At 44.9% G+C, this 56623-nt stretch carries 49 protein-coding genes and 3 pseudogenes; 20 read left to right on the forward strand and 32 right to left on the reverse strand.

The annotated features are described in order from the left end of the window. Positions 1 to 62: 62 nt before the first annotated feature. Both AB4585_RS00110 and ompW read right to left on the reverse strand, forming a co-directional pair. A complete protein-coding gene (locus tag AB4585_RS00110) occupies positions 63 to 1874 on the reverse strand; it encodes a choice-of-anchor I family protein (RefSeq protein ID WP_372158356.1) in 1812 nt (603 codons plus the stop codon). Between the two features lie 201 nt (positions 1875 to 2075). Continuing rightward, a complete protein-coding gene (gene ompW, locus AB4585_RS00115; RefSeq protein ID WP_017071378.1) occupies positions 2076 to 2726 on the reverse strand; it encodes an outer membrane protein OmpW in 651 nt (216 codons plus the stop codon). 402 nt (positions 2727 to 3128) lie between these two features. Here ompW and glgC point away from each other — a divergent pair, with 402 nt between their 5' ends. Further along, complete coding sequence (gene glgC / locus AB4585_RS00120; RefSeq protein ID WP_017064925.1) at positions 3129 to 4349, forward strand: glucose-1-phosphate adenylyltransferase; 1221 nt, start codon at positions 3129 to 3131, stop codon at positions 4347 to 4349. A gap of 121 nt (positions 4350 to 4470) precedes the next feature. Here glgC and AB4585_RS00125 read toward each other — a convergent pair whose 3' ends face one another. Beyond that, positions 4471 to 5901, reverse strand: a complete 1431-nt coding sequence (locus tag AB4585_RS00125) for a YfcC family protein (protein WP_136979617.1) — start codon at positions 5899 to 5901, stop codon at positions 4471 to 4473. Between the two features lie 414 nt (positions 5902 to 6315). Further along, positions 6316 to 6543: pseudogene (locus AB4585_RS00130) on the reverse strand (hypothetical protein); the annotation flags it as partial. A gap of 60 nt (positions 6544 to 6603) precedes the next feature. Between AB4585_RS00130 and AB4585_RS00135 the strand changes: the two are divergent. The 4 genes from AB4585_RS00135 (at position 6604) to AB4585_RS00150 (ending at position 8815) form a co-directional block, all read left to right on the forward strand. Then, positions 6604 to 6858 carry a hypothetical protein gene (locus tag AB4585_RS00135; RefSeq protein WP_017066890.1) on the forward strand — a complete coding sequence of 85 codons (255 nt, stop codon included), beginning with the start codon at positions 6604 to 6606 and terminating at the stop codon, positions 6856 to 6858. Between the two features lie 337 nt (positions 6859 to 7195). Further along, positions 7196 to 7552 carry a ribosome hibernation-promoting factor, HPF/YfiA family gene (hpf, locus tag AB4585_RS00140; RefSeq protein ID WP_017061680.1) on the forward strand — a complete coding sequence of 119 codons (357 nt, stop codon included), beginning with the start codon at positions 7196 to 7198 and terminating at the stop codon, positions 7550 to 7552. 240 nt (positions 7553 to 7792) lie between these two features. Beyond that, positions 7793 to 7948 carry a DUF3012 domain-containing protein gene (locus AB4585_RS00145; RefSeq protein WP_017061679.1) on the forward strand — a complete coding sequence of 52 codons (156 nt, stop codon included), beginning with the start codon at positions 7793 to 7795 and terminating at the stop codon, positions 7946 to 7948. Positions 7949 to 8026: 78 nt separating this feature from the next. Beyond that, on the forward strand, positions 8027 to 8815 hold the full coding sequence (locus AB4585_RS00150) for an HAD-IIB family hydrolase (RefSeq protein ID WP_136982941.1): 789 nt from the start codon (positions 8027 to 8029) through the stop codon (positions 8813 to 8815). A gap of 94 nt (positions 8816 to 8909) precedes the next feature. Here AB4585_RS00150 and dgcA read toward each other — a convergent pair whose 3' ends face one another. The 5 genes from dgcA to AB4585_RS00175 form a co-directional block, all read right to left on the reverse strand. Beyond that, complete coding sequence (dgcA, locus tag AB4585_RS00155) at positions 8910 to 9896, reverse strand: N-acetyl-D-Glu racemase DgcA (protein ID WP_136982942.1); 987 nt, start codon at positions 9894 to 9896, stop codon at positions 8910 to 8912. A gap of 57 nt (positions 9897 to 9953) precedes the next feature. Beyond that, positions 9954 to 10961 carry an N-acetyltransferase DgcN gene (gene dgcN, locus AB4585_RS00160; RefSeq protein ID WP_017061677.1) on the reverse strand — a complete coding sequence of 336 codons (1008 nt, stop codon included), beginning with the start codon at positions 10959 to 10961 and terminating at the stop codon, positions 9954 to 9956. Between the two features lie 91 nt (positions 10962 to 11052). After that, the gene (locus tag AB4585_RS00165) at positions 11053 to 11958 is read right to left on the reverse strand and encodes a LysR family transcriptional regulator (RefSeq protein WP_102320893.1); all 906 of its coding nucleotides are present in this window, start codon (positions 11956 to 11958) and stop codon (positions 11053 to 11055) included. Between the two features lie 95 nt (positions 11959 to 12053). Next, on the reverse strand, positions 12054 to 12890 hold the full coding sequence (locus tag AB4585_RS00170) for an SGNH/GDSL hydrolase family protein (protein WP_017061675.1): 837 nt from the start codon (positions 12888 to 12890) through the stop codon (positions 12054 to 12056). A gap of 87 nt (positions 12891 to 12977) precedes the next feature. Beyond that, positions 12978 to 13490: an RNA methyltransferase gene (locus tag AB4585_RS00175; RefSeq protein WP_017061674.1), complete on the reverse strand. Its 513-nt coding sequence runs from the start codon at positions 13488 to 13490 to the stop codon at positions 12978 to 12980. Between the two features lie 275 nt (positions 13491 to 13765). Here AB4585_RS00175 and AB4585_RS00180 point away from each other — a divergent pair, with 275 nt between their 5' ends. Next, positions 13766 to 15427 carry a methyl-accepting chemotaxis protein gene (locus tag AB4585_RS00180; RefSeq protein WP_372158359.1) on the forward strand — a complete coding sequence of 554 codons (1662 nt, stop codon included), beginning with the start codon at positions 13766 to 13768 and terminating at the stop codon, positions 15425 to 15427. 114 nt (positions 15428 to 15541) lie between these two features. On the opposite strand, the gene AB4585_RS00185 is transcribed toward AB4585_RS00180, so the two are convergent. Further along, positions 15542 to 16411: a LysR family transcriptional regulator gene (locus AB4585_RS00185; RefSeq protein WP_017061672.1), complete on the reverse strand. Its 870-nt coding sequence runs from the start codon at positions 16409 to 16411 to the stop codon at positions 15542 to 15544. A 209-nt stretch (positions 16412 to 16620) separates the two neighbouring features. Between AB4585_RS00185 and AB4585_RS00190 the strand changes: the two genes are divergently transcribed. Next, positions 16621 to 16968, forward strand: coding sequence for a DUF3316 domain-containing protein (locus tag AB4585_RS00190; RefSeq protein ID WP_017064934.1), 348 nt, complete (start codon positions 16621 to 16623; stop codon positions 16966 to 16968). Between the two features lie 174 nt (positions 16969 to 17142). Here AB4585_RS00190 and AB4585_RS00195 read toward each other — a convergent pair whose 3' ends face one another. Then, positions 17143 to 18780 (reverse strand): methyl-accepting chemotaxis protein, encoded by a 1638-nt coding sequence (locus AB4585_RS00195; protein WP_372169231.1) that lies wholly within the window; start codon positions 18778 to 18780, stop codon positions 17143 to 17145. Positions 18781 to 19039: 259 nt separating this feature from the next. Here AB4585_RS00195 and AB4585_RS00200 point away from each other — a divergent pair, with 259 nt between their 5' ends. Continuing rightward, the gene (locus tag AB4585_RS00200) at positions 19040 to 19465 is read left to right on the forward strand and encodes a DUF3010 family protein (protein ID WP_017061669.1); all 426 of its coding nucleotides are present in this window, start codon (positions 19040 to 19042) and stop codon (positions 19463 to 19465) included. A 103-nt stretch (positions 19466 to 19568) separates the two neighbouring features. On the opposite strand, the gene AB4585_RS00205 is transcribed toward AB4585_RS00200, so the two are convergent. Beyond that, positions 19569 to 20468 carry a DMT family transporter gene (locus AB4585_RS00205; RefSeq protein WP_017061668.1) on the reverse strand — a complete coding sequence of 300 codons (900 nt, stop codon included), beginning with the start codon at positions 20466 to 20468 and terminating at the stop codon, positions 19569 to 19571. Between the two features lie 124 nt (positions 20469 to 20592). Here AB4585_RS00205 and AB4585_RS00210 point away from each other — a divergent pair, with 124 nt between their 5' ends. Further along, the gene (locus AB4585_RS00210) at positions 20593 to 22020 is read left to right on the forward strand and encodes a PLP-dependent aminotransferase family protein (RefSeq protein WP_136974141.1); all 1428 of its coding nucleotides are present in this window, start codon (positions 20593 to 20595) and stop codon (positions 22018 to 22020) included. A 114-nt stretch (positions 22021 to 22134) separates the two neighbouring features. Here the strand turns inward: AB4585_RS00210 and AB4585_RS00215 are convergent, their stop codons facing one another. From AB4585_RS00215 to AB4585_RS00225, 3 genes are all read right to left on the reverse strand, one after another. Next, the gene (locus tag AB4585_RS00215) at positions 22135 to 22683 is read right to left on the reverse strand and encodes a carboxymuconolactone decarboxylase family protein (protein ID WP_017061666.1); all 549 of its coding nucleotides are present in this window, start codon (positions 22681 to 22683) and stop codon (positions 22135 to 22137) included. Positions 22684 to 22919: 236 nt separating this feature from the next. Further along, positions 22920 to 23489 (reverse strand): GNAT family N-acetyltransferase, encoded by a 570-nt coding sequence (locus tag AB4585_RS00220; protein ID WP_017064937.1) that lies wholly within the window; start codon positions 23487 to 23489, stop codon positions 22920 to 22922. Continuing rightward, positions 23490 to 24725, reverse strand: a complete 1236-nt coding sequence (locus AB4585_RS00225; protein WP_017069793.1) for a MerR family transcriptional regulator — start codon at positions 24723 to 24725, stop codon at positions 23490 to 23492. Positions 24726 to 25215: 490 nt separating this feature from the next. On the opposite strand from AB4585_RS00225, the gene AB4585_RS00230 reads away from it, so the two are divergent. Beyond that, on the forward strand, positions 25216 to 26379 hold the full coding sequence (locus AB4585_RS00230; protein ID WP_017061663.1) for an amino acid permease: 1164 nt from the start codon (positions 25216 to 25218) through the stop codon (positions 26377 to 26379). Between the two features lie 121 nt (positions 26380 to 26500). Here AB4585_RS00230 and AB4585_RS00235 read toward each other — a convergent pair whose 3' ends face one another. Continuing rightward, the gene (locus AB4585_RS00235; protein WP_102398137.1) at positions 26501 to 28480 is read right to left on the reverse strand and encodes a methyl-accepting chemotaxis protein; all 1980 of its coding nucleotides are present in this window, start codon (positions 28478 to 28480) and stop codon (positions 26501 to 26503) included. 518 nt (positions 28481 to 28998) lie between these two features. Between AB4585_RS00235 and AB4585_RS00240 the strand changes: the two genes are divergently transcribed. Both AB4585_RS00240 and AB4585_RS00245 read left to right on the forward strand, forming a co-directional pair. Then, the gene (locus tag AB4585_RS00240; protein WP_198591387.1) at positions 28999 to 29172 is read left to right on the forward strand and encodes a hypothetical protein; all 174 of its coding nucleotides are present in this window, start codon (positions 28999 to 29001) and stop codon (positions 29170 to 29172) included. Between the two features lie 154 nt (positions 29173 to 29326). Further along, the gene (locus tag AB4585_RS00245) at positions 29327 to 29911 is read left to right on the forward strand and encodes a TetR/AcrR family transcriptional regulator (protein ID WP_017069790.1); all 585 of its coding nucleotides are present in this window, start codon (positions 29327 to 29329) and stop codon (positions 29909 to 29911) included. 125 nt (positions 29912 to 30036) lie between these two features. Here AB4585_RS00245 and AB4585_RS00250 read toward each other — a convergent pair whose 3' ends face one another. Next, positions 30037 to 31902 (reverse strand): fructose-specific PTS transporter subunit EIIC, encoded by a 1866-nt coding sequence (locus AB4585_RS00250; RefSeq protein WP_372158329.1) that lies wholly within the window; start codon positions 31900 to 31902, stop codon positions 30037 to 30039. Between the two features lie 328 nt (positions 31903 to 32230). Between AB4585_RS00250 and AB4585_RS00255 the strand changes: the two genes are divergently transcribed. After that, a complete protein-coding gene (locus tag AB4585_RS00255; RefSeq protein WP_017070485.1) occupies positions 32231 to 32533 on the forward strand; it encodes a PTS fructose transporter subunit IIB in 303 nt (100 codons plus the stop codon). Between the two features lie 7 nt (positions 32534 to 32540). After that, entirely contained in the window at positions 32541 to 33314 is a 774-nt protein-coding gene (locus AB4585_RS00260) for a PTS sugar transporter subunit IIA (RefSeq protein WP_372111421.1), read from the forward strand. Between the two features lie 155 nt (positions 33315 to 33469). On the opposite strand, the gene AB4585_RS00265 is transcribed toward AB4585_RS00260, so the two are convergent. Continuing rightward, a complete protein-coding gene (locus tag AB4585_RS00265; RefSeq protein ID WP_372169227.1) occupies positions 33470 to 35248 on the reverse strand; it encodes a sodium:solute symporter family transporter in 1779 nt (592 codons plus the stop codon). A 564-nt stretch (positions 35249 to 35812) separates the two neighbouring features. Then, positions 35813 to 36652 (reverse strand): helix-turn-helix transcriptional regulator, encoded by an 840-nt coding sequence (locus tag AB4585_RS00270; RefSeq protein WP_017061655.1) that lies wholly within the window; start codon positions 36650 to 36652, stop codon positions 35813 to 35815. A gap of 379 nt (positions 36653 to 37031) precedes the next feature. On the opposite strand from AB4585_RS00270, the gene AB4585_RS00275 reads away from it, so the two are divergent. The 4 genes from AB4585_RS00275 (at position 37032) to AB4585_RS00290 (ending at position 42413) form a co-directional block, all read left to right on the forward strand. Then, positions 37032 to 38936, forward strand: a complete 1905-nt coding sequence (locus AB4585_RS00275) for a fructose-specific PTS transporter subunit EIIC (protein ID WP_372103450.1) — start codon at positions 37032 to 37034, stop codon at positions 38934 to 38936. Between the two features lie 94 nt (positions 38937 to 39030). Further along, entirely contained in the window at positions 39031 to 40248 is a 1218-nt protein-coding gene (manA, locus tag AB4585_RS00280) for a mannose-6-phosphate isomerase, class I (RefSeq protein ID WP_016785547.1), read from the forward strand. A gap of 283 nt (positions 40249 to 40531) precedes the next feature. After that, the gene (locus AB4585_RS00285; RefSeq protein ID WP_372136275.1) at positions 40532 to 40972 is read left to right on the forward strand and encodes a PTS sugar transporter subunit IIA; all 441 of its coding nucleotides are present in this window, start codon (positions 40532 to 40534) and stop codon (positions 40970 to 40972) included. Between the two features lie 13 nt (positions 40973 to 40985). Beyond that, entirely contained in the window at positions 40986 to 42413 is a 1428-nt protein-coding gene (locus AB4585_RS00290) for a fructose-specific PTS transporter subunit EIIC (RefSeq protein WP_372158325.1), read from the forward strand. Positions 42414 to 42570: 157 nt separating this feature from the next. Here the strand turns inward: AB4585_RS00290 and AB4585_RS00295 are convergent, their stop codons facing one another. From AB4585_RS00295 to AB4585_RS00310, 4 genes and pseudogenes are all read right to left on the reverse strand, one after another. Next, a complete protein-coding gene (locus AB4585_RS00295) occupies positions 42571 to 44076 on the reverse strand; it encodes a bifunctional diguanylate cyclase/phosphodiesterase (protein ID WP_102393945.1) in 1506 nt (501 codons plus the stop codon). A 208-nt stretch (positions 44077 to 44284) separates the two neighbouring features. Beyond that, positions 44285 to 44508 (reverse strand): annotated as a pseudogene (locus AB4585_RS00300) (GGDEF domain-containing protein); the annotation flags it as partial. After that, positions 44501 to 44814, reverse strand: a pseudogene (locus AB4585_RS00305) (LysR family transcriptional regulator); the annotation flags it as partial. The pseudogenes AB4585_RS00305 and AB4585_RS00300, both read right to left, overlap by 8 nt. Before the next feature lie 170 nt (positions 44815 to 44984). Further along, positions 44985 to 46610 carry an ABC transporter substrate-binding protein gene (locus tag AB4585_RS00310; RefSeq protein WP_372169228.1) on the reverse strand — a complete coding sequence of 542 codons (1626 nt, stop codon included), beginning with the start codon at positions 46608 to 46610 and terminating at the stop codon, positions 44985 to 44987. Between the two features lie 144 nt (positions 46611 to 46754). Here AB4585_RS00310 and mpaA point away from each other — a divergent pair, with 144 nt between their 5' ends. Then, positions 46755 to 47462, forward strand: coding sequence for a murein tripeptide amidase MpaA (gene mpaA / locus AB4585_RS00315; RefSeq protein WP_372158320.1), 708 nt, complete (start codon positions 46755 to 46757; stop codon positions 47460 to 47462). A 408-nt stretch (positions 47463 to 47870) separates the two neighbouring features. Here the strand turns inward: mpaA and eat are convergent, their stop codons facing one another. Genes eat through AB4585_RS00330 form a run of 3 tightly spaced genes read right to left on the reverse strand, consistent with a single transcriptional unit; the run spans position 47871 to position 51567 of the window. Further along, positions 47871 to 49268: an ethanolamine permease gene (gene eat, locus AB4585_RS00320; RefSeq protein WP_017061647.1), complete on the reverse strand. Its 1398-nt coding sequence runs from the start codon at positions 49266 to 49268 to the stop codon at positions 47871 to 47873. A gap of 24 nt (positions 49269 to 49292) precedes the next feature. Continuing rightward, the gene (eutC, locus tag AB4585_RS00325; protein ID WP_372169229.1) at positions 49293 to 50162 is read right to left on the reverse strand and encodes an ethanolamine ammonia-lyase subunit EutC; all 870 of its coding nucleotides are present in this window, start codon (positions 50160 to 50162) and stop codon (positions 49293 to 49295) included. After that, positions 50155 to 51567, reverse strand: coding sequence for an ethanolamine ammonia-lyase subunit EutB (locus tag AB4585_RS00330; RefSeq protein ID WP_017061645.1), 1413 nt, complete (start codon positions 51565 to 51567; stop codon positions 50155 to 50157). Before AB4585_RS00330 ends, eutC begins: the two co-directional genes overlap by 8 nt. A gap of 200 nt (positions 51568 to 51767) precedes the next feature. On the opposite strand from AB4585_RS00330, the gene AB4585_RS00335 reads away from it, so the two are divergent. Beyond that, the gene (locus AB4585_RS00335) at positions 51768 to 52688 is read left to right on the forward strand and encodes a helix-turn-helix domain-containing protein (RefSeq protein WP_017067657.1); all 921 of its coding nucleotides are present in this window, start codon (positions 51768 to 51770) and stop codon (positions 52686 to 52688) included. Between the two features lie 104 nt (positions 52689 to 52792). On the opposite strand, the gene folM is transcribed toward AB4585_RS00335, so the two are convergent. From folM to AB4585_RS00365, 6 genes are all read right to left on the reverse strand, one after another. After that, positions 52793 to 53509, reverse strand: a complete 717-nt coding sequence (gene folM, locus AB4585_RS00340) for a dihydromonapterin reductase (protein ID WP_372056321.1) — start codon at positions 53507 to 53509, stop codon at positions 52793 to 52795. Continuing rightward, positions 53506 to 54144, reverse strand: coding sequence for a GTP cyclohydrolase I FolE (folE, locus tag AB4585_RS00345; RefSeq protein WP_102398130.1), 639 nt, complete (start codon positions 54142 to 54144; stop codon positions 53506 to 53508). Before folE ends, folM begins: the two co-directional genes overlap by 4 nt. 18 nt (positions 54145 to 54162) lie before the next feature. Beyond that, positions 54163 to 54534: a dihydroneopterin triphosphate 2'-epimerase gene (gene folX, locus AB4585_RS00350; protein ID WP_017067658.1), complete on the reverse strand. Its 372-nt coding sequence runs from the start codon at positions 54532 to 54534 to the stop codon at positions 54163 to 54165. Positions 54535 to 54631: 97 nt separating this feature from the next. Continuing rightward, positions 54632 to 55129, reverse strand: coding sequence for a 2-amino-4-hydroxy-6-hydroxymethyldihydropteridine diphosphokinase (folK, locus tag AB4585_RS00355; protein ID WP_102320872.1), 498 nt, complete (start codon positions 55127 to 55129; stop codon positions 54632 to 54634). Positions 55130 to 55458: 329 nt separating this feature from the next. Further along, positions 55459 to 55878 carry a hypothetical protein gene (locus AB4585_RS00360; RefSeq protein WP_229647365.1) on the reverse strand — a complete coding sequence of 140 codons (420 nt, stop codon included), beginning with the start codon at positions 55876 to 55878 and terminating at the stop codon, positions 55459 to 55461. Next, on the reverse strand, positions 55868 to 56623 hold a 756-nt coding region (locus AB4585_RS00365; RefSeq protein WP_372169230.1), incomplete at its 5' end, for a hypothetical protein. The genes AB4585_RS00365 and AB4585_RS00360, both read right to left, overlap by 11 nt.

Raw genomic sequence — 56623 nt, forward strand, 5'->3', positions numbered from 1 at the left:
ACGACTTAACAAGTCGTGGCGCTTTTGTTTTGATTCAATCTAATTGCTAGTAAGAAGCGTGATTAAAACTCAACGCGGTAAACTGACGTGCTACCACTCACTTCGTTGCCAACCGCAATAAAGTGGTTACCAGAACGAGTGAAATACTTGATTGATTCTGGACCTAAATCACCCGCTTTAGCGTTGTAAGTCTCGTTGTCGCAATCACCGTCTTCATCAACCTTAGTGCACACTGGCTGAGTAAAGTCGCGATTGTTCAAGTAGCTGATGAAACTTGCGTTTTTAGGCTGTGTTACGTCGTAAACCATGATGCCACCTTGGCGCTCAAGTCCAATAAAGGCATAGTGCTTGCCGTTGATATCCGCCACTTCGATCGCTTCAGGTTCTACGCCTTTATCATCACTACGATCGTCACCGCTTTGGTTGTTATCATTGGTGCTGTTGAAGCTTGCAGGATCTTGCTCAAGTACGATTCGAGCAAAATCATCGCCGCTATCAAACACGAGCTCGCCTGACTCATCCCAGATAGAGAACGAGCGGCTGCCGAATGCTTGAACCTTTTGGTCAGCAGCGAGTGTCCCTTGTGGCTTAATCACTTTAAGACGTGCAAGTTGCTTGTTGTCTTTCAATGCGCCATCTAATGGGTGGTTAGCGTCAATATCTAACTTCTTGCCGCGTACTTCATCGACATAAGCGATACAAAAGTCTTTTTCTGTGGTGTAGTTTTCGGTGCCTTGATAATCGTCACCGTCCCACTCAAAACCTTTCTCATCACACATTTCTTGCGTAGTCTTGATGCCATATTCACGACCATCACCTTCGTTCGCAGTCACGATGTAGGTGTTGCCATCAACACTGTAGCTAGTGATGCTATCTGGCATGTAGAGGCCTTCTAACATCGCGTAGCTTTGCAGATTACCGATATTTTTGTCTTTGTTTGACGCATCTAGCTTAGCGTTATCCCAAGGCTTTCCGCCTAGTCCAAGAATCGCATCCACATGTGCACTCGCCACATCAATCGCTGCCAACGCGTTGTTCTCTTGGAGGGCAACGTAGAGTTTTCCGTTATCCGCAAATGTTAGGTATTCCGGTTCAAGATCTTGAGCAACCGTTGCATTCGGCGCAGAGATTCGAACCTTGTCGGTTAGCTCTGCATGGCGAGGCTGACCTTGATTGAATGCCTTGAAATCAATCTGAGTGACTGTCGCTTGCAAAGGACCATTGGTTAAATCCACCAGCGTTACTGAACCTTCAGGATCAATGCTGTAATCCGCATTCGGCTCACCTTCATTTGCAGAGGCAATGTAGCGACCATCTTTCGAGAAGCTCACCATGTCCGGTAATGCACCAGCCGTATAAGTAGTAATCAGCTCTAACGTGTCTGAACGATAAAGGGCAATGATGCCGTTTTGTTGCTTGTCAGCATTTTCAATCGCGACAGCAACTAATCCTTGATGAGTCGACACACTGTTCGCTGCACCAATATCAATACCAGAAGCTGCAGCCGCTGATTGAAGATCAATCGAACCCGAAGATGTTGGTTCGCTAGCTGAGTTCATTGATAAAACATCAACTTTCTGAGCTTGAGCGTTCACAACATAAAGCTTGTCGGTACATGAATCGTAGCTGACGATTTCGGCTGCAGAAGTATCAAACGGGGCGTCGGCGATTGAACGGCCAACTAGGCTGATTCCGGTTACCTCAGCATTGGAAGCGCTTGGCTGCTCGATGGATTGGCATTGAAGGCTAAAAGCATCAAGTGATGTTTGAGATGGCGTAGCAGTCGTTGGTGATGTTGGTTGAGAACAGCCTACTAGAGCAGAACTTACCGCGATAGGCAGTAATAGTGTCAGCTTATTAAATTTACGATTCATATATCCTCCATAATTTGAATCGCGATCATAGAGGGCTGTTATGACACTTATCTTTCCCTTTTATTAACAATAAATGACGACAATAAATAACTTTTACCCATAGCAACAGAAAGTTAATGCGAACAACCTATTAACAAGTAAGAAAAAAAAGCGCCCAAGCTGGCTGATGCTTGAGCGCCTTTAGTAAACTGTATAGGGAGATTAGAAGTTGTAACCACCACCAATCATGAATACCCATGGGTCGATATCAACGTCTGTTGAGTACTGGTTACCCGCTGTATCTTTATACTTTGCAGTTGTATCTATATCTGCATACCAAATAGATGCATTTAGGAACCAGTCTTCATTGATCATGTAATCCACGCCAATATTTGCTGCAAGCCCCCAAGAGTCATCAAGAGACAAATCACGTAGTTGAGCGTCTTTACCAGTTCCGTTAAATTTTTCATCAAAGAAGAACGTGTAGTTAATACCTGCACCTACATAAGGGCGAATTTCACTGTTCGCTTCACCAAAGTAGTACTGAACCATAAGTGTAGGCGGAAGGTGTTTAACATCTGCAATATCACCTAGTCCAAGTAAATCAGTAGATACCGTATGTGAAAATGGTGTTGCTGCAAGAATTTCTAAACTAACGTTATCAGTGAACATATAGCCAAATGTTAGGCCAAGTTGAGTATTTGAATCTACAGATAGCTCAGAACCTGGTGAGTTTAGTACATCACCACTGCTGTCGTTTGGAGATACCATTGCTGCACCTGCACGGATGATGAAATCACCTTCTTTATGAGCAAGAACATTGGTTGACATAAGAGCCGCAATAACCGCAATACCACATACTGTTTTTTTCATTATAATTTCCTTTTGGGGGGCTTAATCTTTATTGGTGAATGAGTAATCATTTCTTATTTTGCGTGCAAGGTAGCATAGAATAACCCTACTTTATTGATGGAAATCAATTTGTGAAAAGTTGTGATTATTTATGTAAATTTATATCGACCCGATCACTTTATTTCTTCATTTTATTGACAGTTTTGTAATGCAGCTTTTCCGTGCGTCATTTTGTTAACCCAATCCCTTCACTCTGTTCGGATCTTTTTTGGATCAAAATAGAGCAAGCCAATATCTCGCACGCATTATTTTGGTGCAGAACAACAAGAATCAATCTCGCCTCGTATAATATTCAATGAGTTACATTTGGCTTAGTGCTTGCAAGTCTATGTTCATAATCATAAATACATTGAGGTTCTGATCATGCAAGACACTCTAACAATCGTTCTGGCCGGCGGTGTTGGCTCTCGGCTTTCCCCTCTCACCGATAACCGTGCAAAACCTGCGGTACCCTTTGGTGGCAAATATCGAATCATCGATTTCACACTCGCGAACTGCTTACACTCTGGGCTACGCCAAATTTTGGTGCTGACTCAGTACAAATCTCACTCTTTGCAAAAACATTTAAGAGATGGTTGGTCGGTGCTTAACCCGGAGCTCGGCGAATACATCACCAATGTTCCTCCACAAATGCGAACCGGTGATAGCTGGTACAGCGGTACTGCCGATGCGATTTATCAAAACTTGTATCTACTTTCACGCAGTGAAGCCAAGCATGTGGTGGTGTTATCCGGTGACCATATCTATCGCATGGATTACGCACCAATGCTCAAGCAGCACAAAAAGAACGAGGCCGACCTAACTGTGGCGTGCATGGAGGTTTCGATTGACGAAGCCAAAGAGTTTGGTGTGATGGAGATAGATGAATCTCTAGAGATCAATAACTTTACCGAAAAGCCACGTTACCCTGCATGTGTACCTGGTAGGCCAACTCGAAGCATGGCTTCAATGGGTATTTACGTCTTTGATAAAGAAGTACTAACACAAGCGCTACTGGCGGACGCCGAAGATCCGAACTCAAGCCACGATTTTGGTAAAGATATCATTCCTAAATTGGTGGGCAACAACAGTGTTTACGCATACAAGTTTGGGGATGAAGAAGGCCGAGTGACCCAAGATGCGTACTGGAGAGATGTTGGTACTATCGACTCTTATTACCAATCCAACATGGACCTGTTAAAGCCAGCTTCGCCTATCGATTTATATCAACCTGATTGGGCGATTCGTACTTACGAACCGCAGCTGCCACCCGCACGAACCATTGCTTCAGTTGAAGGTAATCAAGGAATATTCATCAACTCGATGATAGCGAATGGCGTTGTAATTGAAGGCGGCTCGGCGCAAAACTCAATCTTCTTCCCGAAAGTGAAAGTCAGCAATGCCGCGATTGTGATTGATAGTATTCTGTTTGAAGATGTTGAGATTGGAAAAAATTGCCACATACAAAACTGCATCATCGACAAGAACGTTAAGGTGCCTGACGGAACCCAGATCGGTCTTGATGGCCTTGCCGATGCGAAACGCTTCCATATATCAAAACAAGGCGTGATTGTGGTGCCCTCTTCTTACCAATTTGAAGAGTAACCTTTAACGTTGGAATAGCTTTTCTTTAAACGAAAAAAGGCAGCGAATTCGCTGCCTTCTTATTTACTCACACAGCTTAAGTTAAGCCTTAACTGTCCATGTATTCGATTAAACAGAAACCTTAGAAAGGCCCTAACTCAATCATTTGAGCAATCACAACAGAAACCAAAGCGCCTACCGACCAGAACAAGAACAGTGGTAAGAAGAAACGAACCCACTTGGTGTAAGGTACTTTTGCTATAGCCAATACCGCCAACAAGCCACCATTGGTTGGGTAAATATAGTTAGAAATACCATCACCCAATTGAGAAGCCAGTGCTGCCACTTGGCGAGTCACTTCACCAATATCTGCCAACGGAATAATGATTGGCATGGTGATCACCGCTTGGCCACTGCCTGATGGAATAAACAGGTTGATCGCAGCCTGCGAGAAGTAGATCCCTGCTGCTGCCACAAGTTTAGAGCTACCAGAAATGATTTGTGCAAGATAGAAGATAATAGAATCAACAATCTTCGCGTCTTCCATAATGGTTAGCACTGAACGAGCAAAGAAGATGATCAGTACCGCAACCAATACATCGCTAACACCTTTGGTCCAGTACTCACAAATCTTGTTCGGAGATAAGCCCGCCACCAAACCCGGAATAATCGCCATCGCCACGAATGCACCCGCAATCTCGGTGAAGCCGAAACCCATCGTCAACGTGCCGAAGATCATGTATGCGAACACGCCCAAGAACGCGATGCCCGCAAGCTTTTCACGTGTGGTGAGTGTTTTCGCTTCAACGTTAGATTCGTAGTGGTAACCCGTACCGTGCAACAAACCTTTGGTCGGGTCTTGCTTAACTTTGCGCGCGTAGTTAAGTACATACCAAGCACCTGTTAGCAACATGAACATGCCAACAATAAAGCGATACCACATGCCTGAATACATAGGCAGTTCAGCGATAGTGTGTGCGATACCCGTAAAGAATGGGTTAGCCAAAGCGGCTGCGAAACCGGCACAACTTGCCAGTAAAACAACGCCAAGTGCCGTTATAGCGTCATAGCCAAGCTTGATACAGATCGGGATCATCAAAGAGATGAAGATGACATCAAGTTCACGCATACCGGTGAAGGTAACGTTGAAGAAAATCGCAGTCATGATCACAGGCGCAATTACGTACAAGCCTTGCTTCTTTAGCTTAGTGGTGAGCGCAACAACGGATGCGTCTAACAAACCCATGTGTTTGATAATGCCAAAAGCACCACCCACAAATACCACAACGCCCATCACGCCAGAAGCGGATTTGAAGCCTTTAAAAAATGATTCGAAAAAAGAGGCTAATGTTGTTGGGTTGCTCGCTAAGAGTGTGTAGCTGTCTGGGTCGATAACCGTGCGGCCATTCATGACCACTCGCTCGAATTCACCAGCAGGGATGAAGTAAGTTGCGATTGCAGCAACGATCACCATGATAACCAAAGAGAGAAACGGGTGGTTTACTTCTTTCTCTGTCGGCGCTGTGTTACCAGCTTGAGATGTAGGTACGGATGTGGATACCGTAGTCGTCATATAGACTCCTTATTTGTCAGCAACTAAGGTTCACTTAGCCGCCGAGAGGGATTTTTGGAAAAACGAAACCCTTCACGCAGAACATAGTTCACGCTAACTAGGCTGTTTCTAAAAGGCCTTTGATAGATGGTGCTCTCAAATGTACATAGTGAAGTAGTGAGAACTACTCTCTTTGCGTCCGAGCAAAATGCAGATGTTCGGCCAAGTCAGGCCAAACTGAATGAGGTCATTACAAGCAGATAAACAGAAAAAGACTGTTTGGGTAATGCGTTTTTTATCAATTACAAAGACAAGCGGCGCATACTAGCATAACGAGTCATTAATTGTCAGAAAAGTGTGAGTTTCGTCATGCTTTGGTGAGCAAAAGAAAAGCGCCCACTAATAAGTAAGGCGCTTTTCTGCAATCGAATCGAGTTACTTAGGTGCTAATTCGTAGTTTTCTTGCATCTCATGAGGGGCAATCCCGTACTCATAATCTGCTAAGTAGCCATCCTTATAGACCTTCATTCCCTTCTCATCCCAGCTCACTTTGATCATCGCCGTGTTGCCATCTTCACTGCCTAACAGCTCCAGCATTTCTGCATCAATCTTAATGGCTTTGATGGTTTTAATACGCTTAAACGGCTTAAATTCAGTGGCCGAGAATACGATGGCCGAGCGATAACGCTTAAGCTTGAGTCCAATCGCAAAGATTCTCGATTGTTGCTCAAACTGCAACATATTGATCTAGGCTCAATTGATGAGTCTCGCATTTCAGAACTTGTGCGATTCAAAGTCGAAACGCCGGTTCGCTATGAAGGTGACATTAATTATTGGCGTCAGGGCGTCGAATTTCCTGTCGATCAACTGGCATCCAATAAAGAAGTCGATATTCGAGCACGCATTACCATACCCGAGTCTCAACTCACAGCAGGAGAGTTTCACTTCAATATGGAGTGGGCAGTTGAGTGTCTATAAATTAGTAACTTAAGCTGATTTTTTAATCAAAGAAGAAAAAGTGAGTGAGCTGGAAAGAAAATCAATGGAGTGACAAGTTCGGAATTATAAAACCGATAAAGAGAGATTCACTGGGAATTCGCTGTAGGTTAGCGCAAATTATCAAGGATGGAGTTTTTTTGAACATGTCTTTAAAACACGAAACATAATATGCGATCAGTTCATCGGACTTTCAAGGGAGTAACAAGAGAATATTTGATAACACTGAAGTCAATCACACATGTGCTAATTCTCAGTTGGTTAATCTATGCGATGTTTGCTACGTTTAAATGACACAGTCATTGGAAAGGTATGATTTATGAAAATAAATGTTCAAACACATCATGTATCAATTAACGACGAGTCACGCAAAGACATCGAAGGTAAATTCGAGAAGATATCTAACCATTTCCCATCACTGATCAGTTGCGACATCATCATTACTAAAGAACACGGTCAACATCAGGTTGAAGTATTCACCAACTACGAAGGTGTACGAGTAACAGCAAAATCGACAGACGATGTTATGTACCCAGCTATCGCTGCAGCACTTAAGAAACTTGAAGCGGGCCTAAGTAACCGTAAGGGACAATTGAAAGCCGACCTACACGAGAAACCAACAAGCACGAAGCCAGAGATTGCTTCGGACATCATCCAAGAGATGAAATTGGTATAAATCGATAAGTAGTTAAAGCGAAATAACGAATAGAAACTTATTAAGAATTTCAAAGCCAGCATACGTTGCTGGCTTTTTCGATCTTAAAGCCAAGCAAACCTTCGCTTCTTTACCGTCCCTCGAATTCAGCTCAACCCCACATCATTATTAACGCCCTTAAGTTCTTAGCAGCTATAACAATCACTTGTGGGATTTGATACAGTTATAAGCAGAAATTTAGACCACAACGGAATGTTTATTATGAAGAAAATCGCGTTGATACTTTTCCTTGCTACTCAATTAATGGCTTGTACCGAGGTTGGCAGTGAAGCTTGGTGTGCGGATATGAAAGAAAAGCCTAAAGGTGACTGGACGGCTAATGAAGCGGGCGATTTTGCTAAACACTGTATTTTCTAATCACGTTAGCTTCTAATTCTACATTGGGCTGAATTAATACGCTCTGTGTAAAACAATCCATGGAATAAGTGAGTTTTAATGGAACACCAACTAGACAACAACTGGAAGCACATCGAATGGGTATTAACCGACGTCGATGACACGCTCACTTGGCAAGGTTCACTCCCTCCAGAAACCCTGATTGTGTTACAAAAGCTGAGAGACAATGGAATCAAAGTGGTCGCTGTAACGGGAGCCTGTGCTGGTTGGTGTGACCATATTGCGCAGCTCTGGCCTGTCGATGCCGTGCTTGGAGAAAACGGCGCCTTCTTACTAGAGAAGCAAGATGATGCATTACAACTCTCATCTGAAACACCGCTAGAACAAGTGCGTAAGAACCAAGCTAAGCTAAAACAAGAAGTTGAAGCGATCTTGTTGAGTTACCCCGACCTATCGCTAACTTTGGATCAATCTTACCGCTTGTGTGAGGTCGCGATTGATATCGGCCAAAACCGTAAGCCTGTTGACCCTGAAACTGTTCAAGCGGTACTCGAAAGAATACACGCTTTAGGCGCACACGCGACGGCAAGTTCGATTCATATCAACGCTTGGTACGGCGAACACTCAAAGAAAAACGCCGTGCACCGTTTCCTGGCTAATAAAGGCTTATCGCTTGAGCAAATCCACCATCAAGCCTGCTATGTCGGCGATTCAATGAACGATCAACAGATGTTCGAATCACTACCACTCACCGTTGGCGTGGCAAACATTAAGCATTATTGGGATAAGTTAGATCATCATCCAAGTAAGGTGATGTCGCAGCCAGGTGGCTATGGGTTTGCAGAATTTGTGGATGCGCTGCTGAGGCTTAAAAGTGAAGTAATTTAGATAATCGCTCAGACTTTGAAGCAAAAATCGCACAAGTTTTCACTCATACGATTTCATTCATGTCATGTCCATCGATTAAACGGGCTCAACGAACTTAGAGAATAATCATCCCATCTCGATAAGTCAGTGCTGGCGCTACATCTTGGCCAAGTAATACCGGGCCATCGAGGTCGACGATTTCAGATTGAACCGCAATAGGCAGAGCTGCACGCATCGCCAAAGAAGTACCGAGCATACAACCCGACATCAGCGTAAATCCTAGCCTTTGGGCTTCTTCTGCAAGAACCAATGCTTCAGTCAAACCGCCCGTTTTATCGAGTTTGATGTTGACCATTTCATACTTACCCAACAGCGATGAGAGCTGTGAAGTGGTATGACAGCTTTCATCAGCACACAGTGGTATCGGGTGCTTGATGTGTGCCAGTGAGGCATCGTGCTGTTGGGGTAACGGCTGCTCGATCATCGCAATATCAAATTCTGCCAATTGATTGAACAACTCTTCGAGATTCAATCCTGTCCACGCTTCATTCGCATCCAATACAATTTGAACATCTGCCGCAGCTTCTCGTACCGCGCGAACACGCTCTACCACCTGCTCGCCGTCAAGCTTCACTTTCAGAAGTTTCGCACCATTCGCGACATAGTCTCGAGCCTGAGTCGCCATGGCTTCTGGCGTGCCAATCGAGACTGTCATTGCAGTCACGATTTGAGCAGGCAACTCAAACAAGCTATTCGGAAACGTCTGGTCGTTCTGCTGAGCTTCAAAATCCCAAAGCGCACAATCGACCGCATTGCGCGCTGCCCCTCCGGTCAATAAAGACTGAAGATGATCTCTTAGCTCTGCCGGATCAGTAACGCCTCGTTCAAACATAGCTTCAAGTGCGCTAGACGCTTGTTGGATTTGCGCTAACACAGACTCCGATGACTCGCCGTATCGTGGGTAAGGCGTGCATTCGCCCTGAGCTCGTTTGCCACCATGTTCAATGTAAACACGAACAACGTGACACTCAGTTCGACTGCCACGAGAGATGCGAAAAGGCGTTTGCATCGCGATAATAATGGGTTCAGCTGTAATCTTCATAATTTCACTCGGTTGATGTTCACTTTAACAAATGGAAACGTAGAAATGATGAAGTCGTTAAAGTGAATGTCGCAAATGATCAGTAATGTGTTGTACACCAAAGCGCACTGGGTCCGTCACTGGCACTTGATAGAGTGTGGTCCATTCTTGGCACAATGTCTCAGCCTCTTCAATGCTAATCGCCGACGTGTTCAAGCAGATACCCACCAGCTTCGCGTCTGGATTAGTCAGTCGCGCCGCTTGCAAGTTGGCTTCAATCGTCTGTTCTATGCTTGGTAATTTAGCATGAGGAAGGTTACGAATATGTGGTCGCCCAACTTCATGACACAGCACTAAGGCATCAGCTTGTGCGCCATGTAAAAGACCCAAACTCACGCCTGCAAACGAAGGGTTGAACAAAGAGCCTTGCCCTTCAATGATGTCCCAATCGTGGTCGGTAAAATCAGGGCTAATCGCTTCAACTGCGCCAGAAATAAAATCCGCAACCACCGCATCAATCGAAATACCGCTGCCTTCAATCAAAATACCTGTCTGCCCTGTCGCTTTAAACTGAGCGGATGTTCCCGCTTGTTTAAGCGACTTTTCAATCGCTAATGCCGAGAACATTTTGCCTACTGAGCAATCAGTTCCGACAGTAAGCAGGCGCTTACCTTGACGAAGCTTACCGTTACCAACATTAAGAACACCGTCAAAATGGCGTACATCATGAAGCTTAGTCAATCCTTGTTGCTGCATGTCAGCAAGCGGTGAAAATTCACTCAATCGTTGGTGCATGCCAGATGCAATCTCATATCCCATTTCTGCAGCGGCCATAATGGTTGACTGCCAAGAATCAGGAATAACACCACCCGGATTTGCGGTACCAATCACTAGCGTCTTCGCGCCCTGCGCTTGCGCCTCTTGCAGGGTCATATCCGTTAAGCCCAGTGAAACGGTATCACCCGTTAAACGCAGTTGACCTAGGCAGATTTCTGGTCGCCATTGATGAATACCGCGAGCTGTTTTTGCAGCGAGTGGGTCAGTAACATCCCCAAGAAAAAGAAGGTAAGGTTGAGCGATCGACATGAGTATTCCTAATTAATAAGCCCTTGTATGGGTTTACTTTAATTAAGAACTTCGAAGCTGCCGAATGCCTATTTATGGCGAGCCTATAACCTTAAGTTATAGGGTGAGTATGGATTTTCAATGAAGCGATAAATTGCTTAACGGAAATCGACTGAGGGGTGTGCTCTGCGCAAAGCATCGATACCGAAAATTGGATGTCTGGTTGAAGCGGCAACACACAGACCGCATCGTCATTTTGATATTGCTCTGCCGTCCACGGATCAACAATCGCAAACCCCGCTTGGTGCTTGACCAGTTCCGCAGCGGCGCTATACCCACGTACAGATATCGGGTGGTGATAATGCTGCTCACGTGCAATAAGGCGTTGATGTAACAGGAGGCCTAATGGATCGCGGCTATCGAGCCCGATGATTGGCAGCGGATAATTGATCAGATCATCTAACGTTAATTCCGCGGGGAAATGATCAACCGTATTGGAAGGAACCAAAACCTTTAGTGATTCGGTTAATAGCGTTTCACTTAATATCGCAGGCGGTGCTTCATCGCCAAACGCGATAGCAATATCAAGCTCATGCTTTAATAACCCAGCACACAGCTCATCACGGTTTGCAGTCAGCAACTCAAAAGAGAGATCTTGCTTACTGCCATTTTGCTCGCGAGACATTTGGGCGATTACAGGAGTCAGTAATTTAGTCGCTAAAATCGGCGGCGCACCAATGCGTAAATGCTGATGGCCTTGCTTCACTTTGTTGGTCAGAGATCGAAATTGCCCCAATTGCTGATACACCTTTTCCGCTTCTGGCAGTAAGGTTTTTGCCTCAACCGTTGGCACCAACCGCCCTTTAACTCGTTCGAATAAGCCAAACCCAAGTTGTTGCTCCGTGTGCGCCAAAATACGGGTCACGTTTGGTTGCGACACATGCAAGCTGCGCGCGGCTCCAGATACGGTTCCGGTCTGCATAATGGCGTAAAAGACTTCCAATTGTCTTAGGTTCACATTGATGTCCTTATGGTTCGCGAAACAAATCTAGGGTTTGGCTTTTCTTGTATTAGCTAAGCTGTTTATCGGTCTAGCTAGCGTTTTGCGTGAGTCTATTTTAGTAGCTCAGCTATCGTAGGTTGAAGTATCTCAGCCCAAGTTTGATAAGCCTTCGCATTCAAATGCAGATCATCACACGAGTACTTGTTCGACAACAGCTTATTAGGCGACAATACTGAATTCACATCTAAGAACGCAATGCCTTGCTGTGTACAGTACTCGCTTAGCTTGCTATTGAGCAGTTCAACCGACGGATTTAAACCTTGCAGTTTAGAGCCAACATAAAGCGTTGATTGCACCAATATGCGAATCTCATTTTCTTGCCACACCTTAAGCATATCAATGTAGTTCTGGTAGATATGGTCGACATCATAACCCTGAGCTAAATCGTTTATCCCTGCCATAAAACACACCAGCTTTGGCTTCACATTCAACGTGGTATCAATACGGCGCAACATGCCAGTTGTGGTGTCACCCGCTAAGCCACGGTTGACCATCGAAACATCGCGAAAGATATCCGCCCACGGGGCCCATTCGGTGATCGAATCACCAAACATGACTAGGTCTGCACTTGGGGAAAAATGGCGATGGTTATCTGATGTCATGATGTAACGACTCATACTGTGGCCTCGTTGCTGAATCTCAGACTGAAGAGCGACTGCCTTGAGGATCTCGCTATCTGGCGTGGCGCTATCAAATTGAGCTAGCAATCCTTCGATATGAGGCTTAAAAGGGCTAAGACGAGTACTCAGTTGATGATGTTCTTTAAGGGAAGATAACCTCTCTAGTAATGCATACAAAGAGCGGTTTTGACCAACTTCTTGGAATAACTGATAGAGATCGAGGACAGAGTGTTGCTGTAGCGCGGCAAGTAATTGCTTGTCTTCCATGGTGTTATCTAACCCTTCAATTATCTGATGATGAACTCAAGATAATATCCGATTGCGTACGGGATAGATAACACTAGAAGCAGAGAATTACTTTTCTTTGATTAGCAGATGGTTACGGTTATCGCGGCTTTTCTTAATGAGCTCGTTGCTCTCGTCCATTTCATCTGACTTAGCAAGGCGATCATAAAGCAGCACGTTAACTGTCGCAGCCAAGTTCATGCAGCCTACTGTTGGTACATAAACAACATGATCTGCTCTGTCGGCGACATCTTGAGAAATAGAACCGTCTTCAGGGCCAAAGATATAGATGGCATTTTCTGGGTGTTTAAAACGCGGCAGTGGTGTTGCACCCTCAGCGAGTTCTACACAAACAATTTTCGTTTCTGGATCAAGATTGTCTAAAAACGACTCAACACCAGTCAACGGGATAGTACGCGCAGCACTCTTAGTATCGGTGTGGAATTTTGCGGCTTTTTCGTAGCGTTGCCCTGTGTATTTAACTTCGTCGACTTGGTAACAACCAGCCGCACGCATAACAGCACCAACGTTTGTCGGGCTCTTTGGGTTAGTTAAACCAATAGTCACATGGCTTTTGTTCATGAATCTTTCTCACTTAACGAATAGACATAGCAGGGTGCTACAAAGCGTCGCATTCTAACAAAGCAGCGTCGAATTCAAAAGCATCGATACAAACTCACTTTTTCGCGCTTAAGCCTCTAGTTGCAAGGCTTCTCACCCCAAAAACCTAACCGTCATCATATTTATAAAACAAAAACACTCTAGGATAACAATTAAACAACAAGCCCATTTACATTTTGAAACCACATTAATAATGTGTTGAAAATTGCATGAGATAATCACACAGGAAGCGTGACATGACCCTAACCATCAAAAACCGCCTTTATATTCTCTCTTTCATTCCGTTGCTACTAATGGCAATTGGCATGATGAGCGTGACGTATATGAAGAGCACCGAGCTAACCGCACAGCAAGTTGAATCGACGCGTAGCAATATGATGGCGATGAAAGAAAAGGAACTCAAAGCGTATCTACAAATGGCCTACTCTTCGATCAGCCCATTTTTGGAAAGAGGTGCAACATTAGAAGAAGCCTTACCGACATTAAGAACTCTCGAATATGGCGAGTCTGGCTACATCTTTGGCTACGACTCTAAAGGCGTTCGAGTAGTTGTTGGGCAAAATAACGATGGCATTGGTAAAAACTACTACGACCTGCAAGACAAAAAAGGCAACTACCTGATTCGTGACTTGATCAAGAACTCAAAGCTTGGTGAGTTCACCACCTACTACTTTCCAAAACTTGGTCAATCAGAAGCTCTACCGAAACTGAGCTACTCGATATTCGTTCCCCAGTGGGACTTGATGCTAGGCACAGGTTTTTATACTGACGACATCGATGCTGTAATCGCAGAGATGAAAGAGAGCTCGAATGTCGCGTTACAAAGCTCATTGACGGCGATCGCTATATTCTGTGGTTTGATTGCCCTAGTAGTTGCTGCGTTTGCCGTTGCCGTCAACCGCACAATCATGCGACCACTCGAGCAGTTTGATCGTTCAATCAGCGCATTCGCGAGTGGCGAAGCCGATTTAACCGCTCGAATGGAAACATTTAAAGCGCCTGAGTTCACTAAGCTCAGCGAGAACTTCAACGCCTTCGTGGCAAGCCTTCAAACCATCATTCGCAGCGTAAGCGATGTCGGTCAGCAAGTCGTAGCCGAGACATCTAACATGTCTTCTCGTGCTGCGCAGGTCGACGAGATTGCTACAGGGCAACGTGAAGAGACAGAACAAGTTGCAACAGCGATGACTGAGATGACCACAACGGCGCAAGAGATCTCGAGCAACGCTAGTCAAGCGGCGGATTCCGCCAAGCTTGCAGAGGGCAATGCAAAAGAAGCGCAACAGATCGTAAACGCAGCTGCAGATTCGGTGGCAGGCCTAGCGAGCGAAGTATCAGAAGCCAACACCGTGGTGTCTCGTTTAGAAGGCGATGTACAAAACATCTCCTCTTCATTGGCGGTCATCCAAGACATTGCCGAGCAAACTAACCTACTCGCGTTGAATGCCGCGATTGAAGCTGCACGTGCAGGCGAACAAGGTCGTGGGTTTGCTGTGGTTGCCGATGAGGTTCGTAAACTGGCAAGCCGTACTCAAGAAAGCACTGGCGACATTCACAAGATGATTGAGCAACTTAAAGCTGCCTCAGATGCTGCTGTGAAAGCGATGGATTCAAGTCAAAACCGAAGTGCGCAAACCGTGGAAGAAGCGAATGCCGCAGCCAAAGCACTGGCGAAGATCCAAGCGTCGATTGATACCATCATGGACATGAACTCGCTTATTGCGACAGCCACTGAACAGCAAAATATTGTAGGACAAGAAATATCTCAACGCATCGTGGTGATTTCTGACCAAAGCTCACAATCGGCAGAACTCGCGAATCAAAACCGTACAGGTAGCCAAAACCTCAACAGTCGTGCAAATGAGCTGTATCACTTGGTGGATCGCTTCACCGTCTAATACATTTTCGGTCTAGTAAGCCGTAATCAAACGATAATTAATCCTAAAACACGCCGGGCTTCAGAATCTCTATTCTGAAGCCCGTTTTTATCGGTGGAGGTTTTAAGCCATACACTAATCCAATTGCTCAGAAAGGAAGTCCACCAGCAGGCGAACCTTTGAAGATAGATTACGGTTCTGAGGGTACAACGCCCAGATCCCTTCTTTGTCGTCTCGGTAATCGGAAAGCACTTCGACTAACTCTCCAGAGTCTAGATCTTCACTCACGTAGTATTCAGGTAACTGCACCAAGCCAATGCTCTGCTTCGCAGCATCTAATAACGCTAAACCGCTGTTGCACTTAATGCGTCCGTTAACACGAACCGAACGAGGGCGACCATTTTCTTTAAAGCGCCAGTGTTCAAATCCACCAACTAAGCATTGATGATTATTTAATTCAGATAATGTATGCGGCTCGCCATAACGTTCAATATATTCAGGGCTTGCACATACATAAAGTTGGCGTTGAGACAGCCTCTTTGCCACAAGGCTTGAGTCTTCCAAGCGGCCAAGACGAATCGCAACATCAACACCCGAATCGATAAGATCGAGCTTTTGATTGGTCAGCATCAGCTCAAGCTCTACTTGCGGGTGAAGCTTTAAGAATTGATGCAGTATTGGGGCGAGTTGGCGCTCACCATAAGTCACAGGCGCGGTGACTTTCAGTAAGCCTTTGGGTGTGGATTGCATCTGCGTGACCGCAAGCTCAGCAATTTCTAAACCTTCGACCAACAACTTACATTGTTGGTAATAGAGTTGCCCAGCCTCTGTAAGAGACACCTTTCGAGTCGTTCGATTGAGCAGTTTCACTGCGAGTCGTTCTTCGAGATTTGCTACTCTACGACTGATTTGAGCCACCGACGTAGCGAGCTTCTGCGCCGCACCGGTAAAGCTTTCACGCTCTGCCACTGCAACAAATTCACTTACCCCTTCCCAATTGGCCATGTTTTTACCTTATGCTGAACGATGGTTACCCAGACAGTGTATTGAAGATAGATATCAGTGTCACCTTGCTTGATATGCGCTGTTCATTAATCTTCGGCACCTATAGTCATTCCCTTACAGAACCATATTTTTGTCCTAACATTAACCTCATCCCCTATTGCTAGGGTGAGAATCTCTAAAACACTGGTACAACAAAGTAAGGTATCCCTTTGAAGAAGTTAATCATACTTGCATCAACTCTTGTACTCAGCACCACTGCGTTTGCAGCAACTAAAACAACAATTCAAGAAACAACGCTAAAATCTGACACATATGCTAGTGAAGTCGAAGCATACGATGCAGGCACCAACCTTATGGATGAGTTACGCGCAAAAACACCTTTTGAGCTTTCAAGAGAACTGCCACAGTTCCAACAGACAACCAAATACGATTCGTTCAAGATTGATGATGCAAATATGGAAGTGAAAAAGATCACTAACATGAACGGCGACATCCACTACCAAGCGAACGTAAAAGTGGACTACCGTTACACATACAAAGACGGTCTTAGCAGCTAACACTGAGTGATTGATCAGGTCTAAAAACTGATCACCTAGTCAAAAGACTGATCACCTAGTCAAAAAGAAAGCCCGCACTCATAGAGTGCGGGCTTTTTGTCGTTCACCGCTGATTAATGGGACTCAATACGAGCAACCATTATCAGCTCATATTCGTCTGTCTAATTTTGAAAATTACACTTCAAACTGAGACACAAGGCTATCTAGCGCTTCACACTGTTCAGCCAATGCCATACATGCATTTTCTGCGCTGCTTGCCATCTCAACCATTTGCATGGTGCTTTCAGCGATGCGTTGAACATTCTTATTCACTTCTTCAGACACTTGAGACTGTTGCGAAGCCGCCGTAGCAATTTGTGTGTTCATGTCATTCATCTTGCCAATTGAGTTACGAATCTCACTCAATGAAGATGCTGCAGTTCCTGCTTGAACAATGGTTTTCTCGCCACTCACTTTGCTTTCAGTCATCACACCAACCGCGTGTTTAGCACCCACTTCTAAGCGTTCAATCATTGATTGGATTTCGCCAGTGCTGTCTTGAGTTTTACTCGCAAGCGCTCGAACTTCATCAGCCACAACCGCAAAGCCACGGCCTTGTTCACCCGCTCGTGCCGCTTCAATAGCCGCATTCAAAGCAAGTAGGTTGGTTTGTTCTGCAATACCTTTGATCACGCCAAGGGTTGAGGCGATGTTCTTCACGTCTGTATCTAGTTCTTGAACCACACCACCCGCGTTCTCGATATCTTGCGCAAGGCGTTCAATCGAAGTAACAGTTAAGCCAAGCGTAGTATCGGCCGATTCCACTTCATGGTTTGCAACGTTACTTGCGGTTGCCGCATCTAATGCGTTACCACTCACCACTTCACTGGTTGCTTGCATTTCATGAACTGCAGCCGCGACCACTTCACTTTCTCGCTGTTGATTAGACGAGAATTCAGCAACACTTTGCGTGAGTGATTTGATGTTTTCCATCTCGCCACGTACTGCGTTCGATGTGAGAATAACTTGCTCCACGGTGACATGGATCTTGCCAACAAACTGGTTGAAAGCAGAACTCAAACGAGCGATCTCGTCATTACCTTCGACCTTCATACGTTGAGACAAGTTACCGTCGCCCGATGCGATCTCATTCATCGCTTTCTCTACGTTCTGGATTGGCTGAACGATAAAGCGATTCGATAACCACATAGCAAAAAGCGCGGCAAAAACAGCAACTGCCATACCCACTTCAATGATCAACTTGCTTGATTCAATAGAGTCATCGGCTTGCTGGCGAAGCTCTTTCTGTTTCAATTCGATCAGAGTTCGGATATCGCGCAATTGAGTACGAATGATCGCAAACTCTGCGTCAAGCGCTGGTGAGTAATCAATATTGTATTGGTCTGCGTTTGCCGGATCAGCGAACATTGGCTCGTGCAGTGCCACCCACTTGCTCATCGCGTTAACAAGCTTTGATAACTCGCCACGTGAAGATGGATCCAACACGCCCGCTTGATACAAGGTTTCGACACTTTCAAAACGAGGAACCGCTTTGTAAGCGTTGTCTTTAAATTCAAATTTTTGGTACTCAATCGCCGCTTGGTCTTTCGAGAGTAATAGACCTTGAGCAGAAGCGATAACTTGATAAATGTCACGATACCCATCTTCCAAATTGTCTAACACGGGCTGAACCACATTATTGAGCTCATTATTAATCGCAGCTTGAGCATTTGATCTGATAACGTTGAGCACAGTAACGGTAGAAAAAACAATCACAATCACCAACAGCGGGATCGCGATTTTACTCTTAATCGAAAGATTATTGATATTCATTGGGATTAATAACCACACTTCAAATAGGGATGCGCGCGCAATATACAGCACACATATAAAATCCCGCTAAGCTTTTGTGAGCTTCATCTCATAGAAAACGATACCGTAAATTCGTGTGATGTTTTTTCAATCAAAGGTTAACTTTCGGCGACTAAAATACTCTCTGATTTAGACTTATTTGCTGCTGATACGCGCAAATACTGGAGAAGTGTTAGAAATAACACCATAATGTAGGGCTCTAAAATAAGTAGGTAAGAACATGAAAATTTGTGGTGTTGAAATCAAAGGTAACGATGCAGTCATCTGTCTTCTTTCTCTGTCAGACGGCGTATTTAACATTCCTGATTGCCGAGTTTCTAAGGTTGCGATTAGCGACGCAAACGACACACAGAATATGAAAGACTTTCAATTCTCTTTTGCAAAGTTAATGGAAGATTACCAAGTAGAAAAAGTTGTAATTCGCCAACGTCAGACTAAAGGCAAATTTGCTGGCGGTGGCTTCGGCTTCAAACTAGAAGCAGCAATTCAGCTAATCGACGGCCTAGATGTAACCGTTGTGTCTCCAGCTGAAATCAAAGAAAGCCTTAAGCGCAACCCTCTTATGATGAAGTTCAAAGAGACCGGCCTTAAGCAATACCAAGAAGCACCGTTTACAACGGCTTACGCTTGTTTGATGAAACGCTAGTCAAAAGTCGCTAGCCAATATTTTATATAGAAAGAGCCTGAATATTCAGGCTCTTTTTTGTTTCTAGTCATCGATTTTTAGTAGGATGAGTTTGGTATACAAACTACCGCTCTAACACTGTTCGCCTACGAGCCTTAATTAACTCAGGCTTTTTCACCACCAAATAAACCGCCGCAGCAGACAAAGCAAAGCCCATCGCGCCATACATGTCGAACGACTCACCGAAAATAAGCCACGCTTGGATTGCTGTCGTCGGTGGCACCAAGTAAAAGACCGAAGCCACACTTGAAGATGCACCGTGCTCTACCATGTAAAGCAACAATAGGATGGCAACACAAGACAGAACGACCACCAGCCAAATTAGAGTCAACGTGAATTCTATCGTCCAGTTTACTTGCATAGTTTCGTAACGCATTGCGAACGGCAGAAACAACGCGGCAGAAGCCAAATATTGCACCATCGCACCGCCGACCATATCTGTCCCCTGACAGAAGCGCTTCTGATACAAAGTGCCGCAGGTAATACCCACCAAAGAAACCAAACACAATAACGTTGCCAAGCCTTTTTGGTCGTCTGACTGCCATTCAATATTGCCCATCAACACCAAACTAATACCCGCAAAACCAAGCGCTAACCCCAACCACTGTGCAAAATTAAAACGCTGCGAAGTACAGCTGATCATAATCAATGCGGTAAGAATCGGTTGTAAGCCAACAAGTAGAGAACTCAACCCGGCGGGCATACCTATATCAATCGCCAGATAGGTGCCACCAAGGTAGAAACCATGAATCAAGATGCCAACCACACTTGCGTGGAAGAATGCTCGACCACGAGGAATACGACGCTTAATGATTGCAATCAAAACCAAGAACAGCGCCACGTTGGCTACCATCCTCAATGAAAGTAATGTTGCGGGTTCCGCGTATTCCACACCAAGACGTGCGCCGACAAAACCTGACGACCACAATATTACAAACACAAACGGAATCATTTTAATCAGCATTACAAACCTCTGGTCAACTCTTCATCAATGCTGTTACCTTAGTTGGGTACAGATAACTAATAAAGATACAGATATAACACTTTGAATGGTTACAGATTGAGAGTGAGCAACGAGGGAGAAAAACGTGGAAGCAGAACTCAGCGGCAATAAATACCTTGCTACCGAACAACATATTAAGGCTCAGATCGATAAGGGGCTCTTTCATCCAGACGATCGCCTTCCCTCGATCCGCCAGTTAAGCGAACAGCTTGGCGTAAGCAAAAATACCGTAATTCGCGCCTATCAAGAACTGGAAGCCACAGGCTGGGTTTATTCAGTACCTAAATCTGGCTATCGCGTGAAAGCACCGAACACCACCAGCTGGGATGCATCAAGCCAACCTCAAAAAGTCGATCTGTTGTCTGTCACCAAATCGGTACTCTCTCGTCCAAAAGGTCGCCTGAAACTGTTGGCAGGCTCCGCGCACCCGAACATCAACAATCCAGCGATTCGTAGCTTGTATGCCGAAATCGGTCGCCATAGCCGTTTGCAAACTCAGCTTCCCGGTTATTACCAACTGCCTCCTGGCGACGAGCAATTAGTAAAGCAATTGTTAAAGATCACCCATGATCTTGGTGTACCTGCGGGATCTAAAGAGATTGCGATTACTCATGGTGCTCAACAGGCTATCAGTTTGGCTTTACGTGCGCTCACCAAGCCCGGTGACATCGTGGCGGTCGAGTCACCGTGTTACTTCGGCAATCTACTTTTACTTGAATCGCTTGGCTTACAAGCCCTTGAAATACCAAGCAGCGTTAGCCACGGTATTGACATTCCTTCGCTACAAAGTGCACTGGATAAATGGGAAGTGAAAACCTTACTGCTAACACCAAACTTTACCAACCCAACCGGCTCAAGAATGCCATTGGCGAATCGAAAAGCATTACTGGAGATCACCGGATGTTTGCCAATTATCGAAGACGATGTGTTCGGTAGCTTGGCATTCGATACACCAATCGCTAGCCTCAAAGAGCTTGATGACCAAGATAGAGTCATCTACGTCAACTCATTGTCTAAAACCTTAGACTCACGCTTGCGAATCGGTTGGTTGTTGTCGGGGCGCTACCAACCTTTAGTCGAAAAGTACCTTTTATGCGACAACATGGGCAGCTCAAACCTGATGCAATCCGCGGTGGGGCAATTCCTCACTACCGGTAAATATCGCAGCCACTTATCCAAAATGAAACGGCTCTACCAAACCAACCAAAAGCAATTCCAAAGCCTGTTAATACAAGCACTAGATAGCCACCCACACCTTGTCGGGCAATACCACCTATCAAAACCGGAAGGCTCTTTTTTAAACTGGATAACACTGCCTGAATCGGTCGATAGCTACGCGGTCTATCAAGACTGTTTAAAGCATAAGTTGGGGATTTTACCCGGAACAGTATTTGGCACCAACGACCAATATAAACACTGCTTGCGCTTTACTGTTGCCAACATTGAAGAGAGCAAAGAGTGGAAAGAAGGGGTTGTGACACTAGCGAAGATAATCGCTAAGCACGTGCGTTAGGTTACCTTTCTAATTACCATTTAGACCAAAACAACAAAGCCCCATTCAACTGAGTGGGGCTTTCATCATTATCATATCTTGAGTTGCTTAAATACGATGGTTAGTTAAATACGATTACCCTTGCCAAGCGAACTGTTCAAAAACTTTGTCGACTGGCGTTTTAGCAACGTGGTTTACGTAATTACTGATCACTTTCTGAGACAGGCCAAGAATCACTTCTAGCACTTGTTGCTGACCGTAGCCCGCTTCGAAAAATGCTGCCATTTCACTTTCAGGCACATTGCCGCGGTTACGTACCATGCTCAGCGTAAAATCATGCAGGGCTTGCAGCTTTTCAGTGGGTAAAGCTGTGCGATTACGCAGTGCTTCGGTGATTGCAGGATCAACCTTCATTGAATGTGCAATGCCAGTGTGTGCAGGAACGCAGTAGTGGCATTCGTGTTCAACGTTGATGGTTTGCCAAACAACCGTTAGCTCTTCAGCATCGAAAGATGAGTCACTAAACGCCTGATGAAGCTGAGTGTAAGCCTTAAGTGTGTTTGGAGATTCAGCCAACACACCAAACAAGCCCGGCACTCTGCCCATCTGCTTTTTAGCGCCCTCAAGAATAGGTTGGCTTTGCTCTGGCGCGGATTCTACTGAGTGAATTTTGAAGTTGCTCATTGCTCTATCCCTATCAATTTTCGGTTCTAAAGTTATTCAATCACGGAGCAATTAATGAATGTTCTCCGTTGGTGTAAAAACAATATAGATCAAACAAGAACGATCGTTCAAGTGTTATTTTGAACAGTTGTTCAATTTATACATTGAAGCCAGAAGAATGTCTTCGTTCATAACAAGAAAGCCCAACAGGCAACACCTGATGGGCTTTCTCTTTTTCTCAATTTTTTTGCAAGCGGCTACCAATATTCTGCGTGGGCCAAGCCTTTAACACAGCTCGACTTGCCACTTGTTACTTTAATTTCACCACCAGTCAACGATTGAGCCAACCAACCGTGAGAGAAACTCAATTCAAAGGGCGCAGGGACTTGCTCAACGGTAATTTGCTCAAAGCCCACTTTTGAATAGTAGTTAGGATCACCGTACGTCACTGCAAGCTCAATACCCTGCTCTTTTAGGAGCTGCAAACCGGAGTTAATCAGGCGCTGACCAATACCACGCTTTTGCACCTGAGTGCTCACCGCGACTGGCGAAAGCAAATATGCCTTGGTTTCATCGTCAAATGAAAGCGACGTAAAGATAATCGAGCCTACAATCGTACTATCCGCATCCGACTCACTAGAATCATCTTCAACAACAAAGCAAAATAGCTCTGTCGGAGCTGTGGTCGTTAAAAGATCGTTGGCAAGCTCACCCAAAGTTTTACCTTCGTTCTCACCTTCTGAATCCGTAAAGGTTTGAGTGAAAACTTGAGTGATCGTTTCGATTTCATTTGAATTATATTGCCTAAATTTCATGGTGTTACTCATTTACTTTAATTTCTTGAGCACAAAGAACTGATAATCAAAATCACGTTGTTCAGAACCTTTCGAAGGCTCTTGACCCAAACCGTTCTTTGATGTGCTGCTATCGAAAAATTGTTTAACTTCATTGTCGCAATCGACGAGCGCTTTTGAGTTCGGCATCGTTGCTTTAAGCGCTTCTATTCGCTTTTGAAAGGGCTGGTAATACGCAAGCCAACCAGCGTCACTCATTGCAAAGTGATCCAAAACTTCATAACCCGCTGCTTTTGCCTGTTTAATACGCTCGGAAACCGTCGTCATGTCCGGGTACTCTTTCTGCCAGAACGCTTTGCTCGATTCGTTAGGTTGTTCGGTATTCCACACCAAATCATTAACGACCAATATGCCGTCATCACTGAGTAAATTTCGCCACTGCTTTAGCGCCTTTTCAACACCCATGATGTAAGCGCTGCCTTCCGACCAAATTAGGTCAAACGACTTAGCTTCAAACGGCAGATCCATCATGCTCGCGCATACGGTTTTGACGTTGCTTTCTAAGCCAAGAACCTGTGCTTGCTGAGTCAGAACATCTAAACTCGGTTGATCATTATCTACCGCCGTTATTTGCACATCCACTTGATGTTCTACTAAGGCTTTCGCTAACACAGAGGTGGCAATACCTTTACCACAACCGATCTCAAGCACACGTTTAGGAGAAACCGAAACGTGTACCAACGCCGCTAAAGTATCTTCCGCTGTTCCTGGCCCTAAACGCTGTAAACCCTCAAAGATCACCTCAAAATCCGCCATGTACTGGTCATGATCGTTCATGTCTTTTGAAAGCCATTTCAGTCGCAGTGCTTGCTTCTCATCAAAGCCTTGCTTAATGAGCCAATCGAGATGCGCATCAGGCGCCACCTTGTCCATCGATTCATGCCAATCTTGCAAACCACTCTCGCCTAACAAGGCCGATAAAAGATCTCTCGAACGCTGTTTCTGAGCGATCTCTTCGTCCAATTGTTCGAGTCGGTTTTGTAACAAGGAGCGGTCAACCTTGGCATCCAAACACGCCTGACACTCTTTCAACGTCAGTCCACCCGCTTGTAACTGCTGCAACAATTTCACACGCTGCAAGTCGCGTTCGGAATAACTTCGATAACCATTATTGGTGCGTTGAGCTTCTATCAAACCCAACTTTCCATAGTACAAAAGCGTTGAACGGCTCAGGCCAACGAGCTCCGCTAATTCAGATATGCGATACATCCACTTCTCCCTCATTTCAGTAGTAAAGATAAACTATGAAGTTGTAGTCAGGTCAACAGAATTTTCGACACTTTTCTCGTTCTTTACCTATTTACCTTCAAATTGATAAAGCGATCTGAGCGTGTCTTTTACCCATAGAACGGTTAGTCATCGACATTGCCTGAACGGGATTCAGGAAAGGAGAAGTATTAAACTTGATGAATTGAAAACAATTAGCTCATAAACATACTTCTTTTTAAATGAATTTTGCCAATTTCTAAATCATTCAATAATGGACGAACGTTAACTAAACGATAAATAAACTCACCGAGTGAATACTTAAATCAACCACACATATACACCAGAAATTCCTGCTTAAATTTTTTAGAAAAATTCAAAATTTATTAGAAATTAACCCCTAACTTTACTTAGTATTTTGTTAGTCTTGGAAACAATTATTTACAATCCAAACAAAATTTAATTGGATCGCTTGAGGTTGTTTTTCTTGAATATGAAATTATTCGGCAGTTCTTTGATTCTGTCAGGAACTGCATTAGGGGCTGGCATGCTCGCTATTCCCATGGTGTTGGCCCAATTTGGCTTCATGATCAGCTCAGTGCTGATGCTACTTATCTTTATCGGCACCACATACTCTGCACTCCTCCTGGCAGAAGCATGCACTAAAACTAAAGACAACAGTGGCATGAGCAGTGTTGCTTACCTCACTCTGGGCAGCAAAGGTAAACACTTTATCAATGCACTCTTTTACCTGTTGCTAGTATGCATGTTGATCGCTTATATCTTGGGTGTCGGTGACATCATTCATAAGCTACTGCTCGACGTTGGTGTCGATGTATCAGCATCCGTTGCGTATACCATTTTCAGCCTATTGATGGGTGCTATCGTCGTCTCGGGCAAGTCTTATATCGACAAACTGAATCGCGGGCTATTCATCTTGATGGTCGTGATGCTGTTTATCGTTATCGCGTCGTTGTTTAGCAACATTCGCCTTGATTACCTTACTCAAACCAGCCAATACACAGCCAATGATGTGGTGCAATACAGCGCGGTTATCTTTACCAGCTTTGCCTCTATGGTGGTGATCCCATCACTGGTGATCTACAACCGTGAAGCGACTCAAAAGCAGATCCGCAATATGATTCTGCTTGGCTCAGTGATTCCATTAATTTGCTACCTGACTTGGTTATTCGCGATTATCGGCAACCTCGGCACAGACGCGATCAGCCAGTTCCACAATATCTCTGAGTTGATCTCTGCGTTCAGCGGCCAATCTGCTTGGTTGAAAGTGGTGATCGCTCTGTTCTCTGCTCTAGCCTTGGTGACTTCTTTCCTCGGCGTGTCGATGGCGCTTTACGACCAAAACAAAGATGCGGTGACCAACAACAAAGCGTTGGCTTATGCGCTAACCTTCATCTTACCTTTGGTATTAGCTGAGCTGTTCGCTAGCCAGTTTGTAAGCATGTTGGACTATGCAGGTATGGTGCTGGTGTTCCTAGCTATCTGGGGCCCACTCGCAATGGTAGTTAAGGTTCGCAGACCTGACTTCCCTCACCTACAAACCGAAGGCAGCTACACAGCAGCCGGTGGCGACACGGCATTAATGGCGACATTTGGTTTTGGTGCGTTGATTTTCGTGTCTTGGTTTATGGGGTAGATCCCCATTGAATGGACTATCTGTTGCCATTTAGAAGACAGCAGATACAAATAGCCCGTTAGTCCTGCTATTAAAAGTAGAGACTAACGGGCATTTTACTTCTTATTGGAGTGCTTGCTAGTTAGCTCTTAAACGTACTCGCAATATCTTTCAATGAAGCTGCTAACTGAGCTTGTTCTTTGGCTGTTGCAGCTATTTGCGTTGCACCTGTCGTAGATTCTGTCGACTTCTGCTCTACTGCCATGACGTTTTGAGCAATATCTTGAGTCACTACCGCTTGCTCTTCGGTAGCGGTTGCGATCTGCTCAGTCATGCTAAAGATCTCGCTCACCGATGCTGAGATACCTTGTAAGGTGTGTTCCACCTCTTTTGAATCCTCAACCGCTTTAGACGACATCTTCTGACTGTTATCAATCACATTAAACGCGGTTTGCACATCAGACTGTAACGAGCTGATGAAACCTTCAATTTCAGCTGTCGACTGCTGAGTACGCTGTGCTAACGTGCGAACTTCATCAGCCACTACCGCAAATCCACGACCTTGCTCACCCGCTCTTGCCGCTTCAATTGCCGCGTTCAATGCTAACAAGTTAGTCTGTTCAGCGACGGACTTAATCACATCAATCACACTGTTGATGTTATTACTGCTCTCGTGTAAGTGCGTGATCTTTTCCGCTAGATCATTAATTTCAGATGCCAGTTTTTCGATAGAGTGGTAAGAGTTTTGAACCGTACTCAAACCTTCTTGAGACTGCTCATCGACCAGTTTAGCGGAACTTGCTGTCTGCTGAGTTTTAGCCGCCACCTCATTTACCGTTGCTGATAACTCTTCTGTCGCCGTCGCAACCAAGCCAATTTGGTCTTGTTGTTGCACTAGCGTGTTCGAATTGTAGTGACAGGTTTGTGAGGTTTCTTCAGCGGCTGAAGCTAAGGTCAGACTCGACTGAGACAGGTTGTCGATAACGTTTGAAAACTTCTCTAGCGTTTCGTTGAGTGCCGAAGAGATCTGTCCAAGCTCGCTGTTGCCAACGAACTTAGCGCGAACTGTTAAGTCGTTGTCATTACGAACCTTAGACAACATCACTGTAAGATCTTTTACTCTCATCGTCAGGTCTCTGATCGCCTTATAGCTCACGAAGGTCGCGAACAAGGTTATCAAAGCAAACAGACCAATACTCATCATCATCGCAGACTGCGCCTCTGACATTTTTTTCTCTGTCAGTGCGATAAGCGACTCTGCTAGGCGGTTTTCTGTTTTCTTTAGCTGAACAATACGAGCGGTAGATTGCGAGAACCAGTACACAGGATCAACATCAAAACCGCTCATCTTAGATTCAGCCAAACCACGAAGCTTTTCTACTTCTGCCACCGAACGATCATTCAATTGCTGTTCAAAGAAACGAACGTTAGCTGGGTTACTCAATACCTCAAAGTTTGAGAAATAGGTATTTTGCTCAGTCACCAAAGAGATGAATTTAACCAACATGCCTGGGCCAAATTCATTTTTAGAGAAGGTATTATTTAGGACAGCACGCTCGATACCCGCTCGCTCTTTACCTTGTAAAAAGTTGTAGTAAGCGATGGTTTCAGTGGTGATGGCAGCATCAGAGCTAAGCTCAGCAATTAACGCCGATACGCTCAGCAGCTTTGCATTCAGTTTGGTGTAGTAACCCAAAGCTTCAGACAGAGGAATCGATTGAGAATCCACTCGATTTCGAATAGAAGTAATTTGATTTAGGCTTTGGCTTATTTCAGTGTTCAGCCGAGTGATCTGCGGTAAATCGATTTCAGCAGATTGCCAGTATTCGGTTTTCAGATTACGTCTATTATCTGCACTGGCTCTTTGTGCACGTAGTTCACTGACAAACTTAGTGCCCTGTGAGCCGATAAACCCAGCCGTCATTCCACGCTCTTTTTGTAACTCATGCACAAGTTCACTGTACACAACCGACAAACGGGTAAGTTGGTTTAATGAAGACAATTCACTGGTGGTTTCTACGCCTTTTGAAATCGCAGAAACGCTAAGCCATAGAAATCCCAAGATCGGTAAAATAAGCAAAGCGATGATTTTTTGCTTAAAAGACATATCGGTTAATTTCATTTTCATTTCCTAGCAGCTAACAAATCTTTTCAGTCATCTAACTCGCACACCCTTAATAAGATGCGCCTCAATTGTGACTGTATAATTATTCAACTTGATCAATGTGCATCAATTACCGTGCCACACAGATCGGTAGCCGGTGAAAATAACATTTAACCTTATAAAATACATTGGATTATCGACAAAACTGTTAGCTAACCGACTTAACTGTGCGAAAAGTACGTGCAACAACATTTTATTGACGTAAGCGTCTGAAAATTGACATCTTTTTTATAACCCCAAAGGGGTAGCCTTGCACCAATTATGTGCTCACGGCTAACAACATATTCGTCAATAATTGTTCGTTCAGCGCTAAAACGGTATCTATTTCAGCGTTAACTGGCTGTCTATTCCTTGCTAACGATCTGTCTACTCTATACGAACTAACTATCTACTCCTCACTAACTAAATATGTATAATGCCGAGCTTGTTAAATTGAGGATCGCAGCAAATATGCGACAACAACTGAGAGATGTTTTATGAATTGTCCCGCTTGCGAAGAGCAAATCGGTTGGGAATGGGTAGAAGAGGCAGCAATCGAACCGAATGAGGAATTCGATTGCCCAGAGTGCCAAGAAACCTTGATGTATACCATCGATGAAGGCACCTATTACGGCGCGCAACATAAAACCGTAGAAGTAGTCGACGCGTAAATTACAGCCTTATAGCGACAAGCTGACCACTTTATTTCAAATACTTAGCAAATAACTAAGCTAAGCTACTTACTTTCTTGCTGGCTCTTCTTTACTAGAACGGGCGTTCAGCATAAAATATTGAACATATGTTCAGATTAATGAAGTAGATGTTATGGCCAAGACAGCGAAGTTCGATAGACAAGATGTAGTAGATAAAGCAACGAACCTGTATTGGGAAAAGGGCTTTCATGCGACTTCTATGCGTAACCTGCAAGACGTGATTGATATGCGTCCGGGCAGCATCTACGCGACGTTCGGCAGCAAAGAAGGTTTGTTTAAAGAGACGCTTGCTCGCTATACCGAACTTGGCATCCTCAATCTGAACCGCTTCCGCAGCGAAACGGATTCTCCAATCAAAGCGCTCGAAAATTTTGTAAAACGTGCGGTTGTCGAATCAAAACAAAGTTCGCCAAATGGCATGTGTATGCTGGCTAAAACGGTCGCAGAACTGACTGATGAACACGCAGAGCTATTAGCAGAAGCGAAGAAATCACTAAAGATCATGGAAGGTGAGTTCGCCAAGTTGATTACAGAAGCGCAAGAACTGGGTGAGATCAGTAAAGAGCGCGAGCCTACTCAACTTGCTCGTCATGTTCAGGTTCAGATCGCAGGCCTGCGTACTTACGCCAAAACCTGTGACGATATCGATTTGCTCAACTCAATGGTTGAAGACGTATTTAAGTACCACCCTTTTTAAGGGCTGAACTTATACATTAGAAAGCGATACAAAAAGACTCCACTTTCACCTTAACCGGCCTGAGCGGAGTCTTTTTAGTTTTGATCTAGTTAACTTTATAGATGATAAACTTTGCGGTTTAAGGATTACACCTTTCTCATGATCAACGCTTGCGCATTAAGCATCGCTTCCTTAGTACTGACATCTAAGGTTTTCACGTTCGCAAAGCGTTCTACTTCTTTAATCGCCACGTCGTGAGCAAAGATCACCAGCCTCGCCCTTTCAATATCTTTCTGCGTGATACGATTGCCTATTCCGTTAGCACCCTGCGTTTCGACTTTAATCCGAACCCCAAGATGATGCGCCGCCTTTTCTAAGGATTTCGCTGCTAAGAAAGTGTGGGCAACGCCTGACGGACAAGAAGTGATCGCCAATACATCCGCTTGCCCCTCTTCTGTTACCGAGCCACCCGTGAACTGATTAGAATTCGCTTCGCCTTCGACCACGTTCTTTTTCAGCAATATCACAATCAGAGCCGTCGTTAGAGCCCCTGCCAGCGTGCCGACGATATAGCCAATCTTGCCATCCACCACCGGCAGCACAATCCAGCCGCCCCATGGTGCATGGTTCACTACATGGAACATAAAGCCGACCACGTTACCAACTACGCCACCAGCAACAACAGCAGGCAGAACGCGCGCAGGATCGGCGGCTGCAAAAGGAATCGCGCCTTCACTGATGCCAATCATTCCCATGATGCCTGCGGCTTTTCCGGCTTCGCGTTCGTCTCGTTTAAACTTCTTCGGCGATATAAAAGTCGCCAGAGCCATGCCTAATGGTGGCGTACAGATCGCAATACCGACGCCACCCATCAACCATGGCTGAGTATTAACCTGAGTTTGGGCAAACAGCGTTGCGACCTTATTGATCGGGCCGCCCATATCAAAGGCCGTCATTGCACCTAAAATACTGCCCAATACCATTTTTCCGGAGCCTGCCATGCCCGTGAGCATTTGGTTCATCTCAAGCATTACTTGAGCTATCGGAGAGCCAATCACCCACATCACCGCACCACAGGTCACGAAGGTGCCGACTAATGGATAGATGAAGATAGAGCTCAGCGAGATCATGCTGTCTGGCAGTTTGATCTTCTTAAGTAGATTCACCACAAAACCAGCGAAGAAACCGACCACAATTGCACCGAGAAAGCCGGTATTGTATTGATTCACCGCAACCCAAGAACCAATCATACCGGGCGCTAAACCCGGTTTGTCGGCCATTGAATACGCGATGTAACCACCGAGCACCGCTGTAAACAGGGTTAACCCCGCGATGCCCATCTGTGCGATATCTGCTAACACACCGCTTTCAGGTACTGCACCATGACCCGACATCATCACCGACAAAGACAAAAGCACACCACCTGCAACCACGAAAGGAATCATGTGTGAGGTGCCGTATAATAAGTGTTCTTTGAGGCGATTAAGAGATTGTGCCCAAGGGCTTAGTGGTTCGACATACACTTCATGATGGCTAGATGCGTAGCTATCGAACGATTCTGAATTGGCTTCAAGAAACAGCTCTTGAGCTTCCTCGACAGACTCGACTGCCTTTAATTTTGTAACAAAGCCATCTTCGATAAGCCTGGTCGAAATCTGAGCCAGTACCTCGATATGGTGGTCGTCGTTGTTGTCTGGTGAAGCGAGCATAAAGAACACATCCGACAGCTCGCCGCCGTCTGCGCCATAATCGATGCCAGAACGGCTGATACCTACCGCCACCGCAGGTTTAGCTACGGCAGCACTTTTCGCGTGTGGAATGGCGATGCCATCGTCAAAGCCAGTATTACCGATGGCTTCACGCTTCCAGATGTCGTCAAGGAATTCACGTTTATTAGAGAGCTTACCGGCACGGTCGAGCAGTTCAACAAGCTCTTCAAATACCGCCTGTTTAGAGTCTGCTTGTAAATCTAAGCAGATGATCTCGGGCTCGATAATGTTGGTGATATCCATATGCTGCTCTGCCTCGCCTGATTTCAGACTGAAGTAATTACGTAAGTGATAAGGTTAATAAGATGAAAAGATTAACGGTGTGAAGGCACTCAATATATAGGACGAAAGGTGCATTAACTGGATTATTGTAACCAAGAGCTCAGAGTGTGACTTTCACCTTGGAATAAAAAACGGCAATCCATAAAATCCCCAGAACCCATAAACATATCGTCCCTCCTCTATGCGAGCTTTCTATACTGAAGTTCCCATACAAGATAGCTTTTGCAAGGTAGCTTGTGAAAGGTAGCTTATGTAACGTAACAGAGACGAGATTAAGCCGAGAATAATAATGAGAATTGTAGCGGTAACTGCGTGCCCTACAGGCATTGCGCACACCTATATGGCAGCTGATGCTCTAAATAAAACAGCCCCTAAGTTCAACGTTTCAATCAAGGTTGAGACGCAAGGCGCTATGGGTATTGAAAACTTACTGACCGCCCAAGATATTACCCTCGCAGACAAAGTGTTGATCGTATCTGATATCGACATCGAACAACCAAGCCGATTTGACCCAGCTAAAACCGTATTTGTTCCAATGGAAGAGGTGTTGTTGAGTGTCGATAAAGTTTTTATTAAGCATTGTCGAACTTAAACTTTTCATGAACGAATACCAGATCACCTTCTTCGTTAACGATCCTGCCGCGAACTCACATGTCGCGCAGCCGCTGACTCGCTTAGCGAAGAAATTCAAAAGCAACATCCGCATTATCAACATCACTCAAAATCGAACCGCTGATCTCTCCAAATCCGTCGCGATGCTGCAAGTAGGTTTACTTCGTGGTGATTTGTGCCAGATAACCGCGGTCGGTATTGATGCGGAGCTTGCCTGTTTCGTTCTCAAAGACATAATTGCAGAGCATTACGACATGGTTGGCTCACAGGTGAGCCATGAGTTCTCTAGCGATCTAATTCAGCGAATGCCACAAATATGCCCACCTTGTGATATCAAATGGCACCACGCTAAGGCGCAAACCCAACTGACCAAATTTGAGTGCTTGAAAGGGCTCGCTCACCTTGTTTACCCAGAAGACCCAGATGAATTGATTCTGGCATTTATTAAGCGAGAAGAACGCTCTTCAACCTGCGTGTCACCAGGTATCGCACTGCCGCATGTGATGTTTGAATCGACTCAAGATCTCTCGATTGCGGTTATCGTCAGTGACGACCCGATTGACTGGGCATCACGTATCGGCGAAGTGCACGTTGCTATTGCACTCGTTCTGCCAACTAAACCACAACGAGAACATATTATTGCGGCGACCAACCTAACTCGAAACTTGCTTCACGATCAGGTCAATGAACGTCTGCAAAAGACTCGAAGCAGTGTCGACCTGCAAGCTCTGCTGATGTACATCTCGTCACGCCTTATCTAATTCATCTCTTCTGGTCAAACTCAAAGCATCCATTAATCCCCTGTTGTGACACCTATCCAATCGTTATAAGCTCATTTTCTCATACAATAAAAAACGGCTGAGCATTAGAGCTCAGCCGTTTTATGTTTAATTACTTGTTTAACTGGTTAGCTAACTTAAGCTGTTTTTTTCGCTTGTTTCGCATCCTCAACCGAGTCGTCTACAGCTTTCACCAACAGCAAACCAACTACGAATACGATACCGCCACACAGTACGAACATCATTCTTCCCCAGAATGGGTTCGGTAGAGCAAACATCGCCATCACTGCCACACCAGACACTGCGATCAGTGAGCCCAGCATGTGACGTTGTTTGTTGTCCAGTTTCTTCTGCGCGGTTGATTCAGAGACCAAAGGCGTCGATAGGTTAGTGAAGAAGGTATCAACATCTTTCTGACGAGACGCTTCTAATGGTTTATAGAACAAAGTCGAAAGAATAAAGAAGCCGCCTGTAAACGTTAAATGAGCAATCAGGCCTACCGCTACTTTCAAATCAGACCATTCACGGCCTGTTAGCGGCTCTAGGTTGAACCAATTTTGTAGCATTTCAGCGGTAATCACGAAGCCTACGATGTAAGACACAATCGCGCCAACCACTAACGTGCCCCAACCTGCCCAGTCCGGAGTCTTCTTAATGAAGAAGCCACAGAATGCTGGAATCGTCATTGGGAAACCGATTAATGCACCCACGTACATCATGGTGTCGAACAAGCTCAAGCCTTTTAGCGAATTGATAAACAGCGCGATAAGGATGATAGCTAGACCGAAGAAGGTAGACATCAACTTAGACACAATCATCAGCTCTTTCTCTGTCGCGTTTGGACGAAGAATCGGTTGATAGAAGTTGATTACAAAGATACCAGAGTTACGGTTTAAGCCTGAGTCCATAGAAGACATAGTTGCCGCAAACATCGCTGCGATTAGAAGCCCCACCATACCCGCTGGCATGTATTGCTCTACGAAGTAAAGGTAAGCGAAGTCGCCTGCTTTAGAGCCTGCGTCTGGGTAATGTGCTGCAAGGTCAACGCCTTGTCCTGCAACGAACCAAGGTGGCATGAACCAAATGATTGGACCGATGGTCATCAGAATACATGCCAACAGTGCCGCTTTCTTCGCGTTCTTCGAGTCTTTTGCCGCTAGGTAACGGTAAGAGTTCAACATGTTGTTGGTGATACTGAACTGTTTGAAGAAGATGAAGAATGCCCAAATTCCGAAGATGCTTACGTAGTTCAGATTGTTACCAGAAACGAATGATGCGCCTTCTGCTACAGGGAAATCGTTGATGATTTCAGTAACGCCACCACCTTGTACGATAGCCACTGCAGCACACGTTACGGTTACCGCCATGATAATAACCATCTGCATGAAGTCAGACGCGATAACCGCCCAAGAGCCGCCTGTCACCGACATAACAAGTACAACAAGACCAGTCAGAACGATGGTTGTCGTCATGTCGAAGCCAAAGATGCCCGATGCGATGATCGCCAAACCGTTCAGCCAGATACCTGCAGAAACAATACTGTTCGGCATGCCAGACCAAGTAAATACTTGTTCGTTGAAGCTACCAAAACGCATACGAATCGCGTCAATTGGCGTTACCACACGCAGTTGACGGAATTTCGGAGCGAAGTACAGGTAGTTCATCAGGTAACCAAATGCGTTCGCTAAGAAGATAACCGCGACAGCCATACCATCGGCATACGCTTTACCCGCTGCGCCAGTGAAGGTCCAAGCACTGAACTGTGTCATAAACGCAGTCGCGCCAACCATCCACCAAAGCATGTTACCGCCCCCGCGGAAATAATCACTGGTTGTACTGGTGAACGTTCTAAACATCCAACCTATTGCTATAAGGAAAAGGAAATAAATTCCTACGATCAGAGTATTGAGTTCCATGTATAAGTCTTCTTTATGATGAATATCTGAAGATCATATTATCTATAGAATTTTTAATTTGTAGTATTATAAGTCAAGGTTGTGATGGGGCGTATAAACCTGAATATTTGATTTCGAGACATGAATTACACGTTAGTAAACAAAGAATAAGCCGAAGCGAAGTAAGCATTTAAAATCAATAACTTAAAAACATTTAAATCAGTAAGCCGGACAATAACAACAAGATTTTATCGTCTCGATAAGTGGTTTTTAATTTACTTATCATCCATTAAATGCATCGCGTTAATACATCAACTCTCACACGTTTAATTCAATAAATAGGCAACGAAAAACAATAAGCAACTCGCAAAGCGAAGCCTTAATGTTATTAATTGGGTTTATTTAGTGAAACGGGATAAATAGAGAACGTGCCTAAAGATAGGTTTGGAAATAAGGTATAGAAATAAACAGCAGAGGAAAACACAAAGCAAATTGATCACCACAACACAGAGCTCACTGTGGTGATCTAGTCATACAAATTTCGGTCGTATAAGCTCTGGTCAAAAATGGCAATTTGAAGGGATATTAGATTGAACCACGATATTCAGTCGGGGTTCTTCCGGTGCGGTTTTTGAATACTCGGCAGAAGTAATTCACATCCTTAAAGCCACAACGTACCGACACTTCATTGAGCTTGAAATTGTATTTCTTGAGCATGAACTTGGCGCGGTCGATTCGCACACGTGTAATGTATTCAGCCAGCGTCATGTGGCCTTGTTGACGAAACATTCGCGACAAATGGTTGGATGAAATACTAAAGCGCAAAGCGATGCTGTCTCGCGTGATCTGGCGGTGGAAATTCTCTTGGATATAGATACAGATCCCTTGATACACATCCTGTACGCGGCTGTGAGACTTCTCGACAGGCGCATCCAGCATCGTCTTGCTGTATTGAAGCAACGCTTGCAGCAATAACTCATCCATCGGCTGCTTGTTGCTCTCGCGCGCTAACGAGCTGAGCGCCTCCAAAATATTATCAATCGCAAAGCCAGAGCGAGTCTGAATACTATGCTTTTGGATATCGTAGAAGCTCTCTTCCCCTTTGCGCTTGCTCACCAAGCTTAAACCAAGCTGACGACGCCCAAACAACATACTCAGTACCGAACAATCAGTATCCCAGTTCGGCTTGTTCCAACAGTTAGGCGGGATGAAAATCGCATCCCCTGCTTTCGCAACAACATTGGTGATCTTGCGATCATGACTCTCCATTTCATTAATATACTCACCGTCGAGCACCAGCTCTAAACGCGGAAAGTTCACCTGATAACTGAATGCTGAAGGCGTGTGAAAATCTCCCGCAAACCAGATGTTATGAAACGGTTCTCGCTCGTTTAATACCGACGAGATTAGGTCATGAAATATCATTGTTTCGAACTCTTATAAGCAGCAATAAGGCTACGGGAATAGATATACTCCTTAGTGAAACATAGCGCTATTGAGCAAAATCACAATTTGAGATCTAGGTTACAAAAATCCAGTAGTGGAAATAAATCTCCAGTCTAAGGCCAGATTTAGAACACTGTTATCATGATAGAAAAATCAATCTAAGCCCTTATCAATAAAAGCGTTATAACCTCATAAAAGCTGTCAACACTCCCCCAAACAGGCACTCCTAACCGATCAAAATCACACTCCATTTATAAGGCAACAATCATCCAGTAAATGCATTTTTTCTTCACTACAGAAGGCAAGCCGTAGATTCCAGAATACCCCTAACAAAATAAAAACAGAGTAGGGGTTCATTATGATCACGACATTGATCAACCAAAATTTGATTAAGCTTTCGCTTAGCGCTAATTCAAAAGAAGACGTATTTAAAGAGCTGATCGAGGTGCTGTACGCACAAGGTCGAATTTCAGACAAAGCACAGTTCCTTACCGACATTAAAGCTCGTGAAGAACAAGGTAATACCGGATTTGAAGAAGGTATTGCTCTGCCACACGCGAAAAGCGCTGCGGTCATCAAACCCGCGGTTGTTATCGGTGTCCATCAACAGGGTATCGAGTACGGCGCCGATGACGGCCAGCCATCAAAACTGTTCTTCATGATTGCCTCTCCTGATGGCGGCGATAATCACCACATCGAAGTACTGGCAGAGCTTTCTTCAAAATTGATTGAAGAAGGTTTCATTGAAAACTTCATGAATGCTCAATCTGAACAAGCGGCATTAGAGCTACTGCTTACCAAACCTGAACCTGCTGAGACAGAAACCAATGTTGAGAAGCAAGGCTTCATCATTGGTGTGACAGGCTGCCCAGCTGGCGTCGCACACACATATTTAGCAGCCGAAGCACTAGAAAAAGGCGCGGCGGCTCTTGGCTACGACATCAAGGTCGAAACCAACGGTTCTATTGGCGTTAAGAACAGCCCAACTCGAGAAGAGATCGAACGCGCAGATGCGATTGTGGTGGCTTGTGACAAACAGGTCGACATGGCTCGCTTTGCCGGAAAATGCGTTATCAAAACCAACGTAAAAGCGCCAATCAAAGACGCGCAAGGCTTGATTAAGCAAGCACTCAACGCGCCAAGCTACCAAGCAGAACAAGCACCGACCAACCAATCTGTTGCAGAGAAAGCCTCGCAAGCACGTTCAGACCTTTACCGTTACTTGATGAATGGCGTATCTCACATGATCCCATTCGTGGTGACGGGCGGTCTTTTGATTGCCCTAGCACTAGCCATTGGCGGTGAGCCGAGTGAATCTGGCATGGCAATTCCTGCTGGCAGCATGTGGAACCAAATCCTAGAGGTGGGTGTGGTGGCCTTCACCCTGATGATCCCAATCTTGGCTGGCTACATTGCTTACGCGATTGCTGACCGCCCTGCCCTAACCCCTGGCTTAATTGGCGGCTGGATTGCCAACAACGGTTCTTTCTATGGCGCTGACGCAGGTACTGGCTTCATTGGCGCAATCATCGCGGGTTTATTAGTGGGTTACTTCGTTAAATGGATTACTTCGTTTAACTACCACAAATTCGTTCAACCGCTTGTGCCTATCATGATCGCTCCGATCACTGGCTCTTTGTTCATCGCAGGTTTGTTCATTTTTGTTATTGGCGCACCTATCGCTGGGCTGATGGATGCTCTTACTGCACTGCTAACCAGCATGAGTACAGGCAACGTGGTTCTGCTTGGTATTGTCCTTGGTGGCATGGCCGGCTTTGATATGGGCGGCCCGTTCAACAAGGTGGCGTTCCTATTCTCAGTCGGCATGATTGCCAGCGGTCAAACTCAGTTCATGGGTGCAATGGCGTGTGCAATCCCTGTCGCTCCCCTTGGTATGGCTATCGCAACCAGACTTGGCCGTAAGTTCGACCTATTCGAATCTTCTGAGATTGAAGCAGGTAAAGCAGCAGGCGCGATGGGCTTGGTGGGTATCTCTGAAGGTGCGATTCCATTCGCGGCTCAAGATCCAATGTCAGTTATCCCAGCCAACGTGCTTGGCTCAATGACTGCTGCGGTAATGGCGTTCTCGTTTGGTATCACCAACAGTGTTGCTCACGGTGGTCCAGTGGTCGCTCTACTTGGCGCAATGAACTACCCACTGCTAGCACTGTTGTGCATGGCGTCTGGTGCAGGCGTAACTGCGGTTACTTGTATCGCACTTAAAAATCTACGCAAAGCCAAGCTAGCAACAGCAGCGGCTTAAGCCATTTCAACTCCAATGGCTTGAGCCCACTCTAGTCTCGCATTTCATTAAGCCGAGTAGAGCTCAAGCCATGTTTCCCTTCATGGTGATTTCGATGTCTGATTTTTCTTTAGCGAACGACTCGTTCGTACAACGCTTTTTCTACCCTATGACCAACGTGATTCAAAACTACGCATGGGGTAGCCCGTCTTCGTTTAGCCAACTGTTTGGTATTGATAACCAATCTGGTGAGCCACAAGCGGAGATTTGGATGGGCGCACACCCCAATGGTTGCTCAATGGTGACTGATAACGGGCAACAGACCACATTGTCGAGCTTGATTTCTAAGAACCTAAACTTGTTTCTAAGCGAGAAAGTGGCGAGTCGCTTTGGCGAGTTACCTTATCTTTTCAAGGTATTAGCGGCTGAGAAAGCGCTGTCTGTTCAAGTACATCCAAACAAACAGCAAGCGGAATCTGGCTATGCTCTTGAAGAGCAGCAAGGCATTCCAATGACAGCTGGCAATCGTAACTACAAGGATCCTAATCATAAGCCAGAACTGGTGTATGCCCTAACGGACTACACGGCGATGAATGGCTTTAGGTCGATCAGCGAGATCCTTGAGCACTTCCATTACCTCGATATTCCTGAGCTGCACTCGATGGTTAACGACCTCGCGGGCGATCAAACGCCTAATGGATTAGCGAGCTTCTTCGCGAGTTTATTGTCTTTGCAAGGTGAACAAAAAGGCATGGCGCTGACCATGTTGTTGATGAAGGCGAAACTTTCAGATGCCCCTGTGTTCCAGTTGATTTCAGAGTTGGAACAACAGTATCCGGGGGATGTCGGCCTGTTTGCTCCGCTGCTATTGAACGTTATCACGCTAAAGCCGGGGCAAGCCATGTATCTGGATGCCGAGACGCCCCACGCTTACATCAAAGGCACGGGCTTAGAGATCATGGCGAACTCAGACAATGTATTGCGCGCTGGGTTAACGCCTAAATACATGGACGTGAATGAACTGGTTTCTTGTACTCGATTTAAGGAAAAGCCTGCGGATAGGTTACTGCTCAGCCCGATAGAGCAAGGTGATGTGATGGAATACCAAATTCCAGTCGAGGATTTTAAGTTCTCTATCGTGCAAAACTCACATCAGCGACGGATCACTACCGAAGGTGCCGAGATCCTATTGCCGCTCGACGAATCTATGGTGCTCACTCACCAATGTGGCGAAACCTGCGTGATAGAGAAAGGCCAGTCGGTGTTTATTCCTGCTTACGCAGAGAGCTACAAACTGGACTGCGTTGGCCGAGTAGCGCGCGCTTACAGTTAGCTTTCTAACAACTCACAACACACTCTTCATGCCCTGCTTTTGCGGGGCATTTTTTGTTTCTACAGTTTTTCGGTTTCTACAGATCTTTTCTTCCTACAGAAAGTTATTTCAACACCGAAGTGTTCCATCAAATATGACCCATCTCACACTGGATGAATGATGCAAATCACACTTAATTTTGCTGGATACAAATGTACAGTGAAGGGCTTTTATTTGCTATTTCGCGAATCGAGTTAATCCATTAATTTTAATTCAAGAACTTCAATAGTGAATGAGTTAATAAATGATCACACAGCTAACTAACGTCAACTTAATTAATAACAACCTTCAAGCAAATAATAAAAAAGAACTGTTTGAAGAATTGGCAGGCATGTTATTTGAGAATAACCGAATCAGCAGTAAAGAAGCCTTCTTGGCAGACATCGAAATTCGTGAATCTCAAAGCATCACCTCAATGGACGGCATCGCTTACCCACACTCAAAAAGCAAGGCAGTAACTGAGCCAGCAATTGCTGTTGGTGTAAAGCGAGAAGGCATTGAGTATGGCGATGAAGACGGTATTAACCCAACCGTATTTTTTATGATTGCTTCACCAGACAACGGTGCTGACCATCATATTTATGTACTACAAGAACTATTTGGAAAATTCAGTAATGAATTTATTCAAGATATCCATAACGCAAAAGATGAACATCAAATCCTTAATATTTTAATTAATTCATAAGGCGTAGACAATTATGAGTACCCTAGCAAATCAAGCTACGAATACCAGTAGCAATTCTAATAATAAAAATAGTAGTAGCGACTATAAAAAACTCCTTAGTACCATGAAAGGTCACCTGCTTTTCGGTACATCACACATGCTGCCTTTCATCGTAGCCGGTGGTGTTCTGTTGGCGTTAGCGGTCATGGCATCGGGTAAAGGTGCGGTTCCAGCAGACGGCTTGCTGGCAGACATCTCTAACATCGGTATCAAGGGCCTTGTTCTTTTCCCAATCATTCTTGGCGGCTTTATTGGTTACTCCATTGCAGACAAACCAGCACTAGCGCCAGCGATGATCTCTTCTGGCATTATGGCAGACATGGGAGGCGGCTTCCTTGGCTGTATCGTTGCTGGCTTCATCGCAGGTGGCGTGGTACTTCAACTTAAGAAGATCCCACTTTCTACTAACATGACTGCACTAGGTGCTTACTTCATCTACCCGCTTGTTGGTACGCTAATCTCGGCAGGTATCGTACTGTGGGGCATCGGTGAGCCAATCAAACTGTTCATGGCTTCAATGAACGAGTTCCTAGCGTCAATGGCGGGTGCATCTAAGATGGTTCTGGGCACAATCCTTGGTGGTATGACGGCATTTGATATGGGCGGCCCTATCAACAAAGTAGCGACCCTATTTGCTCAAACTCAAGTAGACACACAACCATGGTTAATGGGCGGCGTAGGCATCGCGATTTGTACACCACCTCTAGGTATGGCACTGGCAACTTTCCTATTCAAAAACAAGTTCTCTAAACAAGAACAAGAAGCAGGTAAAGCAGCAGCAATCATGGGCTCTATCGGTATCTCTGAAGGTGCTATCCCATTCGCAGCGAACGACCCAATGCGTGTTCTTCCTTCAATCGTTGCAGGTGGTATCGTTGGCTGTGTGTTTGGTTTCATGACAGACATCCTACTTCATGCACCATGGGGCGGCCTAATCACTGCACCTGTATCAAGCAACATCCCTATGTACGTGGTCGGTATTGCGCTTGGCTCACTAACCACAGCGGTTATCGTTGGCTTCTGGAAACCAGTTGCGGTTGAAACGGAAGAAGACATGGCTGAAGCAGCGCCAGTTCAAGCTCAAACAGCACCTGTAGCAGGCGAAGGCGAGTACGACATCGTAGCAGTAACATGTTGCCCTTCTGGTGTTGCACACACCTTCATGGCAGCCAAAGCACTAGAAAAAGCAGGGGCGGCAGCAGGCCTTAAGATTAAGGTAGAAACACAAGGTCAAAACGGCATTCAAAACCGCATCACTGACTTAGATGTCGCAAACGCGAAACTGGTTATCTTGGCTCACGATATTCAAGTGAAAGACGCTCACCGCTTTGCTAACGCGAACGTGATTGAGTGTTCAACCAAGGAAGCAATGAAGAAAGCCGCGACTATGGTGGCTATCTAAAACCTGAAACAAGTTAACAGATAAAATTACTACCCCCTAGTAACTAAAATCCCCATTCGTTTTGTCAGCGAATGGGGATTTCTTATAGTTAGGCCAACAGCATCCTTCTCGATACAAGTCATCTGTATCTCTGTAGCCTAGATGAAAAAGTATTAAGTTATGTTGTTGAACATGGTTCTATTTCAGAGGTGAGACTTTCTTTCAACTGCTTATATGGCATCGGGTAGCCCAGATAATAACCTTGGGCTTGTTCGCAATTTAACGTTTTCAAAATTGACAGTTGTTGAGCATTTTCAACCCCTTCAGCCACAACACTAATGCCAAACCCTCGCGCTATATCAATGATACCAGACGTTATAGCTCTAGAACGATAATCATCTTCTAACCCACTGATGTAACTGCGATCGACTTTGATTTCATCTACATCCAATTTGCTAAATATACCAAAAGACGTGTAGCCAACACCAAAATCATCTATCGAAAAGGACACCCCTTGTTTTTTTAACTTCTGAACAGCGATTGCACACTGATCTATATCTTTCAAAATAGCGGTTTCAGTGATTTCCAGACAAAGTAAGCGAGCAAACTCGGGATCCTTTCGTAGATATTCGTCCAGATGGTTCATGTCATCAACGCTATTTAGCTCTACCGCTGAAATATTGACCGAGACACTATTAAGCTCATTCCCTAGCAAGCCATTAGCCCTAAGTTGTGACGCAGTCTTCTCTAGAACTAACGTAGTCAAATCACGACAAAAATAATTCTCTTCTGCTAGCGCGACAAAGATATCCGGTGAAACGACACCATAGCGCTCATGCGTCCAACGAGACAACACCTCCACACCTGCGACGAGTCTACTTTCAATGTTGAATTTAGGCTGAAACACAATATCAATCGCTTTGTCATCAATCGCTTTACGTAATTCTTGCACCATTTCTTGACGTTGACGTTCAAGCTCAGTGAGTTTTGGGTCATGAAATTCAATCGTGTCCTTGCTTTTCTTTGCTTCAGTTAAGGCGTGGGTAGCAGATGCCATGAGTTGCTTGGCATTATTCCCATCCGAGGGGAATAGAGCAGCGCCAATACAACAAGTGGCGTGGATATCATAACGATAAGCACACTGGTTAAATCTACGATGTACGAGGGCAATGTAGGATTCAATATGCTCCGTGTGGTTGAGTTTAACCAAGCACGCGAAGCCATCTGAGTGCACTCGTGATGAAAGCGGTTGATGCTCTATAGGAAGTTCAATAGATCGTGCGATATCTTTTAAAAATGAATTAGTATTCTCGAATCCGATCTGGTCAGCGACAGATTTGAAGTTATCAATGTCTAATAAGAAGAGGACATAATGGTCACTGGCTTGAGAATTTTTCAGTCTTTTATTTAAATATCGATAAAAGACTGAAGGGCTATGAAGTCCGGTGACACTATCAAGATCGTTGGCGCTCTCTAAATCGCGATTATTTTTCCGAACCATTACCCATAACAGAGCAGACGTTAGAATGATAAATACCAGACCTTTGACTGTCTGTGCTAAGGCATGTTCACGCAAGTCATTTGATAATGATTCAACCGCGAGATCAGAAAATAAAACCCATAAAGATGAAAGTATTAGGTAGCTGAATACTATGCTGGCCGGATATCTTTTTGTCTTGTTCATCGTTAGCTGCTATCTCTCAGTCTAATGTGTCATGACTTATATGTTATAAATTGCTCATAACGTAGCACTAACATAGATCGCAATCTACCGCGCGCGTTTTTATTTTTGACTTTTATTTACCGATTTTCGTCATCACTTTGCGCGACGAAAACCTTTTAGGGCTAAACATGCCAAAAACAATTTGTGTGGATGTTGGCTCTTAGTCAAACTAAGAGCTGCCGATCGCTTTTGTTGATGCCGGGTATGACTCTTCAATCACAATTGTATTTCGTCCTTTTAGCTTTGCTTGATAAAGCGCGCGATCGCACAGTCTTTCCACTTTTCATTTTCTGATAGCAAGCTAATACCAAAACTAGACTTAATTGTTGGAGTTGGTTGTTGCTCAAGTTTGATCTTCTGAATTGCTGAACGTAATTTCTCTGAAAGGGCTGCACACCAGTTGCCTATGTTCTTGAAACAATCGCTCGCAATGAATGTCTTCGCTTTCGACCTTGCCGTTGGTCAGCTCGATATCGACATTCTGACAAGGGTTAGTTGATGGCCAGTCCACCAGCTGAATATTAAGCCTGATAAAAGAGTATTTTTTATAAAAGGATGGCAGGCGAGGAAGGTTTCTAAACTTTTGAGCTGTTGGCTAACCGCCGCTTGCGTGACACAAAGCTCGCGCGCAGCAGCGCCAATAGAACCGAGGCGGGCAACAGCTTCGAACGCAACAAGGGCACGTAGAGGGGGTAACATGGCTTCACCTGATTGAAATAAAAGTGAAAAATACTTCAATCAGGTTTCAGTTTTTTGCGCTTACCGTTACAGATTAATGACGAAGGGACGTTGATCAGATATTTATGATCAACGTCCCTTTTCTTTATTTCATGTTCTTAGCGGTGTGTCGCCGCGTGAATCAAACGCAATTACTCTTTGATGTAGAGATCCTTAGAATAGATACGCCCTTCTACATTGTTCTTGGCAAAACCACCAACACTTGGTCGTACTAGACGAGCCTGCATGTAGTAGTAAATTGGCGCGATCGGCATGTCTTCTGCCAGTAACTGTTCTGCCTGGTCGTAGAAACCTTGGCGATCTTGTTCGCTGGTTGCGGCTAGTGCGCTATCCATTGCTGCGTCGTACTTTTCATTGTTGTAGCGAGCAAAGTTACCTGAAGAGCCAGAACGCAACAGGCTCAAGAAGGTTGATGCTTCATTGTAGTCACCACACCAAGAGGCGCGCATCACATCAAAATCACCTTGGCGACGCGATACCAAGTAAGACTTCCACTCTTGGTTTTCTAGTTCAACTTGTGCGCCTAAGTTGCCTTTCAGCATTGATGCAATCGCCACTGCAATCGACTTGTTCGATTCACTGGTATTGTAAAGCAGTTTGAAATCCAATGGGTTAGACGCATCGTAGCCCGATTCTTGCAATAGTTCTTTGGCCTTTTGATCGCGTTCTTTCTGAGTCCACGTGCTGTATTCAGGTTGTGTTGCATCAAAACCAGCCGTGTACTCATGAGCAAAGGTATAAGCCGGTAAGTTGCCCACCTGAGTCACACCATTGGTGATAACGTCACGCATCATAGAATAAGAGACAGCTTTACGTACTCGCGCATCATCAAAAGGTGGTCGCGTAGTATTGAATGCGTAGTAGTAAGTACACAACAGAGGCACTGTGGTAAACGCATCTTGATATTTGCTTTTAAGCTGCTGCGCCATGTGTGTAGGCACGTCCGAAGTAATATCGACCTCGCCCACCGCATAACGGTTAATCGAGGCATTCTGATTCTCAAACGGAATATAAGTTACTTCGGTTAAGTGGGTATCTGAACTGTCCCAGTACGTCGGGTTCTTCTTAAGCTCAATGCGCTCGTTCACCACCCACTCATCTAGTACGAATGCACCATTACCAACAAATTGCTTAGGATCGCTCCACGGCTTGTCACTACTTTCTAGGGTTGCTTTGTGCACTGGCATCATGGATGTGTGGCCTGTCATCGCCACAAAGTAAGGCACTTTACTATCGAGTTCGAATTTCACCGTGTGTTTATCGACTGCAGAGATACCTAACTCTTCAACTGGCTTTTTGCCTTCGGCTACGTCAGCGATATTGTTGATTTGAGTAAGCTTTAGGTACCACACATTTGGCGATGCCGTTTTAGGGTCTACCGCGCGTCTTATCGCATACACGAAATCATCGGCCGTCACCGGATCGCCATTCGACCACTGCGCGTCTTTACGTAGGTGGAATACAAACGTCTGGTTGTCTTCGGTTTCCCAAGACTGTGCAACACCTGGGGTGATATTGCCATCGCGATCTTGAATCACTAAACCTTCAAATAGGTCACGTAGAATGTGCATTTCTGGCAGGCCTTCTGCTTTCGCAGGGTCAAGCGTCGCCGCTTCTGCATCGTTAGCACGAACTAAATGTTGTTCTTTCGCCAGAGAAGTTCCCGCAGGCAATGTGTCAGCAACGGCAGTTACTGAGATAAAAGGGGTCAATAGAGATGAAATGAGTAAAGCCGTTGAATGTTTCTTAAAATCCATATGTTTTTGCTCTCCTAGCCTATCTTTGAAGCAAGTAATAAAATTAACAATGCGACTGTTGACGAGTTTTAACGCTTTAGTTTATTTAAGTAAGTTTGTGTAATCGTTAATACTTGATAGTACTTGATCAATCAGGAGATAAAGGTGAGTTTAATTCCAAGAACAGAAAGAGCTGCATTTTCAATAAAGCCGCTGTCATATGGAAAATCAGTGTTGGGTGCGCCTTTGCTCTATTTCCCCGCGCAAATAGAAAGCGAGTCTCGCGGGCTGATCTTAGCAGGCACACACGGTGATGAAACCGCTTCTATTGCAGGATTATCTTGTGCGCTGAGAAGCTTGCCAGCCGCCAACTTGAGACACGATGTGATCCTGTCGATGAACCCAGATGGCAATCAATTAGGCACTCGCGCCAACGCAAACCAAGTCGATCTGAACCGCGCCTTTCCAACTCAAAACTGGACAGAAAACGGCACCGTCTATCGCTGGAGTTCTCACACCCCAGTCAGAGATGTAAAAGTGAAAACCGGGCAAGCCGAACAACTTGAACCTGAAGTGCAATCGCTCATAAACCTCATCGAACAACGCCAACCTAAATTCGTCATTTCTTTCCACGAGCCGCTCGCCATGGTCGACGATCCCACTCAATCGGAACTCGCCATTTGGCTAGGCAAGCAATTCAACCTGCCGCTCGTCGAAGACGTGGATTACGAAACCCCAGGCTCATTCGGCACATGGTGTCAGGAAAGAAACCTGCCATGCATTACCGTAGAACTTCCGCCAGTTTCTGCGGATTTAACTATAGAGAAGTATTTGGATGCGTTTGTGGCAGTGTTGGGGTGTGAGGGAAATTAGTCTGGAGTAGGCTACATATACACATGCGAACAGTAATTCATCCTAATTACTAGTGAATCATATATTCCGTCTACTGAATCAATCCCATTCATAATCTATGCCGAATTCTTCCTTTGCATCATTTCAACTTATCTTTAGAGAAAGGCAATCGACATGATTAGCGCGATGAAAACTTCACTATCAATGAACTTCGGGGCTCGTCGCTATGAATCTAACTCGTTATAAAAAATCATGACAAGTGTCTGGACAAAAACGTTCCAAGAAAATGATCCTAAAACAGCACTATTTCTAAATTAATATTTATCGTTAGAGGTGATGGCGATTGGGGTTTACACGCAAGTTACTACAAGTAGTGTAATAAAGGCTCCAGCAAAGCACTAGAGCCTTAAATACCATTAGAAATTGAATCTAATTAGTAGCCTCAAGCTCTTTCTCTGCAACCGACAGCATCTCAAACTCTTCCTCAGCGGTCGATGCGACCAATTTATTACGGCTATATAGGCCATAATAAGCACCACCAATCACAAAGAGTCCCATAGTCATAAAGAATGCAGATGGGTCAAAAGCATAAACACCCGTCATTGCAATAAGCGACAGCACTAGTGAAGTGCCGGAAGTCAGCATGCCACCCGGTGTTTTGTATGGACGGTGAAGCTCTGGTTGCTTGATACGCAACAATATATGACTAAGCGACATTAATGCATAAGACACTGTCGCCCCCACTACCGCCATCGCCAAGATCAGGTCGCCTTCTCCGGTCAATGACACAGCAAAACCAAACACACCCGGCACCACTAAAGCACGAGCAGGCACTTTGTTTTTGTTTGTAAGCGACAAGCTTTGAGGCAAGTAACCCGCACGAGACAATGCAAACACTAAGCGGCTATAACCGTAGATAATCGAGAAGAATGAAGCAATAAGTCCTGCAAGTCCTAGTATATTAACAGCCGTTGCAACGGTTGGATTACCGGTCAACTTCAAGGCATCGACTAGAGGAACGGCACTATTCGCAATCGCTTCAGAACCCACAGCGCCCGCAAGCAGCAGAACGACTAAGGTAGCGGTGACCAGTAAGAATAACATTGCGCCGATAATACCTTTGGGTACATCCTTGGCCGGGTTTTTCGCCTCTTCAGCAGCCAGTGGAACCCCTTCTACCGCAAGAAAAAGCCACATTGCAAACGGTAGTGCCGCCCATACACCATACCAACCAAAAGGAAGTAGTTCTGTGGCTTGTGCGGTTGCCGGAGCGATATCAAACAGATTATTAGCATCAAACTCACTAACCAATACGCCTGCTGTCATAAGAATTGCTAGTACGGCTAACCCACTGATGACCATCATGACTTTCAGAGCTTCTCCTACCCCTGCCATATGAATACCGATAAAGATGGCATAAAAGATCGCGTAAACAAGAGGACCATCGATACCCATTAGTTCATTCACCGCTGAGCCAATAAAAATGACAATCGCGGCAGGTGCAAGGGCATACTCAATTAAGACGGATAAGCCGGTAAAAAATCCCCCCGTTGGTCCCATGGCTTGTCGAGCAAAACTATAGCCACCTCCTGCAGCGGGAATAGCCGCAGACATCTCCGCCAAAGAAAGGACAAGGGTAAAGTACATCACCGCCATAGCAATTGCAGCAATAAGAAAGCCTCCCCAACCAGCTTGACCGATACCAAAGTTCCAGCCTGCAAAGTCACCAGAGATCACGTATGAAACGCCTAACCCTGCTAGCAAAATCCACCCAGCAGTGCCCCTTTTAAGTTGTCTTTGCGCCAAATATTCCTGATGTTCTGACATTGTAAATCCCTCTATTTTTGTCTTTTATCCAATTAAAAAATTGCCTGTGTGCTTGTCTTCTAACTGCTCACCACCTTCTTCCTCGATACTCGAGCGGTCTTTAAGGTTGACCCCAGAAAGCTCTAGCCGACGAGCTTCCTTCAATAGGTATACCGCTCGCTTACACGCATCTTCATAAGCCAACCCCTGTGGGCGAATATTAGAAATGCAGTTCCTATCAGAGTCTTTTGCTCCTCTTCTTGCCTGCCAAGTCAGGTACATACCCATGCTCTCTGGAGAGGTCAGTCCCGGGCGTTCACCAATCAAAACCACCACCATCTTGGCTTGTAAGCACTCGCAAACATCATCTCCTATTGCCACTCGGCCCTGCCTCACAACAGTAATAGGAGCAACATGCCACGGCACTTCGTCTTCCCCTAATAAAGAAAGCAGATGCTCAATGACTGGATTTGCATGATTTTGAATGGCAATTGAAGACAAGCCATCAGCCACTACTATCGCGAGATCAAACGGGGGAGACTCTGAATGAAGAACGGCTTGCAACTGATTCCAACAGACGTCATCAAGCTCACGACCAAGATCCGGCCTTTGCAAATACATGAATCTGTCTGTCGCTTTGCTGTGCGCCTTAATTGGTGCCTGAGAAGTGTGTTGAATGACCGAGTTTGATTGAGCGATGAGCTCAACCAATGAATCCACATCTAAAGCACAATGAACGGCATCCATCGCCTGTGCATGGTCGAGTTGAAATGAAAGCAACTCTTTAGTTGGAACGCTATTTCCACTTCGACCCAGTGCAATACGTGCCGATGTAAAACCTTTAAGCTCGTGCCAAGGGTTTTGAGTTACCAACTTAGAAGCAGAATGTTTTGCCATAGAGACCACCTTACCCATGTGCGGGGCCTCCATTAAGTTGTGCTAGAGCGCCAGCAAATGAGCCGGAGAGTCGTTCATTTAGGCGCACATCTTTTACATCATCAAAAATCTGCATCTGAGTTAGCCACTCCTCAAACTCCGGCGCAGGTTTTAAACCCAACACCTTGCGTGCATAAAGTGCATCATGAAACGAGGTTGTTTGATAATTGAGCATGATGTCATCGGAACCCGGAATCCCCATAATGAACGAGCACTCAGCGACACCGAGCAATGTCAGTAAGTTATCCATATCATTTTGATCGGCATAGGCATGGTTGGTATAGCAGATATCACACCCCATCGGCAGGCCAAGCAATTTGCCACAAAAATGGTCCTCAAGCCCTGCTCGAATAATCTGTTTTCCATCAAAGAGATATTCAGGGCCGATAAAGCCGACCACGGTATTAACCAACAATGGATTAAAATGACGCGCTACGGCATAAGCCCGTGTCTCACAAGTTTGTTGGTCCACACCATGAAAAGCATTGGCAGAGAGAGATGTTCCTTGCCCTGTCTCAAAGTACATGACGTTACTTCCAACTGTGCCTCGGTTCAGCGAAAGCGCCGCTTCGTTTGCTTCTTTAAGGATCGAAAGGTTAATACCAAAGGTGTCGTTCGTACCTTGAGTGCCACCAATAGATTGAAAGACGAGATCCACCGGAGCGCCCATCTCAATCGCTTCAATCGTGTTTGTAACATGGGTTAATACGCAAGATTGGGTCGGGATCTGGTAGTGTTGAATGACCTCTTCCATCAGATTCATCAACTTAATTGCCTGTGGTACATTATCTGTTGCGGGATTAATGCCGATCACAGCATCACCATTGCCATACATCAAACCATCAAAAATACTGGCGGCAATGCCATTGAGAGAATCGGTTGGATGATTGGGCTGTAAACGGGTGGATAAACGACTAGGCAAGCCAATGGTGTTACGAAACGCAGTCACTACCCGACATTTTTTGGCGACTTGGATCAAATCCTGATTACGCATGATCTTACTCACTGCAGCCACCATTTCTGGAGTTAAACCAGGACGCAGCTTTGCAAGCGTGAGACTATCGGCTTCATCACTTAGCAGCCAGTTCCGAAAGTCTCCCACTGTAAGGTGATCAATCGCTTTAAACGCCTCTCTATCATGGCTATCAATGATTAAACGAGTAACTTCATCACTTTCATAAGGGATCACCGCTTCATTTAAAAACGTCTTTAGGGGCAAGTCTGCCAGTGTCATCTGAGCTACAACACGCTCTGCAGCAGAAGTCGCAGATACACCAGCCAAAACATCCCCTGAACGCTCTGGCGTAGCCTTTGCCATCAGATCTGCTAACGACTCAAAGTTAAAAACCAGGTGCCCTTGTTGTCGGCGATAAGCTGCTGTCATAAATTCCCTCTTCATAAACTGGTTCAGTTCTTGCTCAATAACCTTTTGTATATATGAGTAATTAAGCGATTTTTGAACCGAATGAATATCAAGAATCGGCAAACATAAAAAAGCATTAATAAACATAAACTTAAAGACACACTGTACTAATATGGGTCACATGGGTAGGTCATGGAATGATGAGAAAGGATGAAGAATTGATGCGTTATGCACCTAATTTGTGCACATTCAACACATTTGATGCAAATCAGCAGGCAGCCAGCCTCTTTAACTGGCAGCAAGAATATGACCAACTGAGTCAAGGAAGTTTTCTAGGTCAGATCCGTGAACGAAAATTTTCTCACGTGCACCTATTTCGAGAAGACAGCAACCGAAAACTCAAGCAGCAATGTCGTATTAATGAAGGGATTTGGTTAGGGATCAGTGCTAACGATAGACCTTTACACATCAATTACGCACAAGGTAATCCTGATAGTATTTTGATCCGTGAGGCTGGGGCGGATTTTGAGCTACTTACGCCAGAAACCTTTTCTATTTATGGGTTAGTCATAAGCCCTTCACTGGTTGAAATGATTCAGCAACAGCTAGAGATTGAATCATTAAACAGCAAGAGCCACTTTCTTGGTTGCTCTCAACACTACACCCAACAAATAAAAGCTTACTTGAGCTTACTACTCTCCCCGAGTCAATCTCGCTGGTCTTTTCAAACTCATCAATCCATTGTTCAAGATATGTTGGTCGAATTGTTCGCTCAATCGTCTAATCAAAATATGCAAAAAACCAATGCCTCACAGCGTGAGAACACAATGCGTCGAATTAGGCAGTACCTAGATAACTCGCAGTACCGTAAACCCGTCACCGTGTCTGAACTGTGCGATGCGGTTTATGTCAGTCGCCGTACGCTGCAATACACCTTTGAGTCCTGTTGTGACATATCACCAAAACAATTTATACAAAATGTACGTCTCAACCAGGTACGGCGCATTCTGCAAAATCCGAGCGAACAACGGTGCATCAATGAAATCGCCTTTGACTTTGGTTTTTTTCATCTGGGATATTTTTGCCAAAGCTACAAGCAGTTGTTTGGTGAGTCGCCCATGCAAACACGTTCTAATGTCTAAAACCCAAAAAGTGTCGAGGGACAACTTAAAAAAATGTAGTTAGACGATATGAAAGACGAATAGATTAGTTGACTATCCTGCCTCAAGATCACAACGCATGAACTTCACTTCAAGTGCCTGCCGCCATCAAGGTGCAAAGTCCTTCCTGTCATATAGTGACTAGCCAAAACAAACTTAATGCCATCTATCACTTCTTCAAAGCCTGCCTCTGCGGGAATCAGTGCTTTTTTCAGAGCTTTGGTTTTGTACGCCTCGTCATCATGTTCATTGAATTTTATCATGGCAGGAGAGACAGTATTGACTTTCACCTTGGGAGCCAACATCGCTGAGAACGACAGCGTCAAGTTGTTGAGTGCGGCTTTACTGGCCGCGTAAGCGATGTGTTTTTTACTGCCTTTTTCCGCAACGTAATCACTGATGTGGATGATGTCCGACGTTTTATCGCCAGACATTAGTTGGTCTTTGAGCATTAAATTAACCAGATAAGGCACGGTGGCGTGAATCGTCATCATCTGGTGCATGATTTGTGATGCATTTTCACTGGGGTTTGTCTTGTTCTCAGGCTTCCAGTCGGAAGCGTTATGTATGATGGCACGAAGTGTCTTATATTCTTGACCAACGTAATGAAGAAAGCCCTCTAGGCTGCTTTGTTGATAAAAGTCTACCTGTTGTAAGTCGGCTCCACTGTCGCGCAGTATTTTCAGCTGGGGATAGTCGCTTCGGTAAGTGCCAACGACTTTGTATCCGTCAGATATAAGTTGCTGCGCCAGAGCGAATCCTAAACGCTTCCCCACTCCAGTTATTAGAATCGTTTCACTCATCGTAAAAACTCAGCTCTAGTTTGAGGGTTAGTTTTGAAACTGCCACCAAGCGCGGTTGTGGTGGTTTCAGAGTTAGCGTCCATAACGCCTCTCGATTTAACGCAGTAGTGAGTTGCTTTAATCGTCACAGCCACATTTTCTGTTTCGACTAGAGTCTGTATCGCGACCAGGATTTGCTGTGTAAGGCGTTCTTGAACCTGCGGACGCTGAGCAAAGAATCGAACAATACGGTTTATTTTAGATAGCCCAAGAATCTTGGATTCTGGGATATAAGCCACTTGTGCTAAACCATCGATGGTGATGAAGTGATGTTCGCACGTCGAAGTTAAATCTATATCCGATACCTTCACCATTTCATCAACTGACATTTTGTTGTCGATAACACTGATTTTGGGGAAGTTATTGTAGTCGAGCCCTGAAAATATCTCGTGAACGTACATCTTTGCAATGCGATGAGGTGTTTCAGCGAGACTGTCATCGGTTAAATCCAGCCCGAGCGTACTGACAACTTCCGTCAAAAGCCCTTTGATGCGGTTGTACTTCTGGTCGGGGTTCATTTCGCTCGATGTCATCGGGGTTTCAAGCCCCTTTTCGAGCAAAGCTTCTCTTACTTTTTCAGCTTCTGTGGTTAGCATTGAGTCGCTCCTTATGAGTTAATCTTCAAGTTCTGCTTCATAGCTCAGGGTGAGCGAGACGGAATCGGCGAAACGTAGAGCATGAGGCTTGTCAATTCTCACCTGAGCGTATCGGACCCATGAATGGTCGATACAAATACCGAGTACGTCGCTGGTTAACTTTTCTAAAAGCAGAAACCGTCCAGATTCAACATGTTCAATAATTTTTTTGCAGATATTTTTGTAGTTAAGTGCGTTCTCCACATCATCAGAGAGGCAAAGGTTGTTCGCGGGATAATGGATCTCCGCATTTATGACGATGTCTTGCTGCTTGGTTTTTTCTTCTTCGTTGAAGCCGATGAAGGTTCTTAATCTGAGATTTGTGATGGTGATAATCGCATTGTGATTCATAACAGTTTCCGATCCTTAGAAGGTAGAGTGAGTTACGTGCCTATTAGAGGAAAAGATCAATAAAGCTCAAGCGTTCTGTTTAAAGCAGTTACAGGGACTAAGTGAAGCTGACCTCGAACGGTATAAGTTCGGTTTTCTGACTCAGCTGATCGAAGTTGTTCCAGAGATGCTGAAAAGAGATATCTAGAGTGGGATGAAGTTCTTGCGCGGCAACATCAACTAACGGTCGAAGCACAAAAGCGTACTCGGTGATTTCACCTCGAGGCAGCTCTACTCCATCAATAATGCCGACTTCGTTACCGTAAAGAAGGATATCGATATCCATCGTGCGCGAGGCATATTCTTTAGTTTCTCGCTTGCGGTCATTTTCTAATTCGATTTGATGCAGAACCTTAGCCAGTTCAGCGATAGAAAGGTCACATTCAAACCCTGCGACTAGGTTTAGGAAGTTGTCCCCTTCAAAACCAACAGGCTCACAATCGTAGAAATTAGAAATGTTCAGAGGTGCAAAGTGACTATTCAATGCTTTGAGAGATTCTGTGATGTGATGTTCGCGGTTAATGTTGCTTCCGATGCTGACATAGACGGTGGACATATTGTTTTCTCCCTTTTAGCTAACCTCTTACGTTGTAAGTCGCTAGGAAGATCAGCTATGTATCCGTTTGATGTCGGGAGGGTAAATGAAAATCTCCCGACAACTCATATAGAGTTCGGTTCTGAGTCGGAAAGGAGGACTTTTGAACTAGAAAATGCCACGGGCGAAAATTCAGCTTATGAAGGTTCTGGACAAAAATGCGTTACGACAAATAGAATATTAGCAATTAATGGATAACTTCAAGTATTGAATAATAGCTTTGGGAGAGTTAGCGCATGACGCGTACATACGCTAACAGAGTAGCTTGTGCCAAGAGCATGAAAAATAATTTAATCACACAAGCTAGGGTCTAAAACATACGTCCGACTTGAGGATTTTAATGTGAGTTCTTGTTCAGAGGTGCATTCGATATAGCTTTTCTCATGAAGTTTTACCTTCAATGCTCCATTTACCTTCCAGCCAGTTAGAAAGGCTAATACAGTTATACTCCCAAGAATGATTATAAATATCTTGGGTATCCAGAGGAGCTTTTCCCCTGTAATCAGGCAGATGACCATGAATACAGACATAACAAACATTGCCCAAGAAAAAGCAAATGTAGAAGCATCATTAATCGCCCCACTTACGACTATTTTATCATGAAGCAGTTTATGTGCATCAAACACCCCCATAACATCGTGAGCCGATAGCAGAAAAAGTGATGAAAAAATCAAACAGAAAGCAAATGCCTTTAAGCGGTTAATTTTCATCAATTAATCTCTCTACCTCTTTTTTCATTGGTTCAGTATATCTATATTTGTCATCTACTTCAGATACTTTCTTACCAATGTAAAATGCACTTATGGCAAAGAAACCTAGTAACAATGCTGTAGGCGGGGTAGCAAACGCTAGGGTTAATCCAGCTCTTAATACTAAAGTAGCACCTTGAGCTATTACGCCTGCAACCACACCTTTAGATATATCCGCTGTAAATTGGCCGACCACTTCACCTAGCGTTTTTTCATCATGTAAAATGTAGTTAACTGCATTAACCGCACCACTAAACACAAGCTCCACATAGATGTTGCCTTTCAAGAAACTGACATTGCCTTGAACGGTATTTAGGGCGTGACCAATTTTAAGCAATTGTGGTGTTGCTTCTTGCCAACGGATACCTAGGTCTAAATATTTAGGCTTGTAGTTCTCAACCACAATATTCATTACACCATTGATATTGACAGCTTTAGCGGTTGCCCCCCAACCGCCAAGCTCTTTAGCGACCTCATAAGCGCCTTTAAGCCCCATACCTACGCCAGTGTAGTCCTTGCCATTCGAAAGCTGTCCATGCGAGTCTTTGATGAGCAAGTCTAAATACTCGTTACCTTCTTCAACAGTCAGTACCGCAATACTCACGTTCTCTTGTCGAGAGGTGTCCCACTGATATTCTTTAGCTTGCTTTTGTAAATCATCGTTCCATTCTTTTTCTGTTAGGTCGTAAGCTTGTTGGGCAGCTTC

Origin of the sequence: Vibrio sp. 10N.222.49.C9, from assembly GCF_041474985.1 — a bacterium.
In the GTDB taxonomy this organism is placed as follows: Bacteria; Pseudomonadota; Gammaproteobacteria; order Enterobacterales; family Vibrionaceae; genus Vibrio; species Vibrio crassostreae_C.

Bases quoted from the DNA above. Each gene is read 5' to 3' on its own strand.
- AB4585_RS00110 (WP_372158356.1), bottom strand. From the start codon at position 1,874: ATGAATCGTAAATTTAATAAGCTGACACTATTACTGCCTATCGCGGTA.
- ompW (WP_017071378.1), bottom strand. From the start codon at position 2,726: ATGAAAAAAACAGTATGTGGTATTGCGGTTATTGCGGCTCTTATGTCA.
- glgC (WP_017064925.1), top strand. From the start codon at position 3,129: ATGCAAGACACTCTAACAATCGTTCTGGCCGGCGGTGTTGGCTCTCGG.
- AB4585_RS00125 (WP_136979617.1), bottom strand. From the start codon at position 5,901: ATGACGACTACGGTATCCACATCCGTACCTACATCTCAAGCTGGTAAC.
- hpf (WP_017061680.1), top strand. From the start codon at position 7,196: ATGAAAATAAATGTTCAAACACATCATGTATCAATTAACGACGAGTCA.
- AB4585_RS00145 (WP_017061679.1), top strand. From the start codon at position 7,793: ATGAAGAAAATCGCGTTGATACTTTTCCTTGCTACTCAATTAATGGCT.
- AB4585_RS00150 (WP_136982941.1), top strand. From the start codon at position 8,027: ATGGAACACCAACTAGACAACAACTGGAAGCACATCGAATGGGTATTA.
- dgcA (WP_136982942.1), bottom strand. From the start codon at position 9,896: ATGAAGATTACAGCTGAACCCATTATTATCGCGATGCAAACGCCTTTT.
- dgcN (WP_017061677.1), bottom strand. From the start codon at position 10,961: ATGTCGATCGCTCAACCTTACCTTCTTTTTCTTGGGGATGTTACTGAC.
- AB4585_RS00170 (WP_017061675.1), bottom strand. From the start codon at position 12,890: ATGGAAGACAAGCAATTACTTGCCGCGCTACAGCAACACTCTGTCCTC.
- AB4585_RS00175 (WP_017061674.1), bottom strand. From the start codon at position 13,490: ATGAACAAAAGCCATGTGACTATTGGTTTAACTAACCCAAAGAGCCCG.
- AB4585_RS00180 (WP_372158359.1), top strand. From the start codon at position 13,766: ATGACCCTAACCATCAAAAACCGCCTTTATATTCTCTCTTTCATTCCG.
- AB4585_RS00185 (WP_017061672.1), bottom strand. From the start codon at position 16,411: ATGGCCAATTGGGAAGGGGTAAGTGAATTTGTTGCAGTGGCAGAGCGT.
- AB4585_RS00195 (WP_372169231.1), bottom strand. From the start codon at position 18,780: ATGAATATCAATAATCTTTCGATTAAGAGTAAAATCGCGATCCCGCTG.
- AB4585_RS00200 (WP_017061669.1), top strand. From the start codon at position 19,040: ATGAAAATTTGTGGTGTTGAAATCAAAGGTAACGATGCAGTCATCTGT.
- AB4585_RS00205 (WP_017061668.1), bottom strand. From the start codon at position 20,468: ATGCTGATTAAAATGATTCCGTTTGTGTTTGTAATATTGTGGTCGTCA.
- AB4585_RS00215 (WP_017061666.1), bottom strand. From the start codon at position 22,683: ATGAGCAACTTCAAAATTCACTCAGTAGAATCCGCGCCAGAGCAAAGC.
- AB4585_RS00220 (WP_017064937.1), bottom strand. From the start codon at position 23,489: ATGAGTAACACCATGAAATTTAGGCAATATAATTCAAATGAAATCGAA.
- AB4585_RS00225 (WP_017069793.1), bottom strand. From the start codon at position 24,725: ATGTATCGCATATCTGAATTAGCGGAGCTCGTTGGCCTGAGCCGTTCA.
- AB4585_RS00230 (WP_017061663.1), top strand. From the start codon at position 25,216: ATGAAATTATTCGGCAGTTCTTTGATTCTGTCAGGAACTGCATTAGGG.
- AB4585_RS00235 (WP_102398137.1), bottom strand. From the start codon at position 28,480: ATGAAATTAACCGATATGTCTTTTAAGCAAAAAATCATCGCTTTGCTT.
- AB4585_RS00240 (WP_198591387.1), top strand. From the start codon at position 28,999: ATGAATTGTCCCGCTTGCGAAGAGCAAATCGGTTGGGAATGGGTAGAA.
- AB4585_RS00245 (WP_017069790.1), top strand. From the start codon at position 29,327: ATGGCCAAGACAGCGAAGTTCGATAGACAAGATGTAGTAGATAAAGCA.
- AB4585_RS00250 (WP_372158329.1), bottom strand. From the start codon at position 31,902: ATGGATATCACCAACATTATCGAGCCCGAGATCATCTGCTTAGATTTA.
- AB4585_RS00255 (WP_017070485.1), top strand. From the start codon at position 32,231: ATGAGAATTGTAGCGGTAACTGCGTGCCCTACAGGCATTGCGCACACC.
- AB4585_RS00260 (WP_372111421.1), top strand. From the start codon at position 32,541: ATGAACGAATACCAGATCACCTTCTTCGTTAACGATCCTGCCGCGAAC.
- AB4585_RS00265 (WP_372169227.1), bottom strand. From the start codon at position 35,248: ATGGAACTCAATACTCTGATCGTAGGAATTTATTTCCTTTTCCTTATA.
- AB4585_RS00270 (WP_017061655.1), bottom strand. From the start codon at position 36,652: ATGATATTTCATGACCTAATCTCGTCGGTATTAAACGAGCGAGAACCG.
- AB4585_RS00275 (WP_372103450.1), top strand. From the start codon at position 37,032: ATGATCACGACATTGATCAACCAAAATTTGATTAAGCTTTCGCTTAGC.
- manA (WP_016785547.1), top strand. From the start codon at position 39,031: ATGTCTGATTTTTCTTTAGCGAACGACTCGTTCGTACAACGCTTTTTC.
- AB4585_RS00285 (WP_372136275.1), top strand. From the start codon at position 40,532: ATGATCACACAGCTAACTAACGTCAACTTAATTAATAACAACCTTCAA.
- AB4585_RS00290 (WP_372158325.1), top strand. From the start codon at position 40,986: ATGAGTACCCTAGCAAATCAAGCTACGAATACCAGTAGCAATTCTAAT.
- AB4585_RS00295 (WP_102393945.1), bottom strand. From the start codon at position 44,076: ATGAACAAGACAAAAAGATATCCGGCCAGCATAGTATTCAGCTACCTA.
- AB4585_RS00310 (WP_372169228.1), bottom strand. From the start codon at position 46,610: ATGGATTTTAAGAAACATTCAACGGCTTTACTCATTTCATCTCTATTG.
- eat (WP_017061647.1), bottom strand. From the start codon at position 49,268: ATGTCAGAACATCAGGAATATTTGGCGCAAAGACAACTTAAAAGGGGC.
- eutC (WP_372169229.1), bottom strand. From the start codon at position 50,162: ATGGGTAAGGTGGTCTCTATGGCAAAACATTCTGCTTCTAAGTTGGTA.
- AB4585_RS00330 (WP_017061645.1), bottom strand. From the start codon at position 51,567: ATGACAGCAGCTTATCGCCGACAACAAGGGCACCTGGTTTTTAACTTT.
- AB4585_RS00335 (WP_017067657.1), top strand. From the start codon at position 51,768: ATGCGTTATGCACCTAATTTGTGCACATTCAACACATTTGATGCAAAT.
- folM (WP_372056321.1), bottom strand. From the start codon at position 53,509: ATGAGTGAAACGATTCTAATAACTGGAGTGGGGAAGCGTTTAGGATTC.
- folE (WP_102398130.1), bottom strand. From the start codon at position 54,144: ATGCTAACCACAGAAGCTGAAAAAGTAAGAGAAGCTTTGCTCGAAAAG.
- folX (WP_017067658.1), bottom strand. From the start codon at position 54,534: ATGAATCACAATGCGATTATCACCATCACAAATCTCAGATTAAGAACC.
- folK (WP_102320872.1), bottom strand. From the start codon at position 55,129: ATGTCCACCGTCTATGTCAGCATCGGAAGCAACATTAACCGCGAACAT.
- AB4585_RS00360 (WP_229647365.1), bottom strand. From the start codon at position 55,878: ATGAAAATTAACCGCTTAAAGGCATTTGCTTTCTGTTTGATTTTTTCA.